Source organism: Aliicoccus persicus (assembly GCF_900110815.1).
Classification (GTDB): Bacteria; Bacillota; Bacilli; order Staphylococcales; family Salinicoccaceae; genus Aliicoccus; species Aliicoccus persicus.
Genome location: NZ_FOIT01000002.1, coordinates 157,167 through 211,340 on the forward strand (window position 1 = coordinate 157,167; position 54,174 = coordinate 211,340).

The window sequence follows — 54,174 nt, forward strand, 5'->3', positions numbered from 1 at the left end:
TTCATCTGAAGTATAACGAAATCGGCAATTGGCAATGCTTCTTCTAATGTTTTTCTCTCATAAACTACATCCTTTTTTTCGAGATCCACATATAAGATGTTCATTTGAAATGCCTCTAATATTTTAGCGATATGTTGGCCGATAGTTCCAAGACCGATGATGGCTACAGTTTTCCCACTCATTTGATTGCCGCCTAAATAACCCATCACTTGCCAACCTTCAAACTTATTATCTTGAGTCAGTTGTTCTGCTGCTTTTAAATCACGTGATAATGCTAGTGTAAGGAGCACTGCATGTTCAGCGGTAGAGGCAGTCGATTCATAAGCGGGTGAGTTCGTAACGACAATATTATGCTCATTTGCTGTATCTAAGCTTATATGGTTATATCCCGCACCGACGTTACTTATAATTTTTAGTTTAGGACTAGACTTGATTAACTCTGCATTAATTGGTGTATTGACACCTGATATAATGGCATCCACATCTTGAATATGATTTAACATATCTTCTTGGCTCGGTGTTGTTAACTCGTCATGCATCATTAAATCATGTTTGTTTTCATTCAGTAAGTTAATGATATGTTCGGGTAATTTAACAGCACTATAGACTTTCATTTTATCGGCTCCTCTTTGTTATATTACATTCAATATTACTATATATTTGCTCAGAGAGTAGTTAGAAGATAAAAAACGGCGTTATATCTATATGGGATATAACGCCGTTTTATTGATAAATTGTTTCACGTGAAACAATTTAACGTTTAGGTTGATCCAATTCATTTTGTGTTTCTGGCCATGCTCGATTGCCATCATCTTCAGCAAACTCTAAGTTCACGTCAGTCACATGACTTTGTTTATATAGTATTTCTTCGATTTCTTCTCTTATATCAGATGCCTGTTCAATTGTTTTATCTTTGGCGACTTCAACAACAGCTTCGATGTGTAAGGAATCTCCTTCTTTTAAAATGATTAGATTTTTAATATCTTTTACTTTTGGATTGTTTAAAATAATTTTTGATACTTGCCCTTCCATATATGGGTCGTGTTCTCCAAGAACACCAGCGGCATTTTCCATAAATATTTTATAAACAATGTAGAACATCATCAAACCAATTAAAATTGAAGCGATTCCTTCTCCGATATCGATTGAAGTGAAGAATCCTAGTAATATTGCAAAAATAGCTAGTAAACCACCAAGTATTGCTACTGTATCTTCTAAAAACACGAGTTTTGTAGCAGGCTTTGCACGATTCATATGAATATATGCTGTCGTGATAGGTCTGATACCACCTTCTGGTTGATTTGCTTGTTCAAGTAATTCTGTACCTGCTTTATAAAGAACAAAAAGTTCTAAGAAAAAGGCAATAGCTAATACGGTAATATTAATAACCAAGTTCGTCACGTCAGTATCACCAGGTAATGGTTCAATAATGTGATTGATACCTTCACGGATTGTTTCATACGATAAAATTCCGACGAATACGACAGCAAATAGACAAACGAGATTAACTAGACGTCCGAATCCATACGGAAATCGTTTAGTTGGTGCTTTCTTTGAAAGGCTGGATCCGATAAATACGAAAAATTGGTTGATTGCATCACCAAGTGAGTGCATCATTTCAGCGAACATCGCTACATTTGCAGTGAGTATGTAAGCAAAAAATTTAGCGATTGCTATAACTAAGTTGACGATTGCTGCAGTAAAAGAAGCGCGGCTTCCTTGCTTTAATAACGTTAATAAGTTCTTCATAATGTTTCTCCATATCTAAAAATTTATTTTAAGTATACTGCTTAACCATAGATACCACTATATGTTAGAAATAATCATATAATTTTTATTTCACTATACCCCATTATATGAGTATAATGAGTTTAAAGGTTAATTAAGTGAGGAGTTTACTATGAAGCTCATTTTGAAGTTAGTATTAGGTATATTGATTGGTCTCGGAGTGGGTTATGGTTATTACGCCTTTGAAGCGGGTACGACACTATCGTCAGTATTTGAATTTGGAACAAGATTGTTACTGACGTTAGAATCATTTTTAGGTCAATTTATTTTCTTCATGATTCCATTGATCATCCTGTTCTTTATCGCTTCGGGGATTCAACAAATTGGAGCAGGTTCAGGTAAGGTAGTTGGTGCGACGCTCGGAACAGCATACACATCAACAATTGTTGCAGGTACACTTGCATATATCGTCGCAATACTTATCATACCTTCAATAACAGATGGCGGTAGTATTCCAGAAGAAGGTGAAGGGTTAGAACCATTCTTCGTTTTAGAGGTACCACCTGTTATGGATATTATGACGGCGCTCGTAATGGCGTTTGCATTCGGTATTGTTCTAACATTCTTTAAATCAGATGTGATGTCAAAATGGTTTGATGAAGGTAAGAAGGTTGTAGAGATTCTTATCGAGAAAGTCGTTATTACAATCCTTCCATTCTTCATCGCGGGTGTATTCGCTGGATTAGGTGCTGAAGGTACAGTGATTGAAACAATTGCAGTATTTGGTCTCGTATTGTTACTTTCTATCGCAATGCATTGGGTTTGGTTAATAGTACTTTATACAATTGCTGGTGCGTTGATGGGTGTCAATCCATTTACGCTAATTGGTAAGATTCTACCAGCATACTTTACTGCGATTGGTACAATGAGTAGTGCAGCGACTATTCCAGTAACATTGAAACAAGTTAAAACGTTTGGTGTGCGTAAAAACATCGCAGAATTCGTTATACCGCTTTGTGCAACGATTCATTTATCAGGCAGTGTTATTACAATTACAACAGCATCTATCACTGTTATGTCGATTCTCCCTGGGTATGATACGCCAGGAATGTTAATTATGGTTGGTACGATTTTACTTCTCGGCGTTGTAATGGTAGCGGCACCTGGTGTACCTGGTGGTGCAATCATGGCAGCGAGTGGTGTACTTGCGCTTAACTTAGGCCTCTCAAATGAAGCACTTGCATTTATGATTGCTATTTACATGGCTCAGGATAGTTTTGGTACAGCAACAAACATTTCAGGTGACGGTGCAATTACCGTGTTCATCGATTGGTTTGATAAGAAGTTTAATAAGAATTCTACGACAGAGTTAGAATAGTCTTTAAACAAGTAATAGCGTTATATCCGGTAAATACACCGACTATAACGCTATTTTTAATTAAAGAATGGGTTTGTTAGCTTCTCATCACCGATTGTTGTTGGCTCTCCATGACCTGGGTATACAACCGTATCATCAGGTAGTTTAAACAGTTTCTCAGTTATTGAAGTCATTAAATCTTGGTGATTTGAGCCAGGTAAGTCTGTTCTACCAATACCACCATTGAATAATACATCACCTGATACGATGTATCCATCAAATACATACGATAAACTACCTGGTGAATGTCCAGGTGTTTCTAGAACACTAAATGCGATACCATCGATCTTGTGTTCTCCTTCGTCCAATATGATTGGTTCTATATCATAGACGAGACGACCAATTTCTTCTGATGCACGTACGGATAAGTTCTTCGTTGGTTCTTTTAGCCAATCTTCTTCTTTTCTACCCATGTACACATTTACACTATATTTCGTAACGACTTCATCCAAAGCTAAAATGTGATCCCAGTGCGCATGGGTTAAAAATACTGCGATGACTTTTACATTTAGATTTTCTATTTCTTCAAAAATTATTTCTGGCTCGCCTGAAGGATCTATAATGACTGCCTTTTCCTTATCATATAAAAAGTAACAATTAGTTCCCAAATGATTTAAAGGATAATATTTTATGTTCATTTTTTCATCTCCTTAATTTTTATTACCTTTCATTTTACATGTTATTGTTTTAGAGTTCATCTCTTAAATTTCAATGAAAATCTATTATTTAACAAACGATATAACGTTATAACATTTGACGATATAACGTTATATCGCGATGCTTATTTGCTACTCAAAGCATTATGAAATTAAAATAAAAACTTTTATGAAATTTGATTAGAGGACCGGCTTAAGTGGTAATGTATTTATAGAGAAAATACATCGAGGAGGATACCGAAATGAGGTATGTTGTCATCACTGGTGCAAACAGAGGTTTAGGTGAAGCATTGGTCAATCAATTTAAAGACGACCATGTGATCGCTATCACTAGAACAACGACTGAGAACAAAAATATAGATAAGCAATATACATGTGATCTTTCTAATGAAGGATCTGTTCAACATGTCGTGGATGAGTTAAAAAGAGATTATAAATTAGATGACAGTGATGAGATTTTATTAATAAATAATGCGGGTACAGTAAAGCCAGTTAGTAGATCGGAAAATACGTGTATTGAAGGATATATGACGAGTTATAAAACTAACACACTTGCTCCGATAATTCTTTCCACTGGGTTTGTGGATTGGCTGAGAAACTCAAAATGTAAGAAAAAAATTGTAAATATTTCGAGTGGGGCGGCTATTAATGCGGTATCTGGTTGGAGTGCTTATTGCAGTTCAAAAGCTGCGTTGAACATGTTCACAGATGTTATGAGACTTGAACAAGAAAATGAACAGTATGGTGTGAAAGTTGTTACATTTAGACCAGGTGTCATTGATACTGATATGCAATTAGAGATCAGAAGTTCTAAAAAGGAAGATTTTGAAGATCTAGAACGATTCAAAGCGATGAAGGATAATGAACAGCTTCTCTCTGCAGATCAAGTTGCAGGTGCTCTTACTAACCTGATTGACAGTGAAGATTTTGGGCAAGTCGCGCATACGACAGTTCAGGACTATCTATAAATATACCTAAAAGACTCTGTATCTATAAATTTGATACGGAGTCTTTTTTTATTTCTTCTATAAAATTATTAATGCTACGGTCTAAAGCCATTTTTAGAATAGGATGCATAATTTTTAAGATTAATTGCGTTGATTTTTGAGTATTATCTATCTTACTGTTAATCTTAACTTGACTGCCTTCATGGTGATCGACAAGGTTTAGATCAGTTCGGATGTTACCATGACGAGTAAATGTAATGATAGAGAAATACTGCGGTACATTATAATCGTTTATCTCAGATTTAAAGCGAAAGATTTTACGTCTCAATTGGAATAATACTTTAAATTTCGTGCCTTTCGTCCGTCTATCTTCTGTTAAATATTTAATGTGGTCTAGCATATTAAAATGATTGATAATAAAAGTGTCATCTTCAAGAACTTTTACGATCTGTTGTCTATCAATCGGAATGATTTGATTAAACTCATATATATGATGCATAGTATCTCCTTGTAAAATTGCTCCGTTTCTCATATGATAATATAGTTAAAAAATTAAATGAAGAGGTTTACATAGAATGAATTCAAAGTATGTTGTCTATAATGCAGTTATTGCAGCGATTTATGTTGCAATGACTGTCATTAATCCAATCGGTACTATGGCAATACAAATACGTGTCAGTGAAATGATATCCGTCCTACCGTTTTTCAATCGAAAATTCATACCTGGCGTTTTAATTGGGGTTGGTATTGCGAATATGTTTTCCGGGCTCGGTATTTTAGACGTAATTGTTGGAGTGGGTATTGGCGCAGTTGCATATACGATCAGTTATTTTGTAAAGAATGTTTGGATCAACGTTATAATATTTAGTTTGCTCTGTGGTGTGTTTGTCGGATGGATGTTACTCGCTGTTGCTGGACTTCCATTTTGGATTAGTTTCTTCTCAATCACTATATCCACACTCATCACGACTTCAATAGGTGCATTGATTTTTAAATCGATAGGGAAAAGAATCACAGCAATATAGAAGAAATCCGAAAACACGTTGCCGTTTTCGGATTTCTTTATGTTAAACATTTTCTAATTTAATTGTCTGATTTCCTTCTTCTCGATGACCATCACCATGTTTTTTATATGATATATAGTTCAAGCTGAGAAGTACAATGGCAGTACCAACACCTGCAATATCACTCCATGTTTCTGGAATGATTAAGAGCACTGCTGAAGCAATAAGCAAAATCCTTATAAACCAGTTGATACGTTTCTTAAACCAGCCTTCAAGTGCGGCTGCTAGAGCGACGAGTCCAATAAGTGTGGAAGCAACAACCATGATAACGTCAATGGCACTTGCGAGTGGGTATTCTCTCGCATTCGTTGCGAGTCCTTCGACATCAATGAGGAGCATTGCCGGCTCGTAAACAAATATAAACGGGATTAAGAACCCTGCAATGGACAGTTTGAGGGCTTGGAATCCGGTTCGCATTGGATCCCCGCCAGATACACCTGCACCAGCAAATGCAGCGAGTGCAACTGGTGGTGTAACGTTCGCGAAAATACCAAAGTAGAATACAAACATATGTGCAACAAGTATTGGAATGCCAAACTCAGCTAGAGCAGGAGCAGCCATTGTTGCTGTGATGATATATGCTGGGATTGATGGTAATCCCATTCCAAGAATCATCGATGCAATCATCGTGAAGAATAGCGTTAAGAATAAGCTACCTGCACCAATGCTAGCGATAGCAGAAGTCATGATTGATGCGAAACCTGTAAGAGAAACAACACCAATGATGATACCAACGACCGCACATGCAATCATTACTGATAAAGCTTGCTGAGCACCACTTGCAAGTGCAAGAACAACGTCTTTAACAGACATTCTCGTTGATTTTCTAAGCATTGCGACAACTACTGTAAGCGCAAGCGTGTAAAGTGCCGCTCGAGCAATCGGGAAGTTTAAGAATAACATGACAACTAACCCGACGAGCGGAATTAGCAAGTGTCCACGTTCTAACATAACTTCTTTAATTACAGGTAAGTTATCTTTAGAGATACCTTTTAAGTTTTTCTTACCTGCACGGTAGTGAACTTGCATGATTACTGCGAGATAGTATAAAAGTGCTGGGAACATCGCACCAAGTGCGATGACACCGTAGTTAATTCCGGTCGTCTCCGCCATGATGAATGCACTCGCACCCATGATTGGTGGTAAGATCTGTCCACCGACGGAGGCGCTGGCTTCAACAGCACCGGCGAAGTTTTTATCGTAGCCCACTTTTTTCATTAAAGGAATCGTAAATGCACCGGTACTTACTACATTTGCAACCGCTGCACCATTGATACTCCCCATGAAACCACTTGAAACAACCGCAACTTTTGCCGGACCACCTTTATAGCCCCCGGCAATAGCAAGTGCCAAGTCATTAAAGAACTGTCCCATTCCAGATTTCTGTAAAAACGCTCCAAATAGTATGAATAGGAAGATAAAGTTTAGTGACGCACCGATGGCCGTTGAGTATAGACCTTCAGTACTTAAGTAAAGTTGTCTGAATATATCCCCGATATCATATTGACGTGTCATCATCATATTCGGTAAAAAATCCATATGGCTAAAGAACGGATATGATAAGAAAATCAATGCGAGTATCGGTAGAATTAAACCGGTAACTCGACGGGCAGCTTCTAGTACAAGAATAACTGCGACAATACCCATGATAATATCCATAGTATTTGGTGAAATACGAGCGGTCATAATCTCAGTGTATTCAACATAGATGTAAAGTGCAGTTGCAATACCACCGAGAGAGAGTATCCAGTCATAAATCGGTACTTTACCTCTGTCTTGTGATTTATACATCGGATAAAGTAAGAAAATTAATACCAAACCGATTGCAACGTGAATAGAACGTGATTGCAATGTTGGCATCGGATTAAATACTAAATATATATGGAATAGAGAATAGAGTATAGCAACAATCATCATAATGTAATACACAGTCTTAGATCGATGCTTACGAGTTGTTGAATCTCTATCGAATTTTTCTAATACAGCCTGAGTATCTGGTGCAACTTCGGGCTCTTGATTATTCGATGTTGATAATGATTCATTGTCTCTGATTTTTTTAGCGTTTTTATTGGCCATTGGTGTCCCTCCCTAAAACCTAAAAATGCGTGGTACACGTTTGATACTGATTTTTACTGAAACATATGAGTCAAACCAATCATACAATAAGTACTCATCGTCCCCTTGAATTACTTTAGTATCAACATTTTTAGATACATTTAAATGCATGTCTTCATATTGATTTTCAATGACATAGACGACGTACCCGTCCTCTATATATGTTTCTTTATCTGAAGTGGCTGGAACACCAGCACCAAATGTTTTGAAATGTGAAGTTGAGAGTAACAAACTATCATCTACAACTTCGTACACTTCAAACCATTCCTCTTTTTCAATCGAATGTACCCAATGCAATTCAAATGAACCAGGAAAAAGATAAAGGTTGTCATACCCTTCTGCTTCAAAAACAACCTGTTTGAAAGGGTATACAAAAACAAAAAGGAGCACTATAAAAATGCTCCCTAAAATGGTTGCGAATCGTTTATTCGACTTCATCATAGTAACGTTGTGCACCAGGGTGAACATCAATTACCATATTTTCAAGCGAGTTTTCAACGCTAATATCTTCAGCTGCTTGGTGAGAGTTCGCAAGTGTATCTAAATTTTCAAATAAGAATCGAGTTAAGTAGTATACATCATCTTCACTTAAGTCAGCGCGGACAACTAAAGCGTTCATAATCGCAGCAGTCGGAACTGCTTCTTCATTTCCATATGTGTCAGCAGGAATATCCATTGAAGTAAAGTAATCTTCTTCGATATTTGAAATCACCTCAGGATCGATAGGTACAATCTTCAGGTCAACTGAGTTTTGTAATTCCATAACAGACGCGTTTGGTAAACCAGATGTCAAGAATGCAGCATCTAAATTTCCACCGCGCATAGCCTCAGCCGCTTCAGCGTAACCTAAGTAGTCCACATTAAAATCATCATACGATAAGTCATGTGCTGCAATGATTGCACGAGATGCAATTTCTACACCTGAGTTTTGGTCACCAACAGCAACACGTTTACCTTCTAAATCTGCGATGCTTTCAATACCAGAACCTTCAGTTGTGATTAACTGTACGAAGTTGGGATATAAAGCAGCAACTTGTTGTACGTTTTCAACTGGCTCAGAGAACGATTCTTCACCGTTTACAGCTTGCATTAACGCATCAGACATTACGAACGCCATTTCAACGTTTTCTTGAGAAAGTAAGATTAAGTTTTCTGCAGAAGCACCAGTAGTTTCAGTACGTGCGTTAACACCGAAAGCTTTAGAGTACCCGTCAGCTAACGTCGTTGCAATGATGTTATATGGTCCAGAAGAACCACCAGTTGCAATTGTTACAAGGCTAGTTTCAAGCTCCACATCTTCAAAATCAGCAGCAGCTTCATCTAACTCCGCTTCAATATCAGCATCTGATACTTCATCCTCTTCAGCGTCCGCGTCTTCTTCAGCGTCCGCATCTTCCTCAGCGTCCGCATCCTCGTCAGCGTCTGCGTCTTCTTCAGCGTCCGCGTCTTCTTCAGCGTCTGCGTCTTCTTCAGCGTCTGCGTCTTCTTCAGCGTCTGCGTCTTCTTCAGTGTCCGTATCTTCCTCTACTTCTTCAACGTCCTCTGTATCTTCGTCCGTTGTATCCGTATCCTCTTCTGAATCATTACATGCAGCAAGCAGTAAAGATGCAGCAAATAGAGCAGCTAATGGCTTTCTTAATTTCATTGGTGAATCCTCCTTAGTATGTAAGATAAGTGAATTATAACAATTAAAATTCGAATTGGGAATAAACTTTTGATAAATTTTTAATGGGATGCATAAATAACCAGCCGTAACTATATTGACTGGTTATTATGATTTAAAGACTATTAATTTGTATTTTTGGAAAATAAATGTAGTCGTTTACTATTAATATTTTAAATATTTTACAAATTAGAAACTCGGTTTTACGACGACACGATCACACGACTTACAATAGTAAGCTTCTTTGTTCTCTTCTTCGAAGCGGCTTTCTTCCGGTAAAAGTACAGCTTCTGGATCTAATGTTGGATCCTCATCCATACTTTTCTTCGATGGCGTCCACACAATATCCATGCGGGCATTTATATATCCTTTTTGCATCGGCGTTTCACAAAATGGGCAATTCATAATCATCTAACCTCCAATTTTTATGAGCGAACAATTTCTACTTCATCGATAACAAACTCATTCAATCGATTTAATGTACCGATGATATCATCTTTTGTAGTTTCAGGATTAATCGTACACATACGAATGACCTTTTCCTTATTTAATTCTGTTGTGTAAGTCACAGCATAGCCGGATGATGCCATACGCTGTGCTGCGTTTGATAATACTTTGTTGTTTTGTGCAGCAGTTAGACTCGGATGTACATATTTGAAGCTAAGAATTGAAAGGCTCGCTTTAGAAGTGATGTGCCAGTGCTCCATTTCAGAAACCACACTTTCTGTTAATTCTGCAAGTTCTTGGCCGTAGTCAATGCGTGCACGATATTGCGATTCTCCTAATACTTGTAACGTTATCCAAAGTTTGAGTGCACGTGCTGGACGTGTGAGCTCCATACCAATCATCTCAGGATCTATGACGTCATCATCACTTTGCACATCTGTTAAGTATTCAGCTTCTTCACTAAAGCTATTTAACATATGCTGTTTTTCTTTCACGATGACCATTGCACAGCTATATGTCTGGAATAATAGTTTGTGAGCATCCCAACTGACACTATCTACACGTTCAATACCTGGGAAAAGCTCTCGACCTTTCGTTGAAAGTAAGTGACTCAGTCCATATGCACCATCCACATGTAACCATGTATCGTGAGATTCACAGATGTCCGCAATTTTGTTTAAATCATCGACCGCACCAGTGTTTGTCGTACCCGCTGTCGCTACAACTAAAACAGGCGTGTAGCCGTCTTTTTTATCTTGTGTAATGATTTTATCGAGTTCGTCTACACGCATTTTAAAGTCTTCATCAACAGGCACACGACGAATGTTTTTCTTTAAGAAACCAGCGATGTGAAATGCTTTCGTTACCGAGTGGTGGACTTGGTCAGAAATATAAACAGTCGCTTTATGTAAATCTTTTAACTCAATCTTTTCATCGCGAGCAGTAACGAGCGCTGTTAAATTTGCTGCAGAACCACCAGAAACAAACACACCACCGGCAGGCTTAATAGGCCAGCCAAGTTTACCCGCAAAATAGTTGATTAGATTACGCTCAATACTAATTGGTAGGTTCGCATTTTTAAAGTTCGATGCGTGAATATTGTTTGCAGTCGTTAAAATGTCTCCGAGCCACGAAAGACGAGAACCCGGACCAGGAATAAATGAAAATGATCTCGGATGATTACCGCGGTGAATATATTCTAGAATTTCACTGTCGAGTTCATTTAAAATTTCATAAATATCACGACCGTCTTCTGGTACCTCCATCTTTTCATATTTATTGATGAGCTCAGGACTTGCTACACGAGACGCAGGTAGAGTCGATAAATCCCGCTTTAAATATTTGTTGACCTCATCCGTAATGATATTTTGTAAATCTAGGTCTTTTTCTTTAAATTCCATTGTCATAACAACACTCCTATATTCGTATCGTATTAATTTTAACAAAATTACGATGTGAGGACACTATGCAATCAATTCAACTTTGAGCGGAATTAAGAAGTAAGCGTTAGAATTTTTTGTAGAGCGGGTATAACTAGAGAAATAATAATACATAGTAAAGGAGAATTTATGATGTTTAAAAAACGAAATGAAGAAGATAAAAATAGTGAAGAAATTGTGGGACGAGAGTTGGGTAATTTAGATTCAGAATTGGATAGTGAAGCATCGCTGGAAGATCAAGAAGCTTTGATTGAACAAGTAGAAGCCGAAATTGAGCATCAGGAATCGGAGTTAGAACGCGAACAAAGGTTATTTGAGGAAGAAAATTTGAATCCGGACGAAGAAAATCGCAATGAGTTTGAGTGATTGTGGATTGTGTGTCTATGAGCGTCTCTCACAGACACGCAGATTGATTTGCGTTCCAATGAAAGTTGCTCACAGACACGCAGATTGATTTGCGTTCCAATGAGGCTTGCTCACAGACACGCAGATTGGTTTGCGTTCCAATGAAGCTCGCTCACAGACACGCAGAGTGGTTTGCATGCCAATGAGCCTTGCTCACAGACACGCAGATTGATTTGCGTTCCAATGAGAGTTGCTCACAGGCACGCAGATTGATTTACGTACCAATGAGACTAGCTCACAGACACGCAGATTAGTTTGCGTGTCCATGAGCGAACCTCACAGACACGCAAAACCATTCCGCACACCAAAAAGCGTCCACGTGACCAATTGATCACACAGACGCTCCATATAAAATACTATTTATTCGACAATGTAAAATGAATCCCATCCGGTGACACTAAATCTTTATTTTCAACAGCCGGATGATGAACATCGACGTGTCTCAAGCCAAGTGTTGTCTCATTATTTTCGCGCGGTGCGTTTGATTGCCAAGCGTTAATCGCGATATGGTGGTGATATTTTTTATCACTCATGAACATTGCACCAGGATAATCTGTCGCAATCTCAAGTCCGATTTCCTCAATATAGAATGGCAAAGACTCAGCCACATTATGTGTTTTTAAGTGTAAGTGTCCGAACACTGATCCGTCTGGCAAACCTTGCCAACCTGCATCGGAATGCTCACTCACAACGCCATTGATATCCAATTGTTCTGTGATCATGTACACCTTATCTTCATTCCAAATCCAATCGTGGTCTCCACGGTCTCTGTAGACTTCGTATCCGTTCCCGTCTGGGTCATTCAAGTAGACTGCTTCGCTAACATGGTGATCACTTGCACCAAAGCGAACGCCTTTTTGATGGATATGCAGGATGAAATCTGAAAGCGATTGTCTATCTGGTAACAGAATCGCGATATGGAATAATCCTGCTGCGCGATGTCCTTCTGGTGATGCACCTTCGACTTCTATCAAAGTGATCGTATGGTCGCTATCTCCGATTTGGTACGCTACTTTTTTATCCTCAGATTTAACCAACGTGAGTCCTAGAATGTTTTCATAGAACGCCTTCATCGTTGATAAACTGCTGACGTTTAAATCAACGTTTTTTACGTGAATCGTTTCTTTGTTGTGGAACATTGTTTTCCTCCTCAGGAAAGTATTTTTTAATTTAATGATTCATAATCCAGTTATTATGCCTCGCTTATAATACAGAAAAATATCTCGAATTGAAACTATTTTGCTCACATACACAACTAAGAATTTTTATAGTAGACTAGGTATAAATATTCTAAGGAGGATTTTGATGAGTCAAGTGACAATTACACGGGATGTACGTGTCCCAATGAGAGATAATGTTGAGTTATCAGCAGACATATATATGCCAGAACAAACGCCCGCGTCAGGTATTGTGCTGAGAACGCCGTATGGTAAGTTATCAAAGGCACAGCATGATAACGGTATGTTTTTCGCTGAGAATGGTTATGTCGTCATGTACATGGATGTACGTGGGCGTGGTGATTCTGATGGGGAGTTTTCACCGTACAGAAATGATGGTATTGATGGTTATGATTCTATCGAATGGTTAGCAGCTCAAGAATATTGTAATGGTATCGTCGGTACAATGGGTGGGTCATATCTTGGACATGTTCAGTTTTTAACTGCACTCCATCAACCGCCTTCATTAAAGGCAATGATTCCGATTGTTTCACCAAGTGATCCATTCGTCGAATGGCCAACTGGTGTACCTTCGCCACATCATATGTGCTGGTTATTTATGGTCGGTGGAAGACAGATGCAAAACGTCGACGTCGTGGATTGGGAACAAGTTTACAAGACGTTACCCATTGAGAAAATGGATGAAGTGACGGGGCGCTATTCGAAACATTGGAAAGAGGAAATGCAGCACAATACTTTCGATGACTATTGGGATCATGTCGCGTATCAGCAGAAGTTTGATCGCATCGATATACCGGCGTTACATATTTCCGGTTGGTACGATGATGAGCAGGTCGGTACGCCGCTTAACTTCACGCGCATGTTCAATCCAACAACGGAGAAGAATTATGCAAAAGATAATTACTTACTGATGGGACCATGGCCACATGGCATCAATCAGTCTACGTCTCTTGGTGAATTGGAGTTTGGCCCTGATTCACTTATTGATTTAAAAGGCTATCAGCTTAAGTTCTTCGATAAGTATTTAAAAGGCATCGATAATGATTTTGGTGAAGATAAAAAGAACGTCGATATCTTTTTAATGGGCCACAACAAATGGGTGAAGGAAGAAAATTGGCCGTTACCTGATGCAGTGCCTACGAAATACTATATTTTAAGTGAGCGCGGCGCGAATTCTCGCTTTGGTGATGGCAAACTGACGACGGATGCATCTGAAGTGAAGTTCGGAAGTGATTCTTATGACTATGATCCGTTAGACCCAGTTCCATTTGTGACGGATGTTGTATCGTCGCAAATTGGTGGTGCAGATGACTATTCATCGATTGAAAGACGCGATGATGTGCTCGTCTACTCAACCGATGAACTGACAGAAGATACAGCTGTCGTCGGACCTCTTCGCGCGAAACTTTATGTGACTTCGGATTGTAAAGATACGGACTTTATGGTGAAACTTCTTGATGTTCATCCGAATGGTAAAGCGATTCGCATGATGGATGGGATGACGCGTATGCGCTACCGCGAAGGCATGGAAAAAGAAGTATTAATGACACCAGGTGAAGTCTATGAAGTTGAAGTCGATGTTTGGAATACATCGAATGTGTTTAAAGCGGGTCACAAGATTCGAATTGAAATTTCATCTTCAGCATTTCCGAAGTATGATCGAAATTTAAATACAGGCGAATCTTTGGCAACGTCGGAAACGGTTAAAGTCGCTCACAACAAGGTATTTTTTGATAAAGACCAATTGTCATATATTGAACTACCGATAAAAAGTTTAAAATAATCCTTGCAATGAAATATTTATGCATATATACTTATGACGAATAAAAAACAGAAAGGGGGGCCATGTTATGTGCAACTTACTAGGAAAACAACAACAATTGAATGCAAATAACACCCCCAATCTATTTTAATGATGTCATTGTATTTGTAATGACGGATATAAACGATCGTTAGGGTGGTGTTCCACCCTATTTTTATGCATTTTTATGTGTGCACTATAAAAATAGTGTGCACTTTTTTTGTGCAATTTTTAAATTTTAAACAGAAAGTCTATAGCTGAGCTATAGGAAAAGGTAGACCAATGTTCTCATATTTAAGCAAGTTAAAATGGTATTTTAAACAACACAAGCTTAGGTACATCATGATTGTACTTTTGCTTGTCGCAACAAATATTTTAGAAGTGATACCACCACAGTTAATCGGTCGTACTATCGATGCGATTAACTTAGAAACGCTGACGTTCGAGATGATGTGGATCATCTTTGGCATATTCATGTTTTCTGTCATCCTTACATACATCATGCATTATGGATGGGCGTATTTGCTCTTTGGTGGCGCTTATAAGATAGAAAGTATTTTACGTATGAAGTTGATGCAAAAATTTTTAACACTATCTCCGAGTTTTTATGAAAAGAATAAGACAGGAGATTTAATGGCAAAAGCAACAAATGATTTAAGAAGTGTCAACATGGCAACAGGATTCGGAATCATTACATTGCTCGACTCAACGACATTTATGATTACGATCATTTCTGTAATGGCGATTACAATCTCGTGGCAGTTGACGCTCGTGGCACTTTTACCGTTGCCATTATTAATTATCATCGAAGTGCAGCTGGGTCGAATGATCCATAAGAACCATACGAAAGCTCAAGAAGCTTTCGGGACGATGAACGAATCAGCGCTTGAAGTCGTTGAAGGTGTACGAATGACGCGTAGTTACGTTCAAGAAGATGCAGAAAAAGAGCGCTTTAAAGGGATGACAACAAGCTATTTAAATAAATTTATGACGGTTGCCAAACTCGAAGCCTTGTTCCAACCGTTAACGATTTTTGTCGTATCGATGAGTTTTATCATCGCGTTTGGATATGGCGCGGTACTTGTCAATAACGGTACGATGACGGTCGGAGAAGTCGTTTCATTTAACATTTATCTCAATATGTTGATCTGGCCGATGTTTGCACTCGGTATGTTATTCAATGTGATGCAGCGTGGTAATGCATCGCTCGATCGAATCAATGACGTGTTAGATAAAGAAGATGACGTAGGAGATGACGCATCAGAAATGTTATCGGATACGACGATTGACTTCGATGAAGTGAGCTTTAAATATCCATCATCGCATCGTCAAAACTTAAAAAATGTCACGATCAATTTGAACAGTGGCGAATCACTCGGTATTGTCGGTAAAACGGGAAGCGGTAAAACAACGTTGATTAAGCAGCTGCTAAAAATTTACCCGCCGGGTACAGGACAGTTAGTGATTGATGGCATCAATATTACAAAGCTGAACAAGAAAGAACTCCGAGAAAAAATCGGTTATGTGTCTCAAGAAAATATTTTGTTTTCACGCACAGTAAAAGAGAATATCTTGTTTGGTAATCCGAATGCCACAGAAGCAGAACTAGAAGCGGCGATTGTGAACTCAGCGTTTGATAGTGATCTTGCACGCATGCCAAAAGGGCTTCACACACTCGTCGGTGAAAAAGGTGTCGCGCTTTCTGGTGGTCAGAAACAACGAATTTCTATTGCACGAAGCCTGATAAAAGACCCAGATATTTTAATTTTAGATGACGCACTTAGTGCAGTAGATGCGAAGACAGAGCTTAGAATTATAAATAATATTAAAGAAACAAGAGCAGGTAAGACGACAATTATCGTCACGCACCGATTGTCAGCAGTACAACATGCGGATGTCATCGTCGTACTTGATGACGGTGAAATTGTTGAGATGGGTCGACATTCGACGCTCAGTAAAAAAGATGGTTGGTACAGTGAACAAAATCGCTACTATTTAACAGGGGGTGACGGCGATGACAGAAATTAAACGATTATTTCGATATGTAATCCCTTATAAATGGTGGTTCATCTTAGGAATATCATTGATGATTATTGCGGTTGCTGCAGAGTTACTTGGTCCAGTTGTGATCATGACGATACTCGATGACTATATTAGCTTAGGTGAAGGCCGTGTCTTACTTGAGCCAATCATTCAGCTGTTAATTATATATGCAGTAATTAAGGTTGTGCATGCGATTGTCGCTTATGCTACACAGATTGTTCTTCAAAATACTGGTGCACGCGTTGTTCAAGGGATGCGACATGAAGTATTCGAACATATTCAGCGCTTACCGATTCGCTACTTTGATAATTTACCAGCAGGTAAAGTTGTGGCAAGAATAACGAATGATACAGAAACAATCCTACAATTTTTCACGGTCGTACTGCCAACACTTCTTGTCAGTGGATTGACGATGATCGCAATCACGATTGCTGTATTCTACATCAACGTGTTCTCTGGTGTTGTCATGTTACTCGCAGTACCACTCGTTATCGTATGGATGATTCTTTATCGGAAGTATTCGAATGATTTTAACCACACGAAACGTGAACGCAACAGTGATATGAACGCTATGATTAATGAATCGATTAACGGGATGCCAATTATCCAAGTATTCAATAGAGAAAAACAGATCTATGATGAGTTTGGCGAGATTAATGAAGAATACACAAAAAGTGCAACGAATCTCGTAAAATTAAATTCTTTAACGGGACATAACTTAGCGAGTACATTAATGTCTCTCGTCTTTGCAATGATGGTGCTTGTATTCTCGATGATGTACTTATCACCAACACAAGCGCTGAGCGTCGGGATCATGTATTTACTTGTCGATTATGTCACGCGTTTCTTTAACCCGTTATTTGACTTGGTCAATCAATTGGAAGTATTTGAACAGGCACGTGTTGCTGCTGTGAAAGTATTTGAAATGATTGATGAGGAAGAAGAGCCTGTTGAAACAGGGGAGCTTACTGACTTCGATGGACGTATCGTATTTGACAATGTTGAATTCTCATATGATGGAGAGAATACAGTGTTGCAGAACATCAACATGAGTGTTGGGCAAGGTGAAACAGTTGCTCTCGTTGGACATACAGGGTCAGGTAAGAGTTCAATCATCAACTTGTTGCTTAGATTTTATGATCCAACGTCTGGTGAGATTCTGTTCTCAGATAGCAACTCTCGTGAAATTAATAAGAAGAATTTGCGCAGTTACATGTCAATCGTTCTTCAAGATCCGTTCATTTATGCGGGAACATTACTTCATAATGTTCGGTTAAATAACACCGATATTTCTGAAGAACAAGCGAAGCAAGCATTGATAGACGTTGGTGGAAAGGATTTGCTGAATCGTATGGAGGAAGGTATGGATACTTACATTCCTGAACGCGGTGCAACGCTTTCACTCGGTGAACGCCAATTGATTTCATTTGCACGTGCCCTCGCATTTGATCCGAAAGTTCTTGTTTTAGATGAAGCAACAAGTAATGTTGACTCTGAGACGGAGCAGATCATTCAACATGCAATGAAGGTGGTCAGTGACTCAAGAACGACCTTCATCATTGCACACCGACTTTCCACGATTCAACATGCAGATCAAATTGTGCTGCTTGAAAAAGGAATTATTAAAGAGCAAGGCAATCATCAAACATTGATGGCACTGGGTAAAGATTATCGCAAGATGTATGACATGCAAGTCGTCAAAGGTTAAAAGAATCACAATCTTCCCTTTGCTCGAATTCTACCTATTGTATAATTATTTTGAATAGGTAAACACGGGTGAAGGGATTTTTATCTTTTGATTGATAGGGGTGACACAGTGACCAACAACAGGAATGCAATTATCATCGGTGGTGGGATTGGTGGCTTGGTTGCATCAATTACACTGAGACAGCGCGGGTTTGATGTCAGACTTTATGAAAAGAATAATGAGTTTGGTGGAAAGATGTCAACGCTAAAAGAGGATGGATTCCAATTCGATATGGGTTCGTCTATATTAACAACACCAAATATAATCGGCGAACTTTTCGAAAAGAGTAAGCTCAATATCAGTGATTACATCGATCTCGTTCGGCTGAATCATCAAACGAAAGCATTTTTTACAGATGGTACAACATTGGCGCTCTACGATCAGGTGGCTGATTTAAGGAAGTATAACGACGTTATATCGGAGGATGACATTCGTGATTATGAGGATTACTTAGGAGAGTCCAAGCGAATGTTTGAGCAGTCCTATCAAAATTATTTCGAAAGTAATTCTGATGACTTTAAAGAATACCGCAAGAAAAATCCGCTTCTATCGATGTTTAGACAACGTTCGAATTTTATCTCGTTACAATCGAGCATCAATAAGTTCGTGCACAACCCAAAATTAAGAGAACTGCTCGGTGCATCGATGTACGAAAATGGTTCAAGCGCATATCATACACCAGCAATTTATAATGTGATGAATTATTTGCATCATCAACATGGCCTTTGGTACATACGTGGTGGCGTGCATAACTTAACAGAAGGACTCGTGCAGTTGGCAGCAGATATCGGTGTGAGTCTTAACAATAATACTGAAGTAACTGCTATAGAGCAGCGTGATAACGAAATATTGAGTATAGAACTATCTACAGGAGAACACGTTCAGGCGGATTATTATGTTTCGAATATGTCCCCGGTCACGTTTGAGCAGTTAATAGATGAACAAAATGAAAAGACAGACAACTATCCGAGCGTTACGCCATCGGCGTTTATCATGTTACTCGGTGTCTCGAAAATATACGAAAATATCAACTTCTATAATGTTTTTCTACCAAAAGACATGATCCAATACGATAAAGCCTTCTTCACAGATAAAAAGCTGCCGTCTGATTTATTTAGCATCGTCGTCAATACGAGTCAATTAGATAAAAACCATGCGCTAAGCGGCACTCAAAATTTAAAAGTTGTAACACCAATCCCTAACCTGAATGATATGGAATACACAAAAGAAGATTTTGTCTATTTGAGACATCGAATTCTGAGTAAGATAGAGCAGATGGGATTAGAGGATTTAAGAGCGCATATCATATTTGAACAGACGATTACGCCGTATGATATTCAAAAGAAGTTTCACTAAAACGGTGGGGCGATGAATGGTGTAACGACAGATATGAGATATAACAAAGGTTTCAAATATCCGAAACAATCGACCCGGTTTTCGAATGTATACTATGTTGGTTCTTCCGTTCATCCGAGTGCAACATTGTCTATGGTTGTCCTAAATGCACAACAGGTTGGCAGCATGATTATTGATGAATCAACGAAGTAAAAATTCCCTGTATTTTTGAGCATATAGCACGGAAGAAAAATGGACTGATGGTATACTATCAATCGATATAATATTAAATAGGAGGAAAAAATGAATAAATTACGTTTATTTTTATTACTTATCATTTCAACGGTCGTACTGATTGCATGTAATACAGATGATGCAGAAGACGATGTTGAAGAGGAAGTTACAGAAGAAGAAAGTACAGAGGAAAATTCAGAAGAAACAGAAGATGAATCAACAGATGACGAAGCCTCTACTGAAGATGAAGATGGTTTAGACTTAAACTTGAGTTTCTTAGCATTACCAAACTCACTCGATCCACATGCAGCGAATGACGGTTATTCTCTTTATGTCATGGTTAACATTTATGAGACACTCGTTCGACTTAATGAAGATTTAGAATTGGAGCCTGCACTTGCAGAAAGCTATGAACAAATTGATGATACAACATGGGAATTCGTTCTTCGTGAAGATGTAGAATTCCATGATGGTGAACCATTCAATGCAGAAGCGGTTAAAGTTAACCTTGATCGTGTGCTCGATGAAGATATTGGATCGCCACTTGCGTTCTTATTTACTGAAATAGATGAGGTTGAAGTGGTTGATGAGTATACAGTACATATCACGACACACCAACCATTCGCAGCCCTACCATCTCACTTAGCACATCCAGGTGGACACATGATTTCACCAGCTGTTATTGAAGCGGATTATGCAGCGATGGAAGATGGTGCTGCACCGTTAACTGAAGTCAATAGAAATCCAGTCGGAACAGGTTTCTTCAAGTTTGAAAGTATTGCCGAAGGTGACAACATCGTCCTCGTTAGAAACGAAGATTATTGGGGCGAACCAGCTGCACCAAGTTCTGTAACGTTTAGAGCGGTACCAGAAGACGGTGCACGTGTTGCAGAATTAACGACAGGTAACGCAGACTTAATCTATCCAACGAACCCACAAGATGTGCCGCAGATCAATGAGAGTGAAACAGCTATTGCACGTGAAGCAGATAGTGCAAACATGACATATTTAGGATTCAACACGGAAGTAGAACCGTTCGATGACCCAGTTGTTAGACAAGCAATCGCCATGGCAATCGATAAAGAAGTCATTATTGAAGAATTGCTTGAAGGTATCGCACTAAAAGCAGAAACACCACTTAACCCAACGGTGAACGCACATAGCGAAGACATTGAACCGATTGAGTACAACATGGATGCTGCAAGAGAATTGTTAGAAGAAAATGGTTACGAAGATGGTTTTAGTGCTGAAGTGATTATGAATAACAGAACACACGCAGATGTGGCGACGTTTATCCAAGAAGCACTCAGTGAATTAAACATCGAGTTATCAATTTCTCAAGTTGAAGCAGGAACATTCCAAGAATATGCTGCTACAGGAAACTTTGAAATGTTGATGGGTGGCTGGGGAACAGTAACTCTAGATGGTGATTACGGTCTTTATCCGATGTTCCACTCAGACAATATCGGTGCACCGGGTAACAGAACACGTTATTCGAATGAAGAAGTGGATGAGTTACTCGACTTAGCACGTGTTGAAACAGATGAAGAAACGCGTTTCCAGTATTACCACGACGCGCAACAAATCATCGTAGATGAAGCACCGCTAGTTCCGATTTACCATACGGTACTCATTTCAGGTATCCAGGAAGACTTGTTAGATGATTACTTCCAATTCCCAAGTAGCTTCCCGTATATTAAAAACTTAACACGCGATTAACAACGCACCCCTAACTCACGTTACTGTATGGTAAAATTGTACAAAACGTGATGTTAGGGGTTTTTTATTTTGTTACATTATTCAATTTTTGGAGAAGGAAATAAAGACACAATCGTCTTCTTGCATTCAGGATTACAGACAGGTATGAATGATTTCGGACATATCGTCGATTCATTTAAAGATAAATACCAAGTGATCGTTCCAGATTTACTAGGACATGGGAAATCTGTTATATATCAGGATCAAGATTATTATATAAATCCGTATTTATACTTTTTAAATAGCTCAGATGCACTAAAAGCATTGATGGATGAATTAAACATTTCTGAAATAAACATTGTAGGTATATCACTTGGTGCACTTGTTGCCGTTAATTTTGCAAATCAATACCCGAAGCATGTCCGAAGCATAAACGTCAGTGGGCTCATGTTTGTGAAACCGAGAAACTACGAAACAATGATTGAAAATGATAGACAAAACATGGAAATGCTCTTACAAGATGAAGAAGCTTCAAAATATCTTGATAATTTACACCGTGCAAACTGGAAAATTTTTGTCGATGTAGCGAGAAATAAAAATTGGTACCCATTTGAAGATAACCAGAAGTTTTTATCATTAGGTATGAGGAAATATGCCATTTTAGGTGAGATGGCAGATCATGAAGTGAAGAGTTTACATCGTGCAAAAAGTAAAAATATTAATCTGACAATTATCAAAAAAAGTGGACACTTGGTAAATCATGAAAATGCTAAGGAATATATTAAAGCGTTAAAAATTAATATTTAGTAAGTGGTATTCTGTAAAATGTCACAATCTGTTTATTTTTTAAAGATTAAGGGAATAGCAAATTGATTGTGTAGTCGTTGCTTGCATATAGCCATATATTTTTTGGTGGATTGTTCACCTGACATCAAGAAAAAAGGAGTAAACGTCATGAAGATGAGAAAAAAATTAAGTTTAGGTGCATCGATAGCAATGGTGTGTCTAACTGCGACTTTAGTCAATGGAAATGATGCTGCTGCCTATAACCTAATGAGTTTGAGTTACGCAGACCAAGAAGATATTGGAGACGTGACATACTACATTAGTGAAGAACACTTTGAAGAGGGTTCAGAAGAAATTGAATGGGTCATCGAAGGTGTAGAGGCATGGAATGCCGCTCCAGAGGTAAATGTGACACGTGTTGATGATCGTTACGAAGCGGATGTGATTATCACGACGTCTTCAGATCGTCCGGTATTTACGAATGGCCAGTTACTTTACGGGATTGCAAATAGAGAGATTGTCATTTTATATGATTCATTGATTGAAGATGAAGAGACATACATTTCTACAGTGACACATGAGTTTGGACATTCACTCGGACTCCACCACTCTAATGAAGACGGTTCAGTCATGCTTGCTTATATTGAACCTGGTGTCGGAATTACGGATGATGACCTCGCTGGTATCACTGCAATTTACGAACGTCAGCAAGAGATAGAAGCTGAGATTGAAAATGAAGAAGTTTGGATGGGCGGCGTATTTATGGACTATCAACCGATATTCCAAGCACATGATGATTATATGGACTATCAGCATATACAGTATACGATGAACCCAGCATATCAAGGGATTTCAGTCGACCCATTTGAACATCTGATGTATGACTCGTACAACATGGGTATCCCAACAAGTGATGTTTACTTTGAAGTAGAACAAATTTTAGTCGGAGAGACAGGGGAAGAATTACCGTTTGAAGTGACCGAAGCGGAGGATGGTACGGAAATTTATCAGTTCCTTGTTACGGACTATGACCAGTTTAATGACCTCGTGCTCATCGGTGGTGAATTAGAAGGAAGTGAAGAAGACTTTGTTGCTGAACTTGAACAACAAGAGTCAGATCATTTATATGTGAAACAAACAACGAGTACACTACAATTAATTGATGATCTTTATTCACACTTAGAACTGGAAAATCCAGATGAAATCGGTGGAGAAGAAGGTAGACCAGAAGTATCTATTCGAGATTATGACCCATCATTATCAGATGATGAGCGTACTCTAGAGAATTATCGTGAAGTATTTGAAGCGGAGTTCCCAGTAGAGAATGAAGGTAGTTTAGAGTTGCTTGGGACAGTAGAAGGACTTGAACATACGGAGAATTTCTATGACGTGACGGTCACGTTAAAAGGCTACGATGTATACAAATTTACGGATGAAAGCGATAGATTCATGTCTTATTCAAATAAGAATAATGAAGTCATGTTCGTATTGTTTGACCTCGCGGTTGATAATGGCAGTGATGTAAACCTGTATGATTATGATGTTGTACAAATTTTATTTGATGATATGTACAGCCCTGCGCGAGGTGAATCAAGATATCTTCCTAAAGATCTTCAGTTTGAATCACTTGTTGGTGAATCAGAATATCGATTTGTCCCAGGTATAACAGAGTTTCCATTACTCGCACTCGTCAATGCGGAACAACAAGAATTCTTTGAGACGCATGGTGGTCATATCTTCTTAAATAGAGGCTATGCATTTGATGGAGATTCATCAATACAAACGGGTGCCTCTAAACCACTTGATTTTGTGTTGGACGAATCAGAACTTGAAGAAGACCCATATTTAGTTGATGTTCTTGTTGCCAATAATATGGCTGAAAAAGAAGTGGTTGAAAAACTTTCACCGAACGCAACATTAGAAACAGAAGCTGTTGATATTTCAGTGACAGGTGTAGAACTTTCTAACTTAACACCGCTGCCTTCTGCACAAGGTGAAGTGTCAGAGGGAGACGCAGCAATAGTACTTGAAGTAACAATCAATAATAAATCAGGTGAAGCGATCTATTCGCGTGACATGTACAACAGTTTACTTGTAGACGGCACAGAATATAGTCCGTTAACAACTGGTAGTTATGCTCAATTAATAGAAGACGGTACTGAAGGTGTCGCTTATTACACTTATATCGTACCAGCAGATTCATTGGAAAATTATAGTTCACTTGTATTCGATGTCGGTATGTTGTCAGATGTTATGATGAATAATTTGATCAATCATAGCGTAGAAGGTAGAGAATTAAATTTAACTGAATAATATACTAAAAGAGGGCAACGTGCCCTCTTTTTTGTTATCATTAGATAAATATATTCAGTTGACGGGGTGTTCCTATGAGTTTTAATAAAAAGAAAGATCGACAAATGAAAATATTAATCGGTAGTTTAATCGTTGCAATTATTGCAGTGCTCGTGATGTACATTATTTTTGTTTAAAGACAATGAGGAGTGAATCTTATGAGTGCAACATTTGGAACATCATTTAAAGTGACTATTTTTGGTGAATCACATGGTAAAGCAATCGGTGTAACAATTGATGGTATCCCACCCGGCGTATCGATTGATATGGATAAAGTGAGTTTTGAAATGAAACGTCGCGCACCAGGCCAAAGTAAATTATCAACACCTCGTAAGGAAAATGATATACCTGATATTTTAAGCGGTATGTTTGATGGTAAAACGACAGGTGCCCCACTTACAGCAGTTATACATAATACAAATACGAAGTCGAAAGACTACAGTGAAATGAAGAAGAAAATGCGTCCGGGTCAAGCGGATTATCCTGCCCGTATGCGTTATGAAGGATTTAATGATTATCGTGGAAGCGGTAAGTTTTCAGGTCGCATTACAGCACCGCTCGTGTTTGCAGGTAGCATCGCAAAACAAGTGTTAGAGTCGTCAGGCATTACAATTGGTGCACATATCGGCTCTGTCATGGATGTGCAAGATGAACGACTCACATTGGATAATGCGACACCAGAACTGTTAAAGTCATTTGGAGAATACCATCTACCACTGATCGATAGATCAAAAGCAAAAGACATAGAGTCTGTCATCGAAACAGCAAGAGATGCAGGCGACTCAGTTGGGGGTACTATCGAGTGCATGGCACTCGGCTTACCGGCAGGCATCGGCAACCCATTCTTCAACTCAATTGAATCCGTTCTTTCTCATTTACTATTTGCTGTACCAGCTGTGAAAGGCATAGAGTTCGGAAGTGGCTTTGACATTGCCAACATGCATGCTTCAGAAGCGAATGATGCATACTATTATAATGAAGATGGTAACGTTAAAACGAAGACGAATCACAATGGTGGAATTACCGGTGGAATCAGCAACGGGATGCCCGTTGTGTTCCGCGTCGCTGTGAAAGCACCATCATCAATTACGAAGACACAAGATACAATAAATATTGAATCTGGAGAAAATGTGACACTTGAAGTCCACGGCAGACACGACCCAATCATCGTGCCGCGTGCAATTCCGGTTATTGAAGCGGTATGCGCGATTGGAATTTTAGATTTAATGCAAACGAGATAAAAAGTTTGTCCTTATAAAATCACACCTGCTTTCCTGGGGCGTCGCGTGAGCCTGTAGTCTCACTGCTGACGCGTTTCCCCTAGGAGTCAGGTGTGATTTTATTTATATTATCTAATAATCTTGTATAGTGCTTCAAATTCATTAAAATCAAGCTGCTGTGCTGCATCGCTAAGTGCAATACTTGGGTTCGGGTGCACTTCACACATGAGTCCATCTGCACCTACTGCAAGCGCTGCTTTTGCAATATCGCCCATAATGTCCTTGCGTCCTGTCGAATGCGTAATATCTACGATGACTGGTAAGTGTGTTTGGCGTTTTAAAATCGGTACGGCTGAAATATCAAGCGTGTTGCGCGTTTCTTTTTCAAACGTTCGTATGCCACGTTCACATAAAATAATATTGTTATTGCCATTTGCTGCAATATATTCAGCCGCATGAATGTATTCCGAAATATTTGTGCTCATGCCACGTTTAAATAAAACAGGCTTGTTTGTCTTACCAATCTCTTTCAGTAACTCAAAGTTTTGTGAGTTTCTTGCACCGACTTGGAATACATCTAGATATTCAGCAGCCATTTCGACTTGGCGGGTGTCGACAATCTCACTAATTGTATTTAAATTATACTTTTTCCCGACATCTTGAAGAATTTTCAATCCCTCTTCACCTAGTCCTTGGAAGTCATATGGAGAAGTACGCGGTTTAAGTGCACCACCACGGATAAACTTCTCACCTTTCTCACTTAACAACTTTCCGACTTGATCGACTTGTTCATACGATTCAACGGCGCACGGACCGAACATCATTACCGGCGTGCCATCCCCAATTACAGTACCATTGACATCTATATGTGTGTCCTCTGCTTTCGTCTTTCTCGATACGAGCAAAACTTTTTTGCGCTTCTCATCTTGAATTTCTTTAGAAGCATCGAAGATTGATTTGAATATTCTTTGAAGTTGAGTTGGTTGGTATGGCGCACTACCTTGCTTTAGGAGACGCTCAAGCATTTCAGATTCACGCACGGGATCATAGGCAGGTCGTCCCGATTTACGTTTTAATTCATCAAGTTCTTCTACTAAATGTCCACGTTCTTTAAGTAACTTTAACAGTTCATCATTCAATTCGGCTATTTTATCTCTGAGACTTTCAATTGTATTATTTTGAGTCATATATACACCTTTTTTCTGTATTCATGCTCTTCAATATATCACTTACGAGTCGTTCTGTCTAAGCTGTCGCATCATATAAAAAGCATACCTACTTATTATATAATTTCGTATTATGGTATACTTTTGGTAAATTGTACCTAGCACTTTAATAACGAAGAAAAAGGTACGAAAGCAATAGACATAATTAGGTGAATTCGTAATGAGAAGTAATAATGTTTTAATCTATATAATAACAATGTTTACATTGCTTTTTATCAGCGTTGATGTTCATGCGCAAACAACTGATGAGCCAGTGTATCATACGGTTGGCATAAACGAAACACTGGAGAGTATTGCAGATAATTACGATGTGTCCACAAAACAAATCATGGCGTGGAATAATCTAGAAAGTGAAGAGCTTGTGCAAGGTCAATATTTGGAAATTTTATCGCCTGGACTTTATGGTCGTGATGATTTAATTCATGACGAGCTACAAGAAGTGCTTGAACAGTATAGTGGCTATCCTGTCTATATCTATGTAGAATCTCTAGAAAACGATAAAAGATCAGCGTCGATTGAAGGCACGACATTTGTGTATGGTGCATCTGTCCCTAAAATCGTACTCGCTGCTTTTGTTTTACACCAAGTCGATGAAGGTGTTTTGTCTTGGGATGACACATATATGTATGACGATTTGATTTATGAACAGCCGTTATCATATGCATGGGGTGGGAGTGGCATCATGCAATATGAGAGTTACCGAATAAATGAATACACACTCGAAGAATTGACAGAAATGACACTAAAAAATTCAGACAATATGGCGAGTAACATGTTGCTTTACTACGTCGGTCACGCATATGAAGAAGCGTTTGCTGAATTTACGCGCGATGTATACCAAGCATCTTCATTCCAACTTCAAATTACAGCAAAACAGATGTCAAAAGTGATGCGCTATATTTATGAACATGAGGATGACAGCGTTAAGGAAATGATGGCGACAACTGATTATGATGAACAGAAATTGGATGTCGTTGCTGATGATACGTATCAAAAAATCGGTGGAACGAATCAAGTGAATCATTCGACAGCAATTGTTGAAGGTGATCATGACTATGTCATCACTGTTTTAACGAGCATCGCTGGAGATGACACAATCAGCAATATTGCCAGAGATGTGAATGAAGTTCTAAGTCAAGACCAAAATAGTAAACGTTAAGAAAGTAAGGGGATGCTTATGGAACGATTAGTAAAGTTTTTTACAGGCATATTTATAATTACCCTATTGTTTTCACCGGCAGTATTTGCCCAAGAAGAAGGACAGATACATGTTGTACAACCCGGTGAAGGTTTATACGGAATATCTACCCTCTATGGTGTAACCGTAGAAGATTTAGAGTCATGGAATGACATATCTAATGGCGTTATTCATCCAGGAGATGAACTTATCGTCAGTCCACCGAGTGGTGAAAGTTTGGTAGATGAGGATGGTGACGATTCGGAGGGCGAGACGACTGAGGAAGATGGAGAAGAGACAGATGATGAGTCGACTGAAGATGGTGCAGAATCAGATGATGAATCATCCGAAGAAGACAGTGACGTTGGTGAAGAAACAGTAGACAGCTATGTTCCAACGATTGTTAGACATGACTATCCACCAGAAGTGCATGTACATTTTCAAAACATTTTAAATCAGTTTGCAGATTTTCCGACGTTAATTCAGGTCGATATGTTAGATGAAGAGACACAATATGCGGGTATCAATAAAGATTTAAATTTTAATAATACACCGCTCGGAAGAGTTGCTGTACTTGCGTATACATTAAATAAAATTGAACGCGGTGGCGTGAGTTGGGATCAAGAGTTTGCATATACCGATGAAATTGAAACAGTGAGATCAAACTATGCAATTAACATGAATGGTTCATCAGAGAGCGACTTTACCGAAGGTTCATTTACTTTGAGAGAACTCGTTGCTGGTACATTTGAAAATGACATGAATGCTTTTTATCTGTTGTTGCATCATGTTGGATTTGAAAATACAGAAGATTTAAATCTGTTTATTTCCAATACGACGGGTGGTCAATTTACGCTTGATATTCCAACAGATGACGTCCATGAATTTATGAGATATATTCATGACCACTCAGATCAAACGATGGCAGAGATTTGGGCAGAAGTAGAAGACGTTAACAGTTTGCTCGGGAGTAGCGATGAAATATTTCTCCAGTTGTCTGGTGAGAATGACGAAGTTCAATATTTAACAGGGATAATTACAGGCGATAAAAGTTATGTCATTACGATTATAACTGAGCATTTAGACACACATGAGTCAGAAGGCATTGCGATGCGTATCAATGAAAACCAGTCCGTAGAAGTCGACCCGCACACTTACGCTTTTAATGAGCTAAAAGATTATTCATTGGCACGTACGAAGACAGTTCGTTACGTTGCGAGTGTAAATTAAATCATAGATTGTATTCGAATCACCTCAAAATCACCTCAAAAGTTGGGTTTTGAGGTGATTTTTGCTTGGTATGGATTTGAAAATGTATTGGGATGGGACTCCCGAGGTTGAAAATACGTGCTGAGTAACACTTTGGAACATACAATACTGTTCCTCACGAAAAAAAATCAGTGCTGAGGAACACTTCAGGTCGTTTACTGTTGCACATGAGGTGAAATGAGTCATGTAGGTTCATTTTTTAAAATTCTGTGTCCGTGAGCGAGTCTCATTGGCGCGCAAACCAATCTGCGTGTCAATGAGCAACTCTCATTGGCGCGCAAATCAATCTGCGTGTCTATGAGCAAGTTTCATTGGAACGCAAATCAATCTGCGTGTCCGTGAGCAAGTCTCATTGGCACGCAAATCAATCTGCGTGTCTATGAGCAAGTTTCATTGGAACGCAAATCAATCTGCGTGTCCGTGAGCGAGTCTCATTGGCACGCAAATCAATCTGCGTGTCTATGAGCAAGTCTCATTGGCGCGTAAACCCAGTTATGAGCCCGTGAGCCCAAGAAAATCCAATCTGCCGCACATCTGGAGAACAAAAGTGTGCGTGAGCCCAAGAAAATCCGAGCTGCCGCACATCTGGAGAACAAAAGTGTGCGTGAGCCCAAGAAAATCCGAGCTGCCGCACATCTAGAGAACAAAAGTGTGCGTCAGCCCAAGAAAATCCAATCTGTCGCACATCTGGAGAACAAAAGTGTGCGTCAGCCCAAGAAAATCCAATCTGCCGCACATCTGGAGAACAAAAGTGTGCGTCAGCCCATGAAAATCTGAGTTGCCGCACATCTAGAGAACAAAAGTGTGCGTCAGCCCATGAAAATCTGAGTTGCCGCACATCTAGAGAACAAAAGTGTGCGTCAGCCCAAGAAAATCCAATCTGCCGCACATCTGGAGAACAAAAGTGTGCGTGAGCCCAAGAAAATCCGAGCTGCCGCACAGCAAGACAACCAGCAAGACTACCAAATCGTACCGCAAACCCCAAAAATCCGACTGACACTGTGGTTTGAAACTTCATTTTGCCGGGTACTTTAATAACACATATTCAGCTAGAACGTGTGTCATCATGTATGTAAAAATCTTTGGAGGTTTTATAAATGAACAAGTTTGAGAGATTTAGCTCTGAACAACAAGTGTTGAAACATCTAGAAGATATTTTAGGTCACGGTGTAAACGAAGAAGATGTCACAATCGTATCGAAGTCGCGTTTAGTAGAGTTGTCTTCACGTTATCCTAATGTTACGTACAAGGATTCTGAAGGCGGTATCATGGAAAAAATTTCATCGTTATTTACTGATGAACTTCCTGAAGATAAAGTGCTGAACAGCCTTGATTTGACGGAAGAGGAACGTGAAACATGTCGTCAGGCAATTGATCAAGAGGATATCATCGTGTTCAATGCTTCTCATGATTTTGATGGTGCATTAGATGGCGAACATTATGATATGAGTAAAGATGATCATACTGACGGTGTCGTAGACACAGATAAAAAATCAGCAACACTCGCTGGTGCACAGTTTGGTTCGCATGATGCTGGTCGCGAGCCGATGTTTAACAACGAAGATGAAGTTGACGAAAATGTTGGGAACGAAGGTACGTTAGATCAAAGAGAAGCATCAGACAATGATTTCTTTGACGAACAAAATAAAGTAGATACTGATGAAGGGTCTTTACCAGAGCATAAAACACATCGTTTGAATGATGAAGAATATTTAAGAGAAACTAAAAATGCTGAAGGACTTAAAACTGGTAACAAAGAAGAAGGCATGGATACTGATAATGAACGCAACAAAGAATTTGCGTTCGGTAAGGACAATCCTCGCGATGACGTGAGTGAGCTCGACAAAGATGAAGATGATGTAGACGAGGATGATCGTTTTGATTCAGTGGACAATACCGAAGGATTTAACGAAGAGAACACACAAAATCTTGACGATGAATTTGAGACAGAAACTGAGCAAGAACCAGTCAATAATTTTACGGGTGAGAACAACAATACAATAAATGACCATTCTGAACCAGTGGATGACATTAATGATGCATTTAATGAAGAGGACCCAAATAATATTGACAATGATTTTGAAAGAGAATTAGATGAAGAACCAATCGAGCGTTTTACAGATCGTGAGAACAACGATCCTGCCGCTGACTATAATCAGCCGGTAGATGATAATACAGATGTGCTTGGCGAAGATCGTTCAAATGGTCTGGATAATGATTTTAAGACAGAACCAGTCGACGAGCCTATCGATGATTTTATCGAAAAAGACAAGAATCCTGATGACGATTATAATCAACCACTAGAAGATCCTGAAGATGATCGTGTTAGACAAGAAGTGACGAATGATGCCATTCATGAACAGAATCTAGAGAATAAAGGTGTCGCAGAAGATTTCGATAATCAAGCACGCACGGAAGACTCAATTGATAATGCAGAAATGAAAGATGAAACAATTGCGCGAGATATTGAGATTGAACGCTCAGGAAATGTTGAGAGACGTACAGTGAATGCAGATCGAGAAAGAAATGATTCAGTCGATGCATGGGATATTCCACAAGAAGATAAAGGGCCATACAACAACTTAGATGATGTAGAAGCGCCATCAACTGACGACAAATACGAAGATTATCGTGATGAAGACCAAATCCTCAGAGAAGATAAGGATCTCGATGAAGAGGAAGCGTCTAGAGAAGCACTTAATCAATCGAATGATTTAGATTTTGATGATGAAGGAAATCGTGAAAAGCGTTCGAATCGATTAGATGACACATTGCGTGCGGATGAGGCGCGTGAAGATGCGTTCGACCACGATAAAGGTCGATTCTAGAAAGAATTATAAATCCACCCAAAGGTTGTATATTCATTCAACCTTTGGGTTTTTATCGTGTTATAATGGGATTATTATGACGAGAGGGTGTATTGAATGGAAGGCTATGCTGTTTACAGTGGCATCATTGCGAAAGAAGATAAAGGCCACATTATTAGAAAACACTTACTTGAAGTTGCTGAAGAAATGAATGGTATTGATGATTGCAAAGCATACATAGTAGGTGTGGATCCAAAAAGTGATGATGCACTATTCGTATATGAAGTGTGGAAAACGAAAGAATCACATGATGCATCGTTACAATTGCCAATTTACCAAGTACTTAGAGATGGCGTCCGTCCTCATATACTCACAGTTAGGAATTTCCCGAGCGTGAATTATATTGCGGGTCACGCCAGATTTACAGAATAATAAGTAAAACCAGTCACGTGATTGACGTGGCTTTTTTACTTTTAGATTGAATGGGGTATACAGATTATAGAATATGTTTATGAGGTGAAGATATGGCCAGTATTTATGAATTCAAACCAAAATTTCAACAGTTGCTTTTACCCGTTGTGCGCGCACTTCACGAGCGCAATATAACGCCGAACCAAGTGACCATTTTTACGTGTATATTGTCGATCATTGTCGGTGTTTTATTTGCCATGAATCATGATTCAACATGGATCTTTGTCCTTATTCCAATCGTTTTATTTATTCGCATGGCATTAAATGCTGTGGATGGCGTGTTAGCGAAGCGTTACAACATGAAGTCGGTACGTGGGAAATATTTAAATGAAATTACAGATGTAATTAGTGATGCTGCACTGTATCTGCCATGGATGTTTATCTTACCGAATGGTGGATGGATTATTTTAGCATTTGTTGTTTTATCTGCCGTGAGTGAAATGACAGGTATAATCGCAGAAGTTGTGACGGGGGAACGTCGTTATGATGGCCCGATGGGGAAAAGTGATCGTGCGTTGCTCGTCGGTACATTGAGTGTACTTTTAATAATTGGTATACCACCTGAAGGTTTGCTATGGGTTGTTTTCCTACTTGCTTCAGCGGCTATTTTAGTTAATATTTACTTCCGTATGGAACGTGGTGGTGCCAGACGATGAATCTAGGAATATTCTCAGATGATTTGATGTATGTCTTTGTTGGGATTGTCGCTGTGCTCGTTATTGCAACGATTGTTACAGCGGTTTTAAAGCGTCGCAAGCCAAGTGATGCACTGCACGAAGTAGATTTACGCATTCGCTCTTGGTGGGTGATGTTCATCATCTTTGCAATTGCGATTGTGTTGCATTCAACGATTTCTTTAATTTTTATGGCTTTACTATGCTTTCTTGCACTCAAAGAATATTTCTCATTGATTCCATTTAATCGCGCACACCGATTGGTGTTATTTTGGGCATATTTAGCAATTCCTATTCAGTTTTTATTTATATATTTCGAACAATATGGCATGTTCATTATCTTTATTCCTGTATACATGTTCTTATTGATTCCGATTCAAGCAATCTTTGTCGGGGATACAAAAAATTTCCTACAGTCCATTGCTTCTGTCCAGTGGGGCATGATGCTTATGGTGTTTGGTCTATCACACCTGGCATTCTCACTCGTCCTTCCTGGTAAGGAAAATGGATTGATCGGCGCAGGACTCGTGCTCTACTTGGTCGTCTTGACACAGGCAAATGATGTTGCACAGTTCCTATGGGGTAAAATGCTTGGGAAAAAGAAAATTGTGCCAAAAGTATCACCAAATAAAACGTGGGCAGGATTTGTTGGCGGATTGCTGACGACGACGGTGCTGGCAGTTATTTTAGCACCGCTTTTAACGCCGTTTAGCATCTTAGCAAGTATCATTTCCGGGCTGTACATTGCGCTCATGGGCTTTATTGGTGATGTGAATATCTCTGCATTGAAGCGAGATTTAGCGATAAAAGACACATCATCGATTATTCCAGGACACGGTGGTATTTTGGATCGTGTGGATTCTCTCACGTATACTGCACCGCTATTCTTGCACTTTACACGCTTTTTCTATTTCTAATTTAGGAGGCGGCATATATGCGTCGATTTCTATTTTCACTGATTGTACGTCCACTTGTCTTACTCGTACTCGGCATGAATGCGCGTCATTATGAACGCCTTCCACAAGAAGGACCGTGTGTGATTGTGGCAAACCATAACAGTCACTTGGATACGCTCGTACTCATGTCATTGTTCAGAGGAAAAAGTTTTGATCAAGTCCGCCCTGTCGCCGCATCGGATTATTTTCTTAAGAATAAGTTTCTTGCATGGTTTTCAACGAAAGTAATGAACATTATTCCAATCGAACGGAAGATGACGCGCGACATAAAGGGGTTGTTTGCTCCGATGGTTGATGCGCTTGATGATGGTGGGATTATCATCGTATTCCCTGAAGGCTCGCGTGGTGAAGCGGAGAAACTCAGTCGTTATAAGAGTGGCGTCTATTACTTGATGCGTGAACGCCCAGATGTGCCGATTGTACCCGTATTTTTACATGGATTAGGAAAGGCGTTGCCAAAAGGTTCGTTCTTTTTCATCCCCATTATTGTTGATATATTCATCGGTAATCCATTTAAATTTGAGGAAGATAAACGCGCGTTTATGGATGCATTAAATACAAGAATGGATGAGCTGCAACAAGAAGGTCATTTCAAAGAATGGTAGTGCGAATATGTTCATGGTAATAGCGATTTTTATATGGGGCTTTGCAGAGTCGACACTATTTTTCATTATACCGGATGTGTTGCTCAGCCTGTATGCAATTCAAAAAAATGGGTTTGTCCGCGTTATTTTAGCGAATTTTATTTGTGTTTTAGGTGCAATTGTTGGTGGTACAATTACGTATAGCCTCAGTGCAGGTGGTACTGATTTGATCAACGTATTGATGAACGTTCCTGCAATTCATCCACATATGGTCGAACATGTACATGAACAGTTGTCATCTAATGTGTTCGTCGCACTGATTACCGGACCGTTATTCGGTGTCCCCTATAAAATCTTTGCATCCGTGGCACCAGAATATACATCACTCGCTATATTCTTAATGGTGAGTATTCCAGCCCGACTGGCACGTTTTCTATTCATATCTATTCTCAGCTATATGCTCAGCCACTATGTCTTTAAACAGTTATCCATGACAGCAAAATACTGTGTGTGGAGTGCTGTATGGTTGATCGGCTATGGAATTTATTTTTGCATCATAGGATTTTAAAACTTAATTGACATGGAAGGTGGCAGATATATGTCAAAGCATAATCGATTACCGGTTTACTACCTCGCATTATTTATTGTGATGATCATCATCAATTTTATTGCAGGCGGAAATGTTTCAGAGGTAGCAAACAAATACGACACATTGATTCAACCCGCAGGGTATGCATTCTCTATTTGGGGTTTAATTTACCTGGGACTTTTCGCATGGATTATTCGCATGCTTGTTGTTAAAAATTCACGCGATAAAATTCAAATCAGTATTCAATGGATACCGGCTTTAAATTTCGTACTCAATAGTATTTGGATTATTGTATTTACTCAGGAGTGGTTATTCACTTCAGTCCTTGTCATTTTAACACTGTGGTTAACAGTCATTTGGATGTATGTTGAAGTGAATAGACATTATGACTATCATTGGTTAGATCGTCTACCATTATCTTTATATCTCGGATGGGTTTCACTGGCGATGGTCGTCAATGTGTTCACGTGGTTTGATCAGATGGGCGTAACATTCAACGCACCGTTTGATGAAACGCTGGTCACAACGCTGACACTCGGTGTCGTTGCGATTATCATCGTGTTATTTACGATTAAAACACGCGACTGGATTATCCCACTAGTTGGTTTATGGACTTATATTGCGATAATCGCTCACGGAGATGTCGCAGATGCTGCAGATACTGCATTTTATGTCGTAATTTTTGCTTCAAACTTTATCTTTGCAATCGCAGCATTTTCAAATGCTTTTGTGAGTAAAGAACGTTACCTTGAATATAGAAAATCACTCTTTTAACCATTAAAAGCGTCCAAAATTGGACGCTTATTTTCTGCTGTTTCGTGTTCGTTCAACGTTTGCTTCATATGTGTCAATGTAAGTATCAATGTCAAGTTTTCCTACCAGTTCACCGAGCAATTCATATGGGACTTTCTTCGGGTTTGTGAATCGTATACAAGACTTGCCCATGTTGAGTTTCGTCGTCATATGATTTGGATACTCTGAAACGAACCAGTCATGTAGTTCCTCATCCATATAAACTGGAGATGCATAGACGGCGATGTGTCGTTTTTGAGCGGCAAAAGCAATGTATCCAAGTGGGAGCGTCGGATCCACATGGTAGCCTTGCGGATATTTCGCAAATGGAACGATGTAACATGGCATGCCATAGTTGATCGTCAATTCAAATCCGTCTCCAATGTGTGCCTCAAACGTCTCAATCAATTGTTCTATCGCATGTCGCTTATCTTCGTCTTCAATATTATTTACGTAATCGATTACACCTTGGTCCATAGCAATATCCCTTTTATTTTTTAGGGTAATCGGAAAATAGTGTGGAATTTTTTATCTGAACCCCTCTTTTTACTAATCCCCCCGTTAACTTAACAAGGATTTACTTTTTAACGAATAAAAGCTAAGTCATCATTGGCAAGGGCGTCATTTAACCATTGAGGATGCATTTTCAATAAGTCTCTTGGTAAACTTTGTTGTTCAAAAAATTGAATTTCTTGTGACTCAGAAGAATTACATCGTAGTTCACCCCCAGTAATTTCAGCAAGAAAACAAGTTGTTATAAAATGCACTACTCTTCCACTTGGATAAGTAAAAACCTGAGAATCAGGCTCAGAGTACACACCTATAAGCTTTTTAATTCTAATATCTAAATTGGTTTCCTCTTTTATTTCTCTAATAGCTGCTTCAGAAACTGTTTCCCCTATTTCTATATGTCCTGAAGGAATACCCCAAAGTCCTACATCGGACCTTTTTTGCAACAAAACTTGGTTCTCCTCATTCAAAATAATAACTGCAACACCAGCTTTCAAATCATCGATCCTTTTCATACGATAAATACCTCCTAAATAATAAAAAAAGAGCCGAAGAGAAAGATTTCAACGCATAACAACTACGCTGAACCTTCCCCCTCGGACCTTTTATGTCAATAGGTGCCTTTTACATATTGTAAAAGATGTAGCCCTCGGTCACTGACCTACCTAGATAGCGGAACCCTAGCTACAGTTTTCTAGTTCATTTTTATGCTACCACAATTACTTAGAAAATAAAAGATACTCTTCAACTAGCCTGACCTTAGTTTAGCAAAAATCTACCAGCTATAATGTTTTTCCACACGATAATCCGAATACCCATTTTTTATACTATAGGAAATGTGAGTTTTTATCTATATCATTTAAATGGGTATAATGCTTCAATTGTTTAGAATCGTGTAATAGTGGGAATAATTTGAGTACAACAAATCTTTTATGAGGTGATACCATGAGTGAATTAGAAGGTAAGAAAGATCAATTAAAAGGTAACGTGAAAGAGACAGTAGGTAACGCGACGGGCGATAAAGAAGTAGAAAAAGAAGGTAAGAAAGACAAGTTAGTTGGTAAAGCGAAAGAATTTGTCGATGATACAGGTAAGAAAGCAAACGATGCAATCGACGATATTTCGAAAAAATTTGGTAAATAATTAATAATTAACGACAGGCGCCAGCGATGGTGCTTGTTTTTTATAGCATAAGAAGAAGAACGTACATGTTAAAGTGGTATAGTTGATATAAACGGGGGAATACATATGAAAATTTTAGTAACAGGTTTTGAACCTTTCGGAGATCAAGCGATTAACCCATCGTGGTTAGCAGTGAATGGTCTGCCAAGTGAAATCAATAGTGCCTCAATCGAAGTAATGCAAATTCCGACAGCGTTTCACCGCTCGATGGATAAAATTCAAGAAAAATTAGAGACAGAACACTACGATGTCGTGCTTGCGGTTGGCCAGGCGGGCGGGCGTCCGGCAGTGACACCAGAACGTGTTGGGATTAATATCGATGATGCGAGTATCCCGGACAATCTTGGTAATCAACCCATCGATGCGACGATATTTGAAGACGGTAAGCGTGCATATTTTTCTAACTTACCTGTAAAGCGCATGGTCGAAGCGCTTCGTGAAGTGGATATACCAGCGAGCCTTTCAAATAGTGCGGGTACTTACGTGTGTAACCATGTGCTCTACAGTCTCGGTTACTTACAAGAAAAAAAATATCCAAACTTAAAGTTTGGTTTTATTCACGTTCCGTTTATTCACGATCAAGTCGAAGACAATAAATATCCGTCACTTTCACTGCATGAACTTGTGATTGGTTTGAAAGCAATCATTCAAGTCATTACAATTCATGAGACGGATGTAAAAAGTGAGCTCGGTCAGACACATTAGAAGTCGAGTAACGTATTACCACCAGAAATCACAAAGCATACGTGATCATCAGGGGAGAACTTTAGCTTCCCTTCAAGACATGCAGCGATGCCAATTGAAGACGAATGTTCAGCAAGAATCTGTTGTGAATCTAAAAGCATTCGTCTCGCCTTTCTTAACGAGTCCTCATCATCGATTGCCATTAATTCATCGACAAATGTTTTGACTAAGTCAAATGTAATAACACCAGGCTTATTTAAAATCAAAGCATCAGCAATCGTTTCCTTGGTTTCAACACATGTGATTTCATCATTTTTAATACTTGTAGTGAAACGAGGAATTTGATTGGATTCGACACCGATCACTTGTGCATTTGAGCCACCTTCTTTGACAGCAAGTGCAATTCCACTGAGCAAACCACCGCCGCTCATTGGTACGACGACATGAGAAAAATCAACTTCGCTCTCATTTAACTCGAGCCCTATTGTACCTTGCCCAGCTATAATATCTTCATGATCTGCAGATGAAATCAACGTCAGACCTTCTTCTTTAGATATCCTATTCGCAACTTCAGTACGTTCTTCAGCTGGACAAAACACGAGGCGCGCGCCATTGTTTTTTATCTTTTCAATTTTGAATGGCGAAGCAGTTTCTGGAACGACGATGACACATGGGATGCTTAGTAACTTTGCGATATAACTAACGGCTTGTCCGTGGTTACCAGAAGAACCTGCGATGACTCCGCGAGATAATTCATCTGGGCTTAGTTTTCTTATCGCATTCAATGCACCTCTAATTTTAAATGAATGCGTCAATTGTGTGTTTTCAAGCTTCGCATAGGCGTGGCATCCGAGTGTTTCCTCGAGATGGTAGAGACGAATAATAGGTGTTTCAAATACTGTATCTTGGATTCTTTCACGTGCTGATAAAATATCGTCATATGTGACTTTCATGCCTTCACCTCTCAAATGAATTATAATAATATGTAATACGATTGTATAATAACCGAAGTTAAATTAAAATATTCATTCAGCTGAGAAATGCATCATAAAGCGATTCATTATATACTGATTACATCATGAATAGACTTAAATTAAACGAGAAAGATATAAAAGGGTGATTTTATGAGCACTGAGCCAATTCCAAAATATCCGCAGCGCATGCTCGATTCCGTTTCAGGTTTTGAACTCGACGCGCTACTCATAGCGATGGAAGGCTACCGTCGTGGACTGACTTTAAAATATTATAAAGAAGCATCTAATGTGCCAAACATCGTTGTGCATAAGAGTAAAAAGTCATTAAGGAAATTGGTGTTTTCACTTTCAGATGGTGAGAAGACACATTTCTTCTACCGCTCTCGAGGCGATAAAGTAACAGAATCGATGTTTAACATTTGTCATGATAAGAAAAAAACAATTGATAAGTTTAAAGCAGCGGGTGTCAGCATCGCAGAGAGTGAAGAATTTCATGTGAATGAAGTGGATGATATCAGAACATATGCTGAGAAAATTGGCTATCCAGTCGTCATCAAGCCGACAGAAGGAACGATGGGTAAAGGTGTATTTACAAATATTATGAGCAGTGATGAAGTCGATGAAATCATCCAACATTATAAAAAGAATATCGTTTATAAGCGCGTACTTGTAGAAAAACATTATTTTGGTAAAGAATATCGTATGCATACGATTGGTGATACGATGTTCAGTGCAGTAAACAGAATACCTGCAAATGTCACCGGGGACGGATTATCGACAATTTCTGAGCTCATTGATGCAAAAAACAAAGAGCGAAAAAAGAACCCTTACTTAAAGAAAAAGCCAATTAAGCGCGATTATGAAATGAAGCGCAGACTTAAAGAACTCAATTTATCTGAAGATAGCGTGTTGCCTAAAGGTGAACAGGTCTTTATCAAGAACCTCACAAACTTATCATCCGGTGGTGAAGGAATCGATGAAACGCACTTGATCTCAGACGAAGTAAAGGAGATGGCTGTGCGTGCATTAAAGTCAGTAGATGGTATGGTTCAGGGCGGTGTGGATGTCATCATCAGTCCAGATGATCCAACTAAGTGTATTGTACTTGAGATCAATGCAACTGCAGAAATGCCATTTCATATGTACCCTACGGAAGGTGCACCCGTGAACCTAGCTGCAGCAGTCATTGATTTTTACTTCCCAGAAACAAAGGGTGCGAAAAAGCATAACTTCTATTTTGATATCAACGATATAGATCAAGCGCTTAAATCATCTGTCGTTGATGATGTGACTATTGGCCAACCCACTGTAGAAAATGACCGTGTATGGGTATACGAAGTACATGCGAATGTACTCACACCGGGATATTTAGAGCGCGTGCGTCTTGCAGCTGTTAAATTAGGCGTTACAGGTTACATTAAAAAAGTAGACAATAAAAATGCATTGCTCATCCTTGGTTTGAATGAAGCATCAAAACTGGATACGTTTATGAAACGCATTCAGCAAAAATATATGAAAACAGTCGTCCAAAGTGTAGAGAAAACAAAAGAACTCGATCTGGATACATTTATGACGCGTAGTTTTATCGTTGTGAATGAGTAAGGAGGATGTGCTATGAAGTATCAAAATCAAATCTATCATCATAGCTACGCCATCATACCGAATGAATTTGATATCAGCATGGTCAGTGAATGCGAATCGGTTAATCTTCTTGGACATAAGTTGGTTCATTCAACAACTGTGGATTGTGAGCGTATGACAGAGAATGATATAACGCTCGTTGTGCTCGGCTATGTGCTGGATATTCGTGATGGAAACAAAACGAAAGAAGTAATTATGCATGATTTGATCTACTCGAACAATTTCGTGGAAAATCTTGAATTCATCAACGGCCGATTCGTCATGATTCGTATTAAAGATAATCAGATTGAATATTATAGTGATGCATCGAATCTATTGCCTGGAAACTATCATGAACATTCAAACATCATAGCAAGTCATGATATGCTGCTTGCTGAAATACTTCAAAACAATGGTTTCGAAGTAAATAGACGTCCATTAAATATAACAAATGATTTGGATTTCACACGCTTTGATTCGATTTGGAAAGTGAATCCGAGCATCAAGTACACGCTCAGTCCATTTTCTAAGGAGCGTATTTATCCAAGGTCAGTACAAACGAAACAGAGTGTTTTATCGGCAGTTCAGTCATTGAAGCCGTACTTTGAAGCTCAGAATGATTGGCTTGCTCAATATAAAGGTGATATATTCTTAACATTGACTGCGGGTATGGATTCTCGCACATCCGCTGCCATCGCACATGCATTACAATCTAGAATTGAATTTTTGACATACATGACACCGAGAAAAATGTTGGCGACATCGATGGCAAAAAAGATTTATAAAATCGATGAAACTGTGACGCGTGACATGAAGGAAAACATGAACTGGAATCATGCGATTATAAACCTAGGCGATTATCGTATGCCAGAAGATACGGAATACTATAAAGCAGTCTTAAATTCTAAACATAGTCCTCGACTCGCGCAATACTATAAAGACAAAGGGTATTATAAAGCGTTGCACATTAAATCGACGATTTTCGGTGTGGGTAAAGCAGACTACGATCCTCAATTGGATCATATTATAGATGACTTAAATGAATATAAAAAATTGATGACACATTTTCAAAAAGACTTTTCAACGTTTTATAATGTAGATGATGAACTCGATGCTTATTTCGAGCGGAATTTAGTAACACATGACGTGACGAAAGGCAGACATTTTTTTGAAGTGTATCACCTAGAATCAAGACTTGGGAACTGGCATAGTGCATTAACATCTGAGACCGACCCTGCAACTGAAGAATTCATATATTTGAACACGCGTAAGTTGATCGATTTATTCACTTCAATTTCAATCGATGAAATGCGCCAACATAAGTTACACAAACACATCATCCATGAATTTTGGGGTGTGTTAAACTATTTTGGTGTGAATGAAACTAAGGGATTGTGGGAGAAACTAGAGTTGAATGGAAGCGGATCTAGGACATTTAAAGATATGCGTATTCGCCACAATGAGAATATGTTACTTGAAGAAGTAGCTGGGGAACTCTCCGTGACGCCATCTCCTAAAATGATTTCATCTGTTGAAAATTACGAGATTGTACTGAGGAATACAACAGATAGTGATATAAATATTAACATCCGTAGCACATATCGACGAGAAGCCGGTCGCAATAAAGTGTTTGTTACTGTTAAAGGAGAGCGACTGCGCGAACGCTACGATGTGCTAGACATAAATGATGGTGTGAATTTAAAATTAATGGATACACCTGTTAAAATTTCAGTAGAGTATATGAAGTCCTACGAAAGTGATTCATGGAACCAGGCGGGTAAATTGTTGATAACATAGTACAATGAATGCAAGGAGTACAAAATGGATAAGATTTTGAGTATTGCTCAGGAACAATGGCAACATCGAAAATTAATATGGAAACTTGCAATCTATCGCACGAAAAGTAAGTATGCAAATCATTACTTAGGTGTGTTTTGGGATATTTTACAACCCGCATTACAAGTACTAATCTATTATGTTGTATTCGGATTAGGGCTGCGTGGGCCACGCTCGGATGTCGATGATATTCCATTTTTAATCTATTTAATCAGTGGTATTTTCCCGTGGCTGTTCATCTCATCTTCAATCAATGGCATGTCAAATGCAATTAGCGGTCAGATGGATTTGGTTACGAAGATGAAGTTCCCGGCAAGTATATTTTTAACGATATCGTTTGTGAATGGTCTATTTAGTTTTATCATTACAACGACAATACTCATGGTCATCGGATTCATCGGGAGCTACTCAGAACCGGGACATTATATCTCCGTTATATATGTATTATTTGCAACGTATGCACTCGTGATGGGAATTGCGCTTATCATGTCTTCACTTGTTATTATTGTGAGAGACATGCGCAATGTTTTACAGAATATTATACGAATGTTATTTTTCTTAACACCAATATTCTGGTCGCTGAGTGAAGCGAATGAAATATTGCAGCGATTATCATCACTCAATCCATTTGCGTATCTCATCATGAACTATCGCTATGCTTTCGTCTATGATGAAGCGCCACTATATGGAGATATGGTAGACCATATTTATTTTTGGACACTGACGTTGCTGCTAATTTTTATCGGTTCGCAAATATATTATCGATTTAAAGATAGGCTTGTAGACTATAAGTAAGGATGATTTTTATGTCAAAAAATCTTATTGAAAAATTAAAACAACATACTGAATTGCCACAATTATTTCAAGTTGTGTTAAATGAAGACGTAACACAAAAGATTTATGACGAATTTAATGTCTCTTTGTCAGAGCGGACATTAAGTAATTTAAATCATCAACTTGTAATGATTCTTGGTGTGAAATCTCATGAGGACGACTATTATGGATTGATTCAATTCCAAGGTCGAATTATGGGATGGACACGACTTAAGCATTCATATTATGTCATGCCGAAACGTTTGGAATCTGTGAAGATAAATCCGGAAGCTTTTTCGACACCAGAATTTAACACGAGAATGGGTATTAACAGCGATCTACATCTCGCATTTAAAGATAAACTACTCACATCAAAAGGGTTTATCTACGATGGCGAACACGAGTTAGAGATGTTATTTACGAAAGGGAAATTGCGTGGGTTTGTTTACCCGAAAGACTTACATCGAAGTCAGCAACTTGATATTGAGATGACGATAGAACCCGATGTACCGCTGTTTAAAGATTCAAATTTCATCATCGATGTTGAAAAACGCATGGCTGATACAACGTATTATGCAGAGCTCGCGTTTCCTACATTAGATTTATTAAAAGTGCGTAAGGGACGTTTACAGTACTGGTTAAAACTATCGGATACGAATCTTGAAGTGCCTGATGTTGTCAGCAATCTGAATGATTTAGATACACATGTAAAAGAAGTTTTACGATTGGAACGCAATAAGACGAAACCAATTATAGAAAGTTTATTGAAAGCCCAAATTGACTATGAGAGACAAATCAAAAGTTACGAAGATCAAATCGATCGTTTACAGCGGATCGAAAAAAATTATCGTAATCTAAAGTCATCTAAACTTGGACGCATCCAAGTTAAGCTTTGGGAATTGCTAAGGGGGCGAAGAAAATAATGACGGATCGTTTTGATACAAATGAAAATGAACAGGATGAAACGCGCCTAATTGTCGAAGACCTCCCGATGGAAAAACGTTTGAACCTTTACTTAAAACTGTTAAAAGATAACTATTTTCAAGCGCTTGAACACATCAGTCAAGAGCGAGAATATAATCAAATCTCACAATATTATGACCGATTTAACGAAGAAGGAAAGACTGACTTCTTCGACGAGTTGTCAACAGAGCTTTCAAATCTTCCGAAGAGCAATGGCTCGAGATACTTTAAAAAGCTGCCATTCGATGTGGGGATTATTTCTGATGAGTTTTTGTACCACTCATATAAAGATGTCGTTAATTTAAAATACATTCCATCCGACTGGGGTACACTCGATTCGTCGCTCGATTTCTTAATCGTAGCGACTGCTTGGCGTGGTATAGATGACAGTTGGGCTGGCATGGCATCGCCGAGAAGTGAGAAACGAGAGTTATTGTTTTCACTCATTGAAGAAGCAAAATATTTAGGTATTCCAGTTATTTTCTACTCTAAGGAAGACCCGGTGAATTATCATTTGTTTAAAGAGATAGCGCTGATTTGTGATGAAGTTTATACATCAGCAAATGAAATGGTGCCACTTTATAAAGAATACTGTAACCATAACAATGTGTATACAATGGAGTTTGGTGTGAACCCGCTCTATCATAACCCAATTGGTTCAAGACGTACGGAAAACCAGGAAGGTTATGATCGCCATGTCATTTTCGCAGGTAGCTGGACTGAAAAATATCCGGTCAGAAATAAAGATTCCGCACGTATTTTTGAGGGTGTCGCCAATGTCGGTGCTGATTTGACAATCATCGATAGAAACTTGAACTTACAGCGTACACGATATCAATTTCCGAGCAAATATATTAGCAATTTAACATATCCCGTTGAACATCAGGATTTAATGAACATCCACCGTTTGTTCCGTTGGGCGATAAACGTGAACTCAGTGAAGTATTCAGAAACGATGTTTGCCAATCGAATATATGAATTGCAGGCGATCGGTAATTTGATCCTGTCGAATTATAGCGTCGGTGTGAACAACAAGTTTCCGAATGTTTTTATCGTCAATGATACGAAAGATGTAAACAATATTTTAAATAACCACTCTGAAGAAACGCTAGATGAAGTACGCGCAAAAGGGATTCATCAGGTTATGTTAAATCACACGGGGTTCCACCGAATCAATCAAATCGCAGAAAATTTAGGTTTAGATTCAATGCAGGATAAAAAGCGCGTACTCGTCGTTGTAGAATCTAAGACAAATGCAGCGCTTGAAAACTTTGAACGGCAGATGTACTCGCTCAAAAAATTGGTGACGACTGAAGAGTTAAATGAAAAAGAACTGTCATCATATGATTTCATCACATTCTTTAGCGATGATCTTATCTATGAAGAGTATCACATAAACGAACTGCTATCGGGATTCGTGTATACGGACGTTGATTTCATCACGAAGGTGAAGTCAAACAAACATGAATTTACGAACAGTTACGACAGTAAGTATGTGACGATGTTTGATGCGAAAGTGTACCAGCCAAGTACAGAGAATAATAATTACAGCGGCTATAATATTCCATTTACTGAAATAATGACTGAGAAAAAGCACGTCGTAAAAACGGATAAAAAGCTGTCGGTCATCGTACCGATTCATAATAATGGTCGTTATCTAGAAGATAAGTGTTTCCGCAGCCTGCTGCGTTCTTCTATTTTTGATGATCTAGAAATCATTTTTGTGAATGACGGTAGTACTGACGATGAGACAATTAAAATTATTGAGCGCTTGCATCGCAGACATCCGGATATCGTGTATTTAGAGTTTCCTGAAGGGTCAGGCAGTGCATCACGACCGCGTAATGAAGGTATGAAGATTGCATCGAGTCCATATATTACATTTTTGGACCCAGATAATGAGGCGACAGGTGATGGTTATGCAGAGATGTTACAATCTTTGATTGATGATGCGTCACTCGATATGGTCGTCGGTAATATCATTAAAGAAGACCACATCAGACGTCAGCGCTTTAACTACCACGGCACAGTGAGAAAGTATAATAACGGGAACGCGCTGATTGTAGATACGAAATCGTTCTTAGAAGAAGCGGGATTACGCGCTCAAAGTATTCAAGCATTGATCGTAAAGCGTGAAGTACTCCAAGAAAATGATATTAAAATGGTTGAAGGTGCAGCAGGACAGGATACATTATTCTTCCAAGAAGTCATGTTGCATTGTAATAAAGCACTGGCGAAAAATGTTTATGTACACATGTACTATGCGTTTGTAGAAGGTTCTGTGACGAACACGCTCGGTGTCAAATTCTTCGATAAGTATCATAAATTAGAAATCGAACGTATTAAGTTTTTAGAAGAAAACAACTTGATGAAGACGTACTTAGAGAAACGCTTTAATTTTTACGTAAAAAACTGGTATATATCTAAAATTGAACGGACACGACCTGAAGAACGTGAAGAAGCCATCTTAAAGTTTTTAGAAATTTACAGTATGTATGACAAATATAAGCGCTATAGAGAACCAGATATTGATCTCGACCGTATGATTGAAGAATTGAAAAAAGAAGTGAATCACTCAAACTAGAGGTGTCTAACCATGTTTAGAAAATTACGACGTCAGTCGGATAATGAACAGGATAAAAATCAAGAACTCTTCAGCCTGCTCGAACGCATTGAGCAAAAGCTCGATGGTAAAGTGTTCGCTGAAGATATTTTTCTTGAGAGAATCGATGAAAAAGATGTCTTGCCACTCATAAAGCGTAATAAGGATTCGATTAGAATAGCGAAACGTGCAATGAAAGACATTATCGAGCCTTTTCCTAATTTTGAAACAGTCGATTTCGATGAGACGTTTGACTGGGAAGTAACTAAGAAAAAGTACGGTCATAGTTATCAACTTTATATCCAGGCTTTGCGTGTCGTTAGTGCACTGTTATTAGAGTACGAAAAAACGAATCAATTCAATTACTTAGATAAAGCAAAAAAAATTGTTGAATCGTGGATGGATTACGCTGAAGGTAAGACAGACAGTGCAATGACGTGGTATGATCACCCGACTGCAAATCGCGCACAGATTCTCATTCACTTCTTATACCATGCGCGTAATCACTTTGAATTGGATGCTTCACGCTACTCTAAGATGTTAGAACGTCATGCTAAAATTATGAGTGATCCAAGTATATATAAATACAATAATCACAGTTTAATGATGGACCGTGCGCTTATTATTATCGGTCGTATTTTGAATAAGGAACAATTCGTACAGCTCGGCATTAGCCGTGCAGTCGAAACGTTTTGGTACAGCTTTAGTGCAAAAGGCATTCATTTAGAAAATTCACCTTCATATCATGGCATGGTGATTAAAATTTACGATGAGCTTGAAGCTTATTTAAACCAGTTCGAACGCACGCTTGGTGAAGTAATACTGCAATACTTAGAAAAAGCGAAAAAGTACTACAGTCTCATCGCAAAGCCCAATTATGAATTACCTGAACTCGGTGATTCTTCAGGTGGTAAAGTCGGCACAAAAGTGTTTGAAAATGTATTTGATTACGAACTTGGCTTAGTTATTATGCAATATGAAAAACCAAAGCCGGTCTATACGACCTTTATCTCTGGAATGTCAGGAAAAACGCACAAGCACTCCGATGATTTAAGCATTACATTATCGTATGGTGATGAGGATATTCTCGTGGATGCAGGCCGTTTTAACTATAGTAAAAGTCCAGTTCGAAGCTATATGACATCCGCACGTGCGCATTCGACGTTGTACATGAAAGGCAAGCAATATCCTCGAGAAAATGAAAACCGATTTACAAGATCAATTGATTTAACATCATATTTTGATAGCGATACGCACACGCTTGCAAAAGGTAAAAATGAAGCGTTTGATGATAGCAGTCTTTACCGAACGGTCATCCAGCTAAAAGACTTTCCGATTATATTTGTATTTGACTCAGCAAAGACTGAAGATAAAACACTTGTACAAAATTTTAACTTACACCATGCTGTAGAAGTCGTGGAACATTCGAAAGCAGAAGCGACACTAAAATTAAAATCCGGTCAATCGGTGTTACTTAAACAGTTAAAATCAGTCGATTCATACGAAGTGCGAGAGCCGTCTGAAGATAAAGTTCAAGCAGTGAATACGAAATCATTTGGCAATACAATCGATACAAAACAACTCGCATTTTCAGTCACAGATTCTAGTGCTGAGTATGTTTTCGAAACAATGATAGTAATGAATCCAGCGTTAGACGTGAATACAGTGCGGGAAGATAATGTTCTCTATGTCACAGTTGATGGTAAAAAAATAGTAATTAATTTATAGAGAAAAGGAGTGATAGTTATGACCTACAAAGTAAAGGTTGAAAATGTATCAAAAGTATATGATTTAAACCGGAAGCGTAAAGATCGGCTGCTATCACTTCTTTCATTTGGTCTATATTCGAAAGAACGTCCATATTATGCGCTCCGCAACATCTCATTTGAAGTTGAAGAGGGAGACTCTGTCGGCATCGTTGGGCTGAATGGTTCAGGGAAGACGACGTTGTCTGATTTACTCGGTGAAGTGACACAACCGACAACAGGTAACATTACGATTCGTGGGAAAAGTTCTCTGATTGCGATTAACGCCGGATTAAACCAGGAATTAACAGGCGAAGAAAATATTCGTATGAAATGTTTGATGTATGGTATGTCTGAAGCGGAAATCGATGAAAAATTCGACCAGATCGTTGAGTTCAGTGAACTAGAAGAATTCATTGACCAACCGATAAAAACATACTCTAGCGGAATGAAATCAAGGTTAGGATTTGCAATTTCTGCACATAGTGATCCGGATGTACTCATCGTGGATGAAGCATTGTCTGTTGGAGATGACACATTTGCGAGTAAATCTGGAGAAATGATTAAAGAATTTCAAGCAAAAGGTAAGACGATTTTCTTCGTATCGCACTCTGCAAAACAAGTCGGTAAGATGTGTAATAAAGCGATTTGGCTACACTATGGTGAAATGGTTAAGTTTGGTGCGTGTGTACCAGTTGCGAATGAGTATGCTAGATTCGTCGATAAATATGTCGCAATGACAAAAATGGAACAGATGAATTATAAAAAAGAAATGTTACAAAAACAAAAAGATAGAAGTAAGGACTATACAATAGAAAAAGAAAAACCAAATGTACTAAATGTCGTTACAGGACTTGGTTTGACCGGGGCTTTTATCGTCGCAATGTTGTTTCAGTTAAATGTAATATAGATTGCATACGTGGTATCATTGCTTTAAACACAACAAAATTAAGCGAGGGATACCATGTTAGAAAAAGAGATTCAAGAATTAGTAGATCAGCAATCCGGTAATATCTCATACGTCATCCGTTTAGGTGATGAAGTTTTAAAGTACCGTGAAAGTGAAACTTACTACCCTGCGAGTACTGTAAAAGTTCCTAATGCAATGGCGAATATGTTAGCATTTGAAAACGAACTAGACAAAATGATTCCAGTTGAAAACCCTGTCGATGGTTGTGGCGTGTTACATACGCTCGGGCATACGAAAGAGATTACATTGTATGACGCGATTGTGTTATCGATTATCATTTCAGACAACACGGCTGCAAACATGGTCATCGATCATATTGGTGTTAAAGATTTGAATGAATATTATCAAAAATTTGGTATGAAAGATTCGTATTTGCGCGGTAAGTATTATGACTTTGACAATAAAGACAGACGTAACAGCACAGTAACTGCCGACGACTTGTACCAAGTGATGCAATTGCTTACAGAAGAGAATGATGTTTTCCCAACACATCTTCGCGAGCGCTTGCTCGATATTATGAAACGTCAGCAATTTAATGACCGTATTGGTGGATTTTTGATAAATCAGGATGATGGAAAAAGAGAATTCTATATCGCATCTAAGACAGGTTCAGTGAATAACTTGGAGCATGATTTCGGCGTCATATCGTATGAAGGTAACACGGTGACATTTTCAGTTTGTTCAGATGGTTGGCAATCAAATGTCGAAGCGAGAAAGTTTTTAATGGAGCTTGGAAACATTTTCCATAAGTATTTAAGTAAGTAATATTTGCTCCATATGCTTTACACATTGTGAGGTTTTTAGATGAATTTTAAAATGATATTGTGGTGGATCGTGAATGTTTTTTGGTTGTTTATCTTTGTGGGATTTGCGACATCTATCACGATGAACTGGTTGGGTGATGATGGTTATATCGTGGAAACGGGGCTACAAGCGCTTGTTTACTACATCATATTAATCGTATTAATATCAATACCAGTAGCAGCACAGACTTTTATTTATAAACAGTTGAAAAAAGGTAAGTTATAAACACAAAAACGAGCAATCTCAAGTGAGATCGCTCGTTTTAATATTATATTAGTTTAAACGATTATTTGGTACTCTTTCTACGTTTACATCTCTATTTTTTTCAGCGTTCTTCTGATCATATTCTTTACGTGTCATAACATCTTCAACATGAAGGTTCACTTCAACAACTTCTAAACCTGTCATAAACTTAACTTGTTCTTTAATAACGTCAGTTACTTTTTTAAAGATTTCAGGACCTGACTCACCATATTCTAAAATAACGCGTAAGTCAATCGCAGCTTGTTTTTCACCAACTTCAGCAGTTACACCCTGAGAAACATCGTTCTTCTCATCTCTACGTCCGAACAAACCAGAGCCGAATCCGCCTTTCATTGCTAAAATACCATCGACTTCACGTGCAGCAATACCAACGATTTTTTCAACAACTGCATCATCAAATGATAATTTGTTCGTGAACTGTTGTTCTTCAACTTCGTTTTCTCTCGCTGCTTCTGCTTCTTCCTGTTCTAAACGCTTTTGCTCTTCGTCAACACCAACTGTTTTGTCGTACTGCTCTTTGTATTTTTCTTTGTCTGCCATAATAGAAACCTCCAAATAAATTTTTAATATTGTAAACAACATTTTTACTTATCGTTTCACATGCAATTAAGTGCTGCGACTTCAACTAATAATCTGAAATAATATTACCGTTTAGTATTATTAGTCAATATATCGCTTCGGTCTAACAAATACCCAACAAATCCAAAAATTAAACTTATTAATATGACTAGTGCAAACTTGTATACACCAATTAAAAAGATTAAAGTAAGTGAGAAAAATGCGACAATGAATAAAGTCACCATAAATGGGTGTGCTTTAAGCTGATTCAAAATATCCATGTAAACCTCCTTATATAACTCTGCGCGTAGTGTCTTTGTGTTGATCTAACACATTTAGGTTTATACCGCTGCAATCTGCCTGAGTAAATTCAGTCAGTTTATCTTTAATGCGTGCGTCAATTTTCTGTATCGATGGTTCTCTGTGATGCATGCTTGCAGCCCACAATACATCAATCGAACCCTCGATGGTTTGTTCATCGTTGTTTGAACGGAAAGTTAATGTTGTGTCATGATGGACGACATTTGGTTCATCTGAAATAACTTTTTTGATGAAACTCTCAACAGCCACCTTCTGAATTTCAAGGTTACCTGTTTCAGTTTCCCAAACAAGTCTGTTGCTTCGTTTGGTTGGTCGCAATCCAATGATTATCAGCGTAATACCGATAATAACCATTAAAGCCATGAAAACATAAAGTACATATGGGAACCAACTTGTACTCTCCATATCATCAATATATGGCTGTACACCCGATAAATTCAGATAATCAAAAATGAAGTAAATCATGAAAACGAGTATTACCAATCCGAAAAGAACATCTAGTAGCCTTCTCAAAAAATACCCACCTCACTTATTGATTCCAATCTAATCAAAAATGTAATCTTTCACATTATTTCAATACCCTATTAAATAATCCTTATTCATAAAAATAAAAATAATTGCTATTAATGGAAATTTACTTATTTTGCAATAATCATGCACTGTTGGAGATAAAGAAAGTACTTAACTTTTTATGAAAAATACCTTATATTAGCTGTAGTAATCCTATTTAAAGGAGAGGTCCTGTATGAGTAGAAATGTCCTTGTTGCCGTTGGATACGGTGTTGAAGGAGAACAACTGATTAATCGTGCGTACGACATGCTATTGCCAGAAGATAAATTCCATATTTTGCTGTTAGATTACCAAAATGAAGATCATGCCTACAATAAGATTGTCGACTTAGAACAGATTGAGTTTTATGCAGACAAATATAATGCGGTATATGAAATTCGAGAGATAGTGTCACGACGTGCTGTGGATCATGTGATTGAATATGCCAAAGTTAAAGATATCGACCATGTAATCATCGGCGAAACAAAATCGGCGGTGGTTAGTTTAGTGCTGCAAGTATCCCCAGTACAATATTTAATGAAACATTTACCAAATGTATTGCTGACGATTGTGCCGTACAACTTAGCCGTGGATAGCGACTACTTTAATTACGGTCGAGGAGAGAAAGTCTTCGTCGTTAAAGCGAATGGTAAATTTGAGATTGACCGAAGTGTGAAAGAGGAGTCTGGCGCACTTAAAGCTATTTTCTACAAGGACAACTCGACAGACTTTGATACAGGCATCATATATATATTCATTGATAATAGCTTGAAGCAAGTAAAAGTAACGAATGGTACGATAGAAGATTTTTAAAGTTTAGTGTGTCGTGTGATTTTTTGGGGGAGAGAAATCGGGTGTTGAGTCACACTAAGTCTTGCCAATCGTGCGTCAGCACCGAAAATCTCGAGCTGTCGCACACTTAGAGCAGCTAGCTGTGCGTCAGCCCGGAAAATCTTGA

The 54,174-nt window shown here is 38.6% G+C and carries 51 protein-coding genes (1 of these 51 cut by a window edge); 35 read left to right on the forward strand and 16 right to left on the reverse strand.

What is annotated here, in order from left to right; all coding sequences use genetic code 11:
- Window positions 1-614: the 5' portion of a 2-hydroxyacid dehydrogenase gene (locus BMW30_RS04405; RefSeq protein WP_091474296.1), read on the reverse strand. It extends 334 nt beyond the left edge of the window; only the first 614 of its 948 coding nucleotides appear in the window; the start codon lies at window positions 612-614; its stop codon lies beyond the left edge, outside the window.
- A 139-nt stretch (window positions 615-753) separates the two neighbouring features.
- On the reverse strand, window positions 754-1,749 hold the full coding sequence (locus tag BMW30_RS04410; RefSeq protein WP_091474298.1) for a cation diffusion facilitator family transporter: 996 nt from the start codon (window positions 1,747-1,749) through the stop codon (window positions 754-756).
- A gap of 151 nt (window positions 1,750-1,900) precedes the next feature.
- On the opposite strand from BMW30_RS04410, the gene BMW30_RS04415 reads away from it, so the two are divergent.
- Window positions 1,901-3,106, forward strand: coding sequence for a dicarboxylate/amino acid:cation symporter (locus BMW30_RS04415; protein WP_091474300.1), 1,206 nt, complete (start codon window positions 1,901-1,903; stop codon window positions 3,104-3,106).
- Between the two features lie 56 nt (window positions 3,107-3,162).
- Here BMW30_RS04415 and BMW30_RS04420 read toward each other — a convergent pair whose 3' ends face one another.
- A complete protein-coding gene (locus tag BMW30_RS04420) occupies window positions 3,163-3,783 on the reverse strand; it encodes an MBL fold metallo-hydrolase (protein ID WP_091474302.1) in 621 nt (206 codons plus the stop codon).
- 260 nt (window positions 3,784-4,043) lie between these two features.
- Between BMW30_RS04420 and BMW30_RS04425 the strand changes: the two genes are divergently transcribed.
- Complete coding sequence (locus tag BMW30_RS04425; protein ID WP_091474304.1) at window positions 4,044-4,769, forward strand: (S)-benzoin forming benzil reductase; 726 nt, start codon at window positions 4,044-4,046, stop codon at window positions 4,767-4,769.
- A gap of 22 nt (window positions 4,770-4,791) precedes the next feature.
- On the opposite strand, the gene BMW30_RS04430 is transcribed toward BMW30_RS04425, so the two are convergent.
- Entirely contained in the window at window positions 4,792-5,247 is a 456-nt protein-coding gene (locus tag BMW30_RS04430) for a hypothetical protein (protein ID WP_091474307.1), read from the reverse strand.
- A gap of 76 nt (window positions 5,248-5,323) precedes the next feature.
- On the opposite strand from BMW30_RS04430, the gene BMW30_RS04435 reads away from it, so the two are divergent.
- Entirely contained in the window at window positions 5,324-5,773 is a 450-nt protein-coding gene (locus BMW30_RS04435) for a QueT transporter family protein (RefSeq protein WP_091474309.1), read from the forward strand.
- A gap of 42 nt (window positions 5,774-5,815) precedes the next feature.
- On the opposite strand, the gene BMW30_RS04440 is transcribed toward BMW30_RS04435, so the two are convergent.
- From BMW30_RS04440 to BMW30_RS04460, 5 genes are all read right to left on the reverse strand, one after another.
- A complete protein-coding gene (locus BMW30_RS04440; RefSeq protein ID WP_091474311.1) occupies window positions 5,816-7,888 on the reverse strand; it encodes a TRAP transporter permease in 2,073 nt (690 codons plus the stop codon).
- 12 nt (window positions 7,889-7,900) lie between these two features.
- Entirely contained in the window at window positions 7,901-8,224 is a 324-nt protein-coding gene (locus BMW30_RS04445; RefSeq protein ID WP_180366217.1) for a DUF1850 domain-containing protein, read from the reverse strand.
- Between the two features lie 127 nt (window positions 8,225-8,351).
- On the reverse strand, window positions 8,352-9,572 hold the full coding sequence (locus BMW30_RS04450) for a TAXI family TRAP transporter solute-binding subunit (protein ID WP_091474315.1): 1,221 nt from the start codon (window positions 9,570-9,572) through the stop codon (window positions 8,352-8,354).
- A gap of 207 nt (window positions 9,573-9,779) precedes the next feature.
- The gene (locus BMW30_RS04455; RefSeq protein ID WP_143248988.1) at window positions 9,780-9,995 is read right to left on the reverse strand and encodes a PF20097 family protein; all 216 of its coding nucleotides are present in this window, start codon (window positions 9,993-9,995) and stop codon (window positions 9,780-9,782) included.
- 20 nt (window positions 9,996-10,015) lie between these two features.
- Entirely contained in the window at window positions 10,016-11,437 is a 1,422-nt protein-coding gene (locus BMW30_RS04460; RefSeq protein ID WP_180366225.1) for an aminotransferase class V-fold PLP-dependent enzyme, read from the reverse strand.
- Window positions 11,438-11,608: 171 nt separating this feature from the next.
- On the opposite strand from BMW30_RS04460, the gene BMW30_RS04465 reads away from it, so the two are divergent.
- The gene (locus tag BMW30_RS04465; RefSeq protein ID WP_091474321.1) at window positions 11,609-11,842 is read left to right on the forward strand and encodes a hypothetical protein; all 234 of its coding nucleotides are present in this window, start codon (window positions 11,609-11,611) and stop codon (window positions 11,840-11,842) included.
- 395 nt (window positions 11,843-12,237) lie between these two features.
- On the opposite strand, the gene BMW30_RS04470 is transcribed toward BMW30_RS04465, so the two are convergent.
- On the reverse strand, window positions 12,238-13,020 hold the full coding sequence (locus BMW30_RS04470) for a VOC family protein (protein ID WP_091474323.1): 783 nt from the start codon (window positions 13,018-13,020) through the stop codon (window positions 12,238-12,240).
- 166 nt (window positions 13,021-13,186) lie between these two features.
- Between BMW30_RS04470 and BMW30_RS04475 the strand changes: the two genes are divergently transcribed.
- From BMW30_RS04475 to aroC, 9 genes are all read left to right on the forward strand, one after another.
- The gene (locus BMW30_RS04475) at window positions 13,187-14,842 is read left to right on the forward strand and encodes a CocE/NonD family hydrolase (protein ID WP_091474325.1); all 1,656 of its coding nucleotides are present in this window, start codon (window positions 13,187-13,189) and stop codon (window positions 14,840-14,842) included.
- Between the two features lie 300 nt (window positions 14,843-15,142).
- Entirely contained in the window at window positions 15,143-16,888 is a 1,746-nt protein-coding gene (locus BMW30_RS04480) for an ABC transporter ATP-binding protein (protein WP_091474328.1), read from the forward strand.
- Window positions 16,875-18,611 carry an ABC transporter ATP-binding protein gene (locus BMW30_RS04485; protein WP_091474330.1) on the forward strand — a complete coding sequence of 579 codons (1,737 nt, stop codon included), beginning with the start codon at window positions 16,875-16,877 and terminating at the stop codon, window positions 18,609-18,611. Before BMW30_RS04480 ends, BMW30_RS04485 begins: the two co-directional genes overlap by 14 nt.
- A gap of 108 nt (window positions 18,612-18,719) precedes the next feature.
- Entirely contained in the window at window positions 18,720-20,006 is a 1,287-nt protein-coding gene (locus tag BMW30_RS04490) for a phytoene desaturase family protein (RefSeq protein ID WP_180366218.1), read from the forward strand.
- 12 nt (window positions 20,007-20,018) lie between these two features.
- The gene (locus tag BMW30_RS04495) at window positions 20,019-20,198 is read left to right on the forward strand and encodes a hypothetical protein (RefSeq protein ID WP_091474334.1); all 180 of its coding nucleotides are present in this window, start codon (window positions 20,019-20,021) and stop codon (window positions 20,196-20,198) included.
- A gap of 90 nt (window positions 20,199-20,288) precedes the next feature.
- Complete coding sequence (locus tag BMW30_RS04500) at window positions 20,289-21,938, forward strand: glutathione ABC transporter substrate-binding protein (RefSeq protein WP_091474336.1); 1,650 nt, start codon at window positions 20,289-20,291, stop codon at window positions 21,936-21,938.
- Window positions 21,939-22,007: 69 nt separating this feature from the next.
- Entirely contained in the window at window positions 22,008-22,724 is a 717-nt protein-coding gene (locus tag BMW30_RS04505) for an alpha/beta fold hydrolase (protein ID WP_091474337.1), read from the forward strand.
- 147 nt (window positions 22,725-22,871) lie between these two features.
- Window positions 22,872-25,016 carry a matrixin family metalloprotease gene (locus BMW30_RS04510; protein WP_091474339.1) on the forward strand — a complete coding sequence of 715 codons (2,145 nt, stop codon included), beginning with the start codon at window positions 22,872-22,874 and terminating at the stop codon, window positions 25,014-25,016.
- A 197-nt stretch (window positions 25,017-25,213) separates the two neighbouring features.
- Window positions 25,214-26,296 (forward strand): chorismate synthase, encoded by a 1,083-nt coding sequence (gene aroC, locus BMW30_RS04515; protein WP_091474341.1) that lies wholly within the window; start codon window positions 25,214-25,216, stop codon window positions 26,294-26,296.
- A gap of 107 nt (window positions 26,297-26,403) precedes the next feature.
- On the opposite strand, the gene BMW30_RS04520 is transcribed toward aroC, so the two are convergent.
- The gene (locus BMW30_RS04520; protein ID WP_091474342.1) at window positions 26,404-27,462 is read right to left on the reverse strand and encodes a bifunctional 3-deoxy-7-phosphoheptulonate synthase/chorismate mutase; all 1,059 of its coding nucleotides are present in this window, start codon (window positions 27,460-27,462) and stop codon (window positions 26,404-26,406) included.
- A 199-nt stretch (window positions 27,463-27,661) separates the two neighbouring features.
- Here BMW30_RS04520 and BMW30_RS04525 point away from each other — a divergent pair, with 199 nt between their 5' ends.
- From BMW30_RS04525 to BMW30_RS04570, 10 genes are all read left to right on the forward strand, one after another.
- On the forward strand, window positions 27,662-28,660 hold the full coding sequence (locus BMW30_RS04525; protein WP_091474344.1) for a serine hydrolase: 999 nt from the start codon (window positions 27,662-27,664) through the stop codon (window positions 28,658-28,660).
- Window positions 28,661-28,678: 18 nt separating this feature from the next.
- Window positions 28,679-29,908 carry a LysM peptidoglycan-binding domain-containing protein gene (locus BMW30_RS04530; protein ID WP_180366219.1) on the forward strand — a complete coding sequence of 410 codons (1,230 nt, stop codon included), beginning with the start codon at window positions 28,679-28,681 and terminating at the stop codon, window positions 29,906-29,908.
- Between the two features lie 588 nt (window positions 29,909-30,496).
- The gene (locus tag BMW30_RS10555) at window positions 30,497-30,724 is read left to right on the forward strand and encodes a hypothetical protein (protein ID WP_091474348.1); all 228 of its coding nucleotides are present in this window, start codon (window positions 30,497-30,499) and stop codon (window positions 30,722-30,724) included.
- Between the two features lie 320 nt (window positions 30,725-31,044).
- Window positions 31,045-32,775 carry a general stress protein gene (locus BMW30_RS04540; protein ID WP_091474349.1) on the forward strand — a complete coding sequence of 577 codons (1,731 nt, stop codon included), beginning with the start codon at window positions 31,045-31,047 and terminating at the stop codon, window positions 32,773-32,775.
- Between the two features lie 96 nt (window positions 32,776-32,871).
- Complete coding sequence (locus BMW30_RS04545) at window positions 32,872-33,186, forward strand: putative quinol monooxygenase (RefSeq protein WP_091474351.1); 315 nt, start codon at window positions 32,872-32,874, stop codon at window positions 33,184-33,186.
- A 92-nt stretch (window positions 33,187-33,278) separates the two neighbouring features.
- Window positions 33,279-33,881: a CDP-alcohol phosphatidyltransferase family protein gene (locus BMW30_RS04550; protein WP_091474353.1), complete on the forward strand. Its 603-nt coding sequence runs from the start codon at window positions 33,279-33,281 to the stop codon at window positions 33,879-33,881.
- Complete coding sequence (locus BMW30_RS04555) at window positions 33,878-34,816, forward strand: phosphatidate cytidylyltransferase (RefSeq protein ID WP_091474355.1); 939 nt, start codon at window positions 33,878-33,880, stop codon at window positions 34,814-34,816. The genes BMW30_RS04550 and BMW30_RS04555 overlap by 4 nt, the downstream gene beginning before the upstream one ends.
- A gap of 17 nt (window positions 34,817-34,833) precedes the next feature.
- On the forward strand, window positions 34,834-35,460 hold the full coding sequence (locus BMW30_RS04560) for a lysophospholipid acyltransferase family protein (RefSeq protein ID WP_091474356.1): 627 nt from the start codon (window positions 34,834-34,836) through the stop codon (window positions 35,458-35,460).
- Window positions 35,461-35,473: 13 nt separating this feature from the next.
- Entirely contained in the window at window positions 35,474-36,007 is a 534-nt protein-coding gene (locus BMW30_RS04565; protein WP_143248990.1) for a hypothetical protein, read from the forward strand.
- 30 nt (window positions 36,008-36,037) lie between these two features.
- Window positions 36,038-36,802 carry a TspO/MBR family protein gene (locus BMW30_RS04570; protein ID WP_180366220.1) on the forward strand — a complete coding sequence of 255 codons (765 nt, stop codon included), beginning with the start codon at window positions 36,038-36,040 and terminating at the stop codon, window positions 36,800-36,802.
- Window positions 36,803-36,829: 27 nt separating this feature from the next.
- Here BMW30_RS04570 and BMW30_RS04575 read toward each other — a convergent pair whose 3' ends face one another.
- The gene (locus BMW30_RS04575) at window positions 36,830-37,297 is read right to left on the reverse strand and encodes a DUF1801 domain-containing protein (RefSeq protein WP_091474362.1); all 468 of its coding nucleotides are present in this window, start codon (window positions 37,295-37,297) and stop codon (window positions 36,830-36,832) included.
- Window positions 37,298-37,404: 107 nt separating this feature from the next.
- Complete coding sequence (locus BMW30_RS04580) at window positions 37,405-37,845, reverse strand: NUDIX domain-containing protein (RefSeq protein ID WP_091474364.1); 441 nt, start codon at window positions 37,843-37,845, stop codon at window positions 37,405-37,407.
- Window positions 37,846-38,275: 430 nt separating this feature from the next.
- Here BMW30_RS04580 and BMW30_RS04585 point away from each other — a divergent pair, with 430 nt between their 5' ends.
- Together BMW30_RS04585 and pcp are read left to right on the forward strand one after the other, a co-directional pair.
- On the forward strand, window positions 38,276-38,473 hold the full coding sequence (locus BMW30_RS04585) for a CsbD family protein (RefSeq protein WP_091474366.1): 198 nt from the start codon (window positions 38,276-38,278) through the stop codon (window positions 38,471-38,473).
- A 105-nt stretch (window positions 38,474-38,578) separates the two neighbouring features.
- A complete protein-coding gene (pcp, locus tag BMW30_RS04590) occupies window positions 38,579-39,217 on the forward strand; it encodes a pyroglutamyl-peptidase I (protein ID WP_091474368.1) in 639 nt (212 codons plus the stop codon).
- Here pcp and BMW30_RS04595 read toward each other — a convergent pair.
- Window positions 39,214-40,149: a threonine ammonia-lyase gene (locus BMW30_RS04595; RefSeq protein WP_091474370.1), complete on the reverse strand. Its 936-nt coding sequence runs from the start codon at window positions 40,147-40,149 to the stop codon at window positions 39,214-39,216. The two genes, pcp and BMW30_RS04595, sit on opposite strands and share 4 nt — an antisense overlap.
- Window positions 40,150-40,320: 171 nt before the next feature.
- Between BMW30_RS04595 and BMW30_RS04600 the strand changes: the two genes are divergently transcribed.
- From BMW30_RS04600 to BMW30_RS04640, 9 genes are read left to right on the forward strand one after another with little or no spacing between them, the layout of a single operon-like run.
- Window positions 40,321-41,772, forward strand: a complete 1,452-nt coding sequence (locus BMW30_RS04600; RefSeq protein WP_091474371.1) for an ATP-binding protein — start codon at window positions 40,321-40,323, stop codon at window positions 41,770-41,772.
- 12 nt (window positions 41,773-41,784) lie between these two features.
- Window positions 41,785-43,587 (forward strand): hypothetical protein, encoded by a 1,803-nt coding sequence (locus BMW30_RS04605; protein WP_091474373.1) that lies wholly within the window; start codon window positions 41,785-41,787, stop codon window positions 43,585-43,587.
- A gap of 24 nt (window positions 43,588-43,611) precedes the next feature.
- Entirely contained in the window at window positions 43,612-44,421 is an 810-nt protein-coding gene (locus tag BMW30_RS04610) for an ABC transporter permease (protein WP_091474375.1), read from the forward strand.
- A gap of 11 nt (window positions 44,422-44,432) precedes the next feature.
- Window positions 44,433-45,362, forward strand: a complete 930-nt coding sequence (locus BMW30_RS04615; RefSeq protein ID WP_091474377.1) for a hypothetical protein — start codon at window positions 44,433-44,435, stop codon at window positions 45,360-45,362.
- Window positions 45,362-47,986: a glycosyltransferase gene (locus BMW30_RS04620; RefSeq protein WP_245705632.1), complete on the forward strand. Its 2,625-nt coding sequence runs from the start codon at window positions 45,362-45,364 to the stop codon at window positions 47,984-47,986. Before BMW30_RS04615 ends, BMW30_RS04620 begins: the two co-directional genes overlap by 1 nt.
- A 12-nt stretch (window positions 47,987-47,998) precedes the next feature.
- On the forward strand, window positions 47,999-49,732 hold the full coding sequence (locus tag BMW30_RS04625) for a heparinase II/III domain-containing protein (RefSeq protein ID WP_091474379.1): 1,734 nt from the start codon (window positions 47,999-48,001) through the stop codon (window positions 49,730-49,732).
- 18 nt (window positions 49,733-49,750) lie between these two features.
- Window positions 49,751-50,659 carry an ABC transporter ATP-binding protein gene (locus BMW30_RS04630; RefSeq protein WP_091474381.1) on the forward strand — a complete coding sequence of 303 codons (909 nt, stop codon included), beginning with the start codon at window positions 49,751-49,753 and terminating at the stop codon, window positions 50,657-50,659.
- 54 nt (window positions 50,660-50,713) lie between these two features.
- Window positions 50,714-51,484: a serine hydrolase gene (locus tag BMW30_RS04635; RefSeq protein WP_091474383.1), complete on the forward strand. Its 771-nt coding sequence runs from the start codon at window positions 50,714-50,716 to the stop codon at window positions 51,482-51,484.
- 39 nt (window positions 51,485-51,523) lie between these two features.
- Complete coding sequence (locus tag BMW30_RS04640) at window positions 51,524-51,748, forward strand: hypothetical protein (protein ID WP_091474385.1); 225 nt, start codon at window positions 51,524-51,526, stop codon at window positions 51,746-51,748.
- Window positions 51,749-51,796: 48 nt separating this feature from the next.
- Here the strand turns inward: BMW30_RS04640 and BMW30_RS04645 are convergent, their stop codons facing one another.
- Together BMW30_RS04645 and amaP are read right to left on the reverse strand one after the other, a co-directional pair.
- Window positions 51,797-52,330, reverse strand: a complete 534-nt coding sequence (locus BMW30_RS04645; RefSeq protein WP_377910599.1) for an Asp23/Gls24 family envelope stress response protein — start codon at window positions 52,328-52,330, stop codon at window positions 51,797-51,799.
- A gap of 306 nt (window positions 52,331-52,636) precedes the next feature.
- Complete coding sequence (gene amaP, locus BMW30_RS04655) at window positions 52,637-53,179, reverse strand: alkaline shock response membrane anchor protein AmaP (protein WP_091474391.1); 543 nt, start codon at window positions 53,177-53,179, stop codon at window positions 52,637-52,639.
- A gap of 232 nt (window positions 53,180-53,411) precedes the next feature.
- On the opposite strand from amaP, the gene BMW30_RS04660 reads away from it, so the two are divergent.
- Window positions 53,412-54,029, forward strand: a complete 618-nt coding sequence (locus tag BMW30_RS04660) for an adenine nucleotide alpha hydrolase family protein (protein ID WP_091474393.1) — start codon at window positions 53,412-53,414, stop codon at window positions 54,027-54,029.
- Window positions 54,030-54,174 lie beyond the last annotated feature (145 nt).

Bases quoted from the DNA above. Each gene is read 5' to 3' on its own strand.
- BMW30_RS04410 (WP_091474298.1), bottom strand. From the start codon at position 1,749: ATGAAGAACTTATTAACGTTATTAAAGCAAGGAAGCCGCGCTTCTTTT.
- BMW30_RS04415 (WP_091474300.1), top strand. From the start codon at position 1,901: ATGAAGCTCATTTTGAAGTTAGTATTAGGTATATTGATTGGTCTCGGA.
- BMW30_RS04420 (WP_091474302.1), bottom strand. From the start codon at position 3,783: ATGAACATAAAATATTATCCTTTAAATCATTTGGGAACTAATTGTTAC.
- BMW30_RS04425 (WP_091474304.1), top strand. From the start codon at position 4,044: ATGAGGTATGTTGTCATCACTGGTGCAAACAGAGGTTTAGGTGAAGCA.
- BMW30_RS04430 (WP_091474307.1), bottom strand. From the start codon at position 5,247: ATGCATCATATATATGAGTTTAATCAAATCATTCCGATTGATAGACAA.
- BMW30_RS04435 (WP_091474309.1), top strand. From the start codon at position 5,324: ATGAATTCAAAGTATGTTGTCTATAATGCAGTTATTGCAGCGATTTAT.
- BMW30_RS04440 (WP_091474311.1), bottom strand. From the start codon at position 7,888: ATGGCCAATAAAAACGCTAAAAAAATCAGAGACAATGAATCATTATCA.
- BMW30_RS04450 (WP_091474315.1), bottom strand. From the start codon at position 9,572: ATGAAATTAAGAAAGCCATTAGCTGCTCTATTTGCTGCATCTTTACTG.
- BMW30_RS04455 (WP_143248988.1), bottom strand. From the start codon at position 9,995: ATGAATTGCCCATTTTGTGAAACGCCGATGCAAAAAGGATATATAAAT.
- BMW30_RS04460 (WP_180366225.1), bottom strand. From the start codon at position 11,437: ATGGAATTTAAAGAAAAAGACCTAGATTTACAAAATATCATTACGGAT.
- BMW30_RS04465 (WP_091474321.1), top strand. From the start codon at position 11,609: ATGTTTAAAAAACGAAATGAAGAAGATAAAAATAGTGAAGAAATTGTG.
- BMW30_RS04470 (WP_091474323.1), bottom strand. From the start codon at position 13,020: ATGTTCCACAACAAAGAAACGATTCACGTAAAAAACGTTGATTTAAAC.
- BMW30_RS04475 (WP_091474325.1), top strand. From the start codon at position 13,187: ATGAGTCAAGTGACAATTACACGGGATGTACGTGTCCCAATGAGAGAT.
- BMW30_RS04480 (WP_091474328.1), top strand. From the start codon at position 15,143: ATGTTCTCATATTTAAGCAAGTTAAAATGGTATTTTAAACAACACAAG.
- BMW30_RS04485 (WP_091474330.1), top strand. From the start codon at position 16,875: ATGACAGAAATTAAACGATTATTTCGATATGTAATCCCTTATAAATGG.
- BMW30_RS04495 (WP_091474334.1), top strand. From the start codon at position 20,019: ATGAATGGTGTAACGACAGATATGAGATATAACAAAGGTTTCAAATAT.
- BMW30_RS04500 (WP_091474336.1), top strand. From the start codon at position 20,289: ATGAATAAATTACGTTTATTTTTATTACTTATCATTTCAACGGTCGTA.
- BMW30_RS04510 (WP_091474339.1), top strand. From the start codon at position 22,872: ATGAAGATGAGAAAAAAATTAAGTTTAGGTGCATCGATAGCAATGGTG.
- aroC (WP_091474341.1), top strand. From the start codon at position 25,214: ATGAGTGCAACATTTGGAACATCATTTAAAGTGACTATTTTTGGTGAA.
- BMW30_RS04520 (WP_091474342.1), bottom strand. From the start codon at position 27,462: ATGACTCAAAATAATACAATTGAAAGTCTCAGAGATAAAATAGCCGAA.
- BMW30_RS04525 (WP_091474344.1), top strand. From the start codon at position 27,662: ATGAGAAGTAATAATGTTTTAATCTATATAATAACAATGTTTACATTG.
- BMW30_RS04530 (WP_180366219.1), top strand. From the start codon at position 28,679: ATGGAACGATTAGTAAAGTTTTTTACAGGCATATTTATAATTACCCTA.
- BMW30_RS04540 (WP_091474349.1), top strand. From the start codon at position 31,045: ATGAACAAGTTTGAGAGATTTAGCTCTGAACAACAAGTGTTGAAACAT.
- BMW30_RS04545 (WP_091474351.1), top strand. From the start codon at position 32,872: ATGGAAGGCTATGCTGTTTACAGTGGCATCATTGCGAAAGAAGATAAA.
- BMW30_RS04550 (WP_091474353.1), top strand. From the start codon at position 33,279: ATGGCCAGTATTTATGAATTCAAACCAAAATTTCAACAGTTGCTTTTA.
- BMW30_RS04555 (WP_091474355.1), top strand. From the start codon at position 33,878: ATGAATCTAGGAATATTCTCAGATGATTTGATGTATGTCTTTGTTGGG.
- BMW30_RS04560 (WP_091474356.1), top strand. From the start codon at position 34,834: ATGCGTCGATTTCTATTTTCACTGATTGTACGTCCACTTGTCTTACTC.
- BMW30_RS04565 (WP_143248990.1), top strand. From the start codon at position 35,474: ATGGTAATAGCGATTTTTATATGGGGCTTTGCAGAGTCGACACTATTT.
- BMW30_RS04570 (WP_180366220.1), top strand. From the start codon at position 36,038: ATGTCAAAGCATAATCGATTACCGGTTTACTACCTCGCATTATTTATT.
- BMW30_RS04575 (WP_091474362.1), bottom strand. From the start codon at position 37,297: ATGGACCAAGGTGTAATCGATTACGTAAATAATATTGAAGACGAAGAT.
- BMW30_RS04580 (WP_091474364.1), bottom strand. From the start codon at position 37,845: ATGAAAAGGATCGATGATTTGAAAGCTGGTGTTGCAGTTATTATTTTG.
- BMW30_RS04585 (WP_091474366.1), top strand. From the start codon at position 38,276: ATGAGTGAATTAGAAGGTAAGAAAGATCAATTAAAAGGTAACGTGAAA.
- pcp (WP_091474368.1), top strand. From the start codon at position 38,579: ATGAAAATTTTAGTAACAGGTTTTGAACCTTTCGGAGATCAAGCGATT.
- BMW30_RS04595 (WP_091474370.1), bottom strand. From the start codon at position 40,149: ATGAAAGTCACATATGACGATATTTTATCAGCACGTGAAAGAATCCAA.
- BMW30_RS04600 (WP_091474371.1), top strand. From the start codon at position 40,321: ATGAGCACTGAGCCAATTCCAAAATATCCGCAGCGCATGCTCGATTCC.
- BMW30_RS04605 (WP_091474373.1), top strand. From the start codon at position 41,785: ATGAAGTATCAAAATCAAATCTATCATCATAGCTACGCCATCATACCG.
- BMW30_RS04610 (WP_091474375.1), top strand. From the start codon at position 43,612: ATGGATAAGATTTTGAGTATTGCTCAGGAACAATGGCAACATCGAAAA.
- BMW30_RS04615 (WP_091474377.1), top strand. From the start codon at position 44,433: ATGTCAAAAAATCTTATTGAAAAATTAAAACAACATACTGAATTGCCA.
- BMW30_RS04620 (WP_245705632.1), top strand. From the start codon at position 45,362: ATGACGGATCGTTTTGATACAAATGAAAATGAACAGGATGAAACGCGC.
- BMW30_RS04625 (WP_091474379.1), top strand. From the start codon at position 47,999: ATGTTTAGAAAATTACGACGTCAGTCGGATAATGAACAGGATAAAAAT.
- BMW30_RS04630 (WP_091474381.1), top strand. From the start codon at position 49,751: ATGACCTACAAAGTAAAGGTTGAAAATGTATCAAAAGTATATGATTTA.
- BMW30_RS04635 (WP_091474383.1), top strand. From the start codon at position 50,714: ATGTTAGAAAAAGAGATTCAAGAATTAGTAGATCAGCAATCCGGTAAT.
- BMW30_RS04640 (WP_091474385.1), top strand. From the start codon at position 51,524: ATGAATTTTAAAATGATATTGTGGTGGATCGTGAATGTTTTTTGGTTG.
- BMW30_RS04660 (WP_091474393.1), top strand. From the start codon at position 53,412: ATGAGTAGAAATGTCCTTGTTGCCGTTGGATACGGTGTTGAAGGAGAA.